The 57,671-nt window shown below is 72.1% G+C and carries 49 protein-coding genes and 1 pseudogene (1 of these 50 running past the window's edge); 31 read left to right on the top strand and 19 right to left on the bottom strand.

What is annotated here, in order from left to right; translation table 11 throughout:
- Positions 1-34: 34 nt before the first annotated feature.
- Together OG218_RS10625 and OG218_RS10620 are read right to left on the bottom strand one after the other, a co-directional pair.
- Positions 35-1,036: a TIGR03557 family F420-dependent LLM class oxidoreductase gene (locus OG218_RS10625; protein ID WP_328293189.1), complete on the bottom strand. Its 1,002-nt coding sequence runs from the start codon at positions 1,034-1,036 to the stop codon at positions 35-37.
- On the bottom strand, positions 1,033-1,587 hold the full coding sequence (locus OG218_RS10620) for a type 1 glutamine amidotransferase domain-containing protein (protein ID WP_328293188.1): 555 nt from the start codon (positions 1,585-1,587) through the stop codon (positions 1,033-1,035). Before OG218_RS10620 ends, OG218_RS10625 begins: the two co-directional genes overlap by 4 nt.
- Before the next feature lie 137 nt (positions 1,588-1,724).
- Here OG218_RS10620 and fbaA point away from each other — a divergent pair, with 137 nt between their 5' ends.
- Entirely contained in the window at positions 1,725-2,747 is a 1,023-nt protein-coding gene (gene fbaA, locus OG218_RS10615) for a class II fructose-bisphosphate aldolase (protein WP_328293187.1), read from the top strand.
- A gap of 61 nt (positions 2,748-2,808) precedes the next feature.
- Here fbaA and OG218_RS10610 read toward each other — a convergent pair whose 3' ends face one another.
- A complete protein-coding gene (locus OG218_RS10610) occupies positions 2,809-3,219 on the bottom strand; it encodes an STAS domain-containing protein (RefSeq protein ID WP_328293186.1) in 411 nt (136 codons plus the stop codon).
- Positions 3,220-3,440: 221 nt separating this feature from the next.
- Here OG218_RS10610 and OG218_RS10605 point away from each other — a divergent pair, with 221 nt between their 5' ends.
- The 9 genes and pseudogenes from OG218_RS10605 to OG218_RS26630 all read left to right on the top strand — a co-directional run bounded on the left by OG218_RS10605 (position 3,441) and on the right by OG218_RS26630 (position 14,997).
- Entirely contained in the window at positions 3,441-5,861 is a 2,421-nt protein-coding gene (locus OG218_RS10605; RefSeq protein ID WP_328293185.1) for an ATP-binding SpoIIE family protein phosphatase, read from the top strand.
- 13 nt (positions 5,862-5,874) lie between these two features.
- Positions 5,875-6,294 carry a DUF3151 domain-containing protein gene (locus OG218_RS10600; protein ID WP_328293184.1) on the top strand — a complete coding sequence of 140 codons (420 nt, stop codon included), beginning with the start codon at positions 5,875-5,877 and terminating at the stop codon, positions 6,292-6,294.
- Positions 6,291-7,331 carry an NAD(P)/FAD-dependent oxidoreductase gene (locus OG218_RS10595; protein WP_328293183.1) on the top strand — a complete coding sequence of 347 codons (1,041 nt, stop codon included), beginning with the start codon at positions 6,291-6,293 and terminating at the stop codon, positions 7,329-7,331. The genes OG218_RS10600 and OG218_RS10595 overlap by 4 nt, the downstream gene beginning before the upstream one ends.
- 131 nt (positions 7,332-7,462) lie before the next feature.
- Positions 7,463-8,752 (top strand): adenylosuccinate synthase, encoded by a 1,290-nt coding sequence (locus OG218_RS10590; protein WP_328293182.1) that lies wholly within the window; start codon positions 7,463-7,465, stop codon positions 8,750-8,752.
- On the top strand, positions 8,749-9,210 hold the full coding sequence (locus tag OG218_RS10585; RefSeq protein WP_328293181.1) for a GNAT family N-acetyltransferase: 462 nt from the start codon (positions 8,749-8,751) through the stop codon (positions 9,208-9,210). Before OG218_RS10590 ends, OG218_RS10585 begins: the two co-directional genes overlap by 4 nt.
- A 226-nt stretch (positions 9,211-9,436) precedes the next feature.
- Positions 9,437-11,062: an ABC transporter substrate-binding protein gene (locus OG218_RS10580; protein ID WP_328293180.1), complete on the top strand. Its 1,626-nt coding sequence runs from the start codon at positions 9,437-9,439 to the stop codon at positions 11,060-11,062.
- A 115-nt stretch (positions 11,063-11,177) separates the two neighbouring features.
- Positions 11,178-12,275, top strand: coding sequence for an ABC transporter permease (locus OG218_RS10575; RefSeq protein WP_328293179.1), 1,098 nt, complete (start codon positions 11,178-11,180; stop codon positions 12,273-12,275).
- 1 nt (position 12,276) lies between these two features.
- A pseudogene (locus tag OG218_RS26635) lies at positions 12,277-13,230 on the top strand (ABC transporter permease); the annotation flags it as partial.
- Between the two features lie 93 nt (positions 13,231-13,323).
- Entirely contained in the window at positions 13,324-14,997 is a 1,674-nt protein-coding gene (locus OG218_RS26630; RefSeq protein ID WP_380162364.1) for a dipeptide ABC transporter ATP-binding protein, read from the top strand.
- 43 nt (positions 14,998-15,040) lie between these two features.
- Here the strand turns inward: OG218_RS26630 and OG218_RS10565 are convergent, their stop codons facing one another.
- From OG218_RS10565 to OG218_RS10555, 3 genes are all read right to left on the bottom strand, one after another.
- Positions 15,041-15,649, bottom strand: coding sequence for a hypothetical protein (locus OG218_RS10565; RefSeq protein WP_328293177.1), 609 nt, complete (start codon positions 15,647-15,649; stop codon positions 15,041-15,043).
- Positions 15,650-15,660: 11 nt separating this feature from the next.
- The gene (locus OG218_RS10560) at positions 15,661-16,047 is read right to left on the bottom strand and encodes a hypothetical protein (RefSeq protein ID WP_328293176.1); all 387 of its coding nucleotides are present in this window, start codon (positions 16,045-16,047) and stop codon (positions 15,661-15,663) included.
- Positions 16,048-16,133: 86 nt separating this feature from the next.
- Entirely contained in the window at positions 16,134-19,253 is a 3,120-nt protein-coding gene (locus tag OG218_RS10555) for an MMPL family transporter (protein WP_328293175.1), read from the bottom strand.
- 232 nt (positions 19,254-19,485) lie between these two features.
- Between OG218_RS10555 and OG218_RS10550 the strand changes: the two genes are divergently transcribed.
- Positions 19,486-20,082: a TetR/AcrR family transcriptional regulator gene (locus OG218_RS10550; RefSeq protein ID WP_328293174.1), complete on the top strand. Its 597-nt coding sequence runs from the start codon at positions 19,486-19,488 to the stop codon at positions 20,080-20,082.
- On the top strand, positions 20,079-21,530 hold the full coding sequence (gene cls / locus OG218_RS10545; protein WP_328293173.1) for a cardiolipin synthase: 1,452 nt from the start codon (positions 20,079-20,081) through the stop codon (positions 21,528-21,530). The genes OG218_RS10550 and cls overlap by 4 nt, the downstream gene beginning before the upstream one ends.
- Positions 21,531-21,622: 92 nt before the next feature.
- Here the strand turns inward: cls and aroC are convergent, their stop codons facing one another.
- The 3 genes from aroC to OG218_RS10530 form a co-directional block, all read right to left on the bottom strand.
- Positions 21,623-22,858 (bottom strand): chorismate synthase, encoded by a 1,236-nt coding sequence (gene aroC, locus OG218_RS10540; protein WP_328293172.1) that lies wholly within the window; start codon positions 22,856-22,858, stop codon positions 21,623-21,625.
- Positions 22,859-22,943: 85 nt separating this feature from the next.
- A complete protein-coding gene (locus tag OG218_RS10535; RefSeq protein WP_328293171.1) occupies positions 22,944-23,420 on the bottom strand; it encodes an Lrp/AsnC family transcriptional regulator in 477 nt (158 codons plus the stop codon).
- A gap of 93 nt (positions 23,421-23,513) precedes the next feature.
- Positions 23,514-24,185, bottom strand: coding sequence for a GntR family transcriptional regulator (locus OG218_RS10530; RefSeq protein WP_328293170.1), 672 nt, complete (start codon positions 24,183-24,185; stop codon positions 23,514-23,516).
- Positions 24,186-24,339: 154 nt separating this feature from the next.
- Between OG218_RS10530 and OG218_RS10525 the strand changes: the two genes are divergently transcribed.
- The 7 genes from OG218_RS10525 to purU all read left to right on the top strand — a co-directional run bounded on the left by OG218_RS10525 (position 24,340) and on the right by purU (position 33,467).
- The gene (locus OG218_RS10525; RefSeq protein WP_380162366.1) at positions 24,340-25,080 is read left to right on the top strand and encodes an IclR family transcriptional regulator; all 741 of its coding nucleotides are present in this window, start codon (positions 24,340-24,342) and stop codon (positions 25,078-25,080) included.
- A 95-nt stretch (positions 25,081-25,175) separates the two neighbouring features.
- Positions 25,176-26,456 carry a sarcosine oxidase subunit beta family protein gene (locus OG218_RS10520; protein WP_328293168.1) on the top strand — a complete coding sequence of 427 codons (1,281 nt, stop codon included), beginning with the start codon at positions 25,176-25,178 and terminating at the stop codon, positions 26,454-26,456.
- An 11-nt stretch (positions 26,457-26,467) separates the two neighbouring features.
- On the top strand, positions 26,468-26,737 hold the full coding sequence (locus tag OG218_RS10515; RefSeq protein ID WP_328293167.1) for a sarcosine oxidase subunit delta: 270 nt from the start codon (positions 26,468-26,470) through the stop codon (positions 26,735-26,737).
- Between the two features lie 8 nt (positions 26,738-26,745).
- Positions 26,746-29,592 carry a glycine cleavage T C-terminal barrel domain-containing protein gene (locus OG218_RS10510; protein WP_442906486.1) on the top strand — a complete coding sequence of 949 codons (2,847 nt, stop codon included), beginning with the start codon at positions 26,746-26,748 and terminating at the stop codon, positions 29,590-29,592.
- The gene (locus OG218_RS10505; protein ID WP_328293165.1) at positions 29,582-30,169 is read left to right on the top strand and encodes a sarcosine oxidase subunit gamma; all 588 of its coding nucleotides are present in this window, start codon (positions 29,582-29,584) and stop codon (positions 30,167-30,169) included. Before OG218_RS10510 ends, OG218_RS10505 begins: the two co-directional genes overlap by 11 nt.
- Positions 30,170-30,171: 2 nt before the next feature.
- On the top strand, positions 30,172-32,628 hold the full coding sequence (locus OG218_RS10500) for a GcvT family protein (protein WP_328293164.1): 2,457 nt from the start codon (positions 30,172-30,174) through the stop codon (positions 32,626-32,628).
- Positions 32,625-33,467, top strand: coding sequence for a formyltetrahydrofolate deformylase (gene purU, locus OG218_RS10495; protein ID WP_328293163.1), 843 nt, complete (start codon positions 32,625-32,627; stop codon positions 33,465-33,467). Before OG218_RS10500 ends, purU begins: the two co-directional genes overlap by 4 nt.
- Positions 33,468-33,473: 6 nt before the next feature.
- Here purU and OG218_RS10490 read toward each other — a convergent pair whose 3' ends face one another.
- On the bottom strand, positions 33,474-33,812 hold the full coding sequence (locus OG218_RS10490; protein WP_328293162.1) for a bifunctional 3-phenylpropionate/cinnamic acid dioxygenase ferredoxin subunit: 339 nt from the start codon (positions 33,810-33,812) through the stop codon (positions 33,474-33,476).
- 81 nt (positions 33,813-33,893) lie between these two features.
- Between OG218_RS10490 and OG218_RS10485 the strand changes: the two genes are divergently transcribed.
- Genes OG218_RS10485 through OG218_RS10475 form a run of 3 tightly spaced genes read left to right on the top strand, consistent with a single transcriptional unit; the run spans position 33,894 to position 38,555 of the window.
- Positions 33,894-35,366, top strand: coding sequence for an aldehyde dehydrogenase family protein (locus OG218_RS10485; RefSeq protein ID WP_328293161.1), 1,473 nt, complete (start codon positions 33,894-33,896; stop codon positions 35,364-35,366).
- 22 nt (positions 35,367-35,388) lie between these two features.
- Complete coding sequence (locus OG218_RS10480) at positions 35,389-36,966, top strand: APC family permease (protein WP_328293160.1); 1,578 nt, start codon at positions 35,389-35,391, stop codon at positions 36,964-36,966.
- Positions 36,963-38,555, top strand: a complete 1,593-nt coding sequence (locus OG218_RS10475) for a GMC family oxidoreductase (RefSeq protein ID WP_328293159.1) — start codon at positions 36,963-36,965, stop codon at positions 38,553-38,555. Before OG218_RS10480 ends, OG218_RS10475 begins: the two co-directional genes overlap by 4 nt.
- Here the strand turns inward: OG218_RS10475 and OG218_RS10470 are convergent.
- The gene (locus OG218_RS10470; protein ID WP_328293158.1) at positions 38,539-39,042 is read right to left on the bottom strand and encodes an SRPBCC family protein; all 504 of its coding nucleotides are present in this window, start codon (positions 39,040-39,042) and stop codon (positions 38,539-38,541) included. The two genes, OG218_RS10475 and OG218_RS10470, sit on opposite strands and share 17 nt — an antisense overlap.
- Positions 39,043-39,200: 158 nt before the next feature.
- Here OG218_RS10470 and OG218_RS10465 point away from each other — a divergent pair, with 158 nt between their 5' ends.
- On the top strand, positions 39,201-40,811 hold the full coding sequence (locus OG218_RS10465) for a BCCT family transporter (RefSeq protein ID WP_328293157.1): 1,611 nt from the start codon (positions 39,201-39,203) through the stop codon (positions 40,809-40,811).
- A 33-nt stretch (positions 40,812-40,844) separates the two neighbouring features.
- Here the strand turns inward: OG218_RS10465 and OG218_RS10460 are convergent, their stop codons facing one another.
- On the bottom strand, positions 40,845-41,627 hold the full coding sequence (locus OG218_RS10460; protein ID WP_328293156.1) for an IclR family transcriptional regulator: 783 nt from the start codon (positions 41,625-41,627) through the stop codon (positions 40,845-40,847).
- A gap of 217 nt (positions 41,628-41,844) precedes the next feature.
- Here OG218_RS10460 and OG218_RS10455 point away from each other — a divergent pair, with 217 nt between their 5' ends.
- Both OG218_RS10455 and OG218_RS10450 read left to right on the top strand, forming a co-directional pair.
- Positions 41,845-43,107: an aromatic ring-hydroxylating oxygenase subunit alpha gene (locus tag OG218_RS10455; protein WP_328293155.1), complete on the top strand. Its 1,263-nt coding sequence runs from the start codon at positions 41,845-41,847 to the stop codon at positions 43,105-43,107.
- Positions 43,104-44,246, top strand: coding sequence for a hybrid-cluster NAD(P)-dependent oxidoreductase (locus tag OG218_RS10450; RefSeq protein ID WP_328293154.1), 1,143 nt, complete (start codon positions 43,104-43,106; stop codon positions 44,244-44,246). Before OG218_RS10455 ends, OG218_RS10450 begins: the two co-directional genes overlap by 4 nt.
- 2 nt (positions 44,247-44,248) lie before the next feature.
- Here the strand turns inward: OG218_RS10450 and OG218_RS10445 are convergent, their stop codons facing one another.
- Complete coding sequence (locus OG218_RS10445; RefSeq protein WP_328293153.1) at positions 44,249-45,598, bottom strand: MFS transporter; 1,350 nt, start codon at positions 45,596-45,598, stop codon at positions 44,249-44,251.
- 134 nt (positions 45,599-45,732) lie between these two features.
- Complete coding sequence (gene ku, locus OG218_RS10440; RefSeq protein WP_328293152.1) at positions 45,733-46,734, bottom strand: non-homologous end joining protein Ku; 1,002 nt, start codon at positions 46,732-46,734, stop codon at positions 45,733-45,735.
- A gap of 69 nt (positions 46,735-46,803) precedes the next feature.
- On the opposite strand from ku, the gene OG218_RS10435 reads away from it, so the two are divergent.
- Complete coding sequence (locus OG218_RS10435; RefSeq protein ID WP_328293151.1) at positions 46,804-47,676, top strand: 3-methyladenine DNA glycosylase; 873 nt, start codon at positions 46,804-46,806, stop codon at positions 47,674-47,676.
- 363 nt (positions 47,677-48,039) lie between these two features.
- Positions 48,040-49,143 carry a serine hydrolase domain-containing protein gene (locus OG218_RS10430; RefSeq protein WP_328293150.1) on the top strand — a complete coding sequence of 368 codons (1,104 nt, stop codon included), beginning with the start codon at positions 48,040-48,042 and terminating at the stop codon, positions 49,141-49,143.
- Between the two features lie 71 nt (positions 49,144-49,214).
- Here the strand turns inward: OG218_RS10430 and OG218_RS10425 are convergent, their stop codons facing one another.
- Together OG218_RS10425 and OG218_RS10420 are read right to left on the bottom strand one after the other, a co-directional pair.
- Complete coding sequence (locus OG218_RS10425) at positions 49,215-50,057, bottom strand: siderophore-interacting protein (RefSeq protein ID WP_328293149.1); 843 nt, start codon at positions 50,055-50,057, stop codon at positions 49,215-49,217.
- A gap of 15 nt (positions 50,058-50,072) precedes the next feature.
- On the bottom strand, positions 50,073-51,050 hold the full coding sequence (locus tag OG218_RS10420; protein ID WP_328293148.1) for a siderophore-interacting protein: 978 nt from the start codon (positions 51,048-51,050) through the stop codon (positions 50,073-50,075).
- A 123-nt stretch (positions 51,051-51,173) separates the two neighbouring features.
- On the opposite strand from OG218_RS10420, the gene ligD (OG218_RS10415) reads away from it, so the two are divergent.
- Both ligD (OG218_RS10415) and ligD (OG218_RS10410) read left to right on the top strand, forming a co-directional pair.
- On the top strand, positions 51,174-52,103 hold the full coding sequence (ligD, locus tag OG218_RS10415; RefSeq protein ID WP_328296230.1) for a non-homologous end-joining DNA ligase: 930 nt from the start codon (positions 51,174-51,176) through the stop codon (positions 52,101-52,103).
- Positions 52,100-53,038 carry a non-homologous end-joining DNA ligase gene (ligD, locus tag OG218_RS10410; RefSeq protein WP_328293147.1) on the top strand — a complete coding sequence of 313 codons (939 nt, stop codon included), beginning with the start codon at positions 52,100-52,102 and terminating at the stop codon, positions 53,036-53,038. The genes ligD (OG218_RS10415) and ligD (OG218_RS10410) overlap by 4 nt, the downstream gene beginning before the upstream one ends.
- Positions 53,039-53,042: 4 nt before the next feature.
- On the opposite strand, the gene OG218_RS10405 is transcribed toward ligD (OG218_RS10410), so the two are convergent.
- The gene (locus tag OG218_RS10405; RefSeq protein ID WP_328293146.1) at positions 53,043-53,729 is read right to left on the bottom strand and encodes a hypothetical protein; all 687 of its coding nucleotides are present in this window, start codon (positions 53,727-53,729) and stop codon (positions 53,043-53,045) included.
- Between the two features lie 134 nt (positions 53,730-53,863).
- Here OG218_RS10405 and OG218_RS10400 point away from each other — a divergent pair, with 134 nt between their 5' ends.
- Positions 53,864-55,468: an MDR family MFS transporter gene (locus tag OG218_RS10400; RefSeq protein WP_328293145.1), complete on the top strand. Its 1,605-nt coding sequence runs from the start codon at positions 53,864-53,866 to the stop codon at positions 55,466-55,468.
- Here the strand turns inward: OG218_RS10400 and OG218_RS10395 are convergent.
- The gene (locus OG218_RS10395; protein WP_328293144.1) at positions 55,368-56,174 is read right to left on the bottom strand and encodes a class I SAM-dependent methyltransferase; all 807 of its coding nucleotides are present in this window, start codon (positions 56,172-56,174) and stop codon (positions 55,368-55,370) included. The two genes, OG218_RS10400 and OG218_RS10395, sit on opposite strands and share 101 nt — an antisense overlap.
- An 84-nt stretch (positions 56,175-56,258) precedes the next feature.
- Between OG218_RS10395 and OG218_RS10390 the strand changes: the two genes are divergently transcribed.
- Positions 56,259-57,098, top strand: coding sequence for a GNAT family N-acetyltransferase (locus OG218_RS10390; protein ID WP_328293143.1), 840 nt, complete (start codon positions 56,259-56,261; stop codon positions 57,096-57,098).
- On the opposite strand, the gene OG218_RS10385 is transcribed toward OG218_RS10390, so the two are convergent.
- A protein-coding gene (locus tag OG218_RS10385) for an HAD family hydrolase (protein ID WP_328296229.1) crosses the window boundary here: on the bottom strand, positions 57,077-57,671 show its 3' portion. It continues 110 nt past the right edge of the window; only the last 595 of its 705 coding nucleotides appear in the window; its start codon lies off the right edge, out of view; the stop codon is at positions 57,077-57,079. The genes OG218_RS10390 and OG218_RS10385 overlap by 22 nt on opposite strands.

Below are 57,671 nucleotides of genomic sequence, written 5' to 3'. Positions count from 1 at the left end.
CGGGCGCCGGCGGGTCGGGAACGATCAGCCCGGTTCAGCTGGGGGAGGGGTCAGACCCCTGCGCCGCCTCGCGCAGGGCGGGGATGATCTCGCTCTGCGCCACCTTCAGGAACTCCGACTGGTGCTCCCCGCCGATCTGGACGAGCGAGAGGTCGGTGAAACCCGCCTCGAAGTAGGCGGACGCGGCTTCGACGATCGCGTCGACGGAGTTCCCGCAGGGGATCGTCCCGGCGACGTCCTCGGGACGCACGAACTGCGTGGCCCCCGCGAAACCGGCGGTCGTCGGCAGGTCGGCGTTCACCTTCCAGCCACCGGCGAACCAGCGGAACTGCTCGTGCGCCCGCGCGGTCGCGGCGTCCTGGTCGGCGTCCCAGCTGACCGGCATCTGCCCGATCTTGCGGCTGGGCCGCTGGCCGGGTTCGCGGGCGGCGTCCCAGGCGGCCAGGGCGGCCTCCGGTTCCACCGCGACGAGGTGGTCGGCCAACGGAGAGAACCTCGTCGCCGACTTCTCACCGCTGACCGCGACGGCGATCGGGACCCGGTGCTCGGGAACGTCCCACAGGCGGTGGGAGTCGACCCGGAAGTGGTCGCCGACGTAGGTGAGGAGTTCCCCGTCGAAGAGGTTCGAGATGATCTCGCAGGCCTCGACGAGCATGTCCTGACGTTCCTCGACCGCCGGCCAGCCCTGGCCGACGACGTGCTCGTTGAGGTTCTCCCCGGAACCCAGGCCGAGGACGAAGCGTCCTTCGGAGAGGATCTGAACCGTCGCGGCCTTCTGGGCCACGATCGCGGGGTGGTAGCGGATCGTGGGGCAGGTCACGTACGTCATGAGTTCCACCCGCGACGTCGTCGCCGCGACCGCCCCGAGCACCGACCAGGCGTAGGGCGCGTGCCCCTGCGAGGTCAGCCACGGCGAGGCGTGGTCGGAGAAGACGATCGTGTCGAAACCGGCCTCCTCGGCCGCCATCGCGTCCCGCACCAACCAGCGCGGGTCGGACTGCTCGCTCATGCAGGTGTAGCCGATGCCCGTGTTCACGCGATCGCCTCCACGAGGGCCTTGGTGAACGCCGGCAGGTCGTCGGGGTTGCGGCTGGTGATGAGCGGGCCGGGACCGGAGAGGTCCACGACGACCTCCTCGTCGACCCACTCGGCCCCGGCGTTGCGCAGGTCCGTCCGCAGCGAGGGCCACGACGTCATCCGTCGGCCCTTGAGCACGTCGGCCTCGACGAGGGTCCACGGGGCGTGGCAGATGGCGGCGATGGGGCGCGTCGACGCGGCGAACTGCCCGACGAACTTCACGGCCGACAGGCTCGTCCGCAGCGCGTCGGGGTTCGCGACCCCGCCCGGCAGGACGAGCGCGGCGTACTCGCTCGGGCTGGCGTCGTCCACGACGACGTCGACGTCGAAGGTGTCGCCCTTGTCGAGGTGGTCGAAGGCCTGCACCTGACCGGCCTTCGTCGAGATCAGCACGGGCTGCCCGCCCGCCTCCTGCACGGCCTTCCACGGTGCGGTCAGCTCGACCTGCTCGATGCCCTCGGTGGCCACGAGGAACGCGACCTTCTTGCCCTGCAAGCTGGTGTCCGTCATGGCCCCACGCTGACACCACGACGGGCGGTCGGCATCCGGGAAGGGCACCGGGAAGGGCACCGTGAAGGGCACACTGCGCTGCCTGAGGGGGGCGTGGAAGGATCGCCCTGCCAGAGTCGCCAGACGGAGGAGTCTCCATGCCCATCGCCACCCCGGACGTCTACGCCGAGATGCTCGACCGCGCGAAGGCCGGTTCCTTCGCCTACCCGGCCATCAACATCTCCTCGAGCATCACGCTGAACGCCGCCATCCGTGGTTTCGCCGAGGCCGAGAGCGACGGCATCGTCCAGGTCTCCACCGGCGGTGCGGAGTTCCTGTCGGGCACGACCGTCAAGGACATGGTCCTGGGGTCGCAGGCGCTCGCCGAGTACGCCCACCACGTGGCCAAGGGCTACGGCGTGAACATCGCCCTGCACACCGACCACTGCCCGAAGGACAAGCTGGACGGCTTCGTGCGTCCGCTGCTCGACATCTCGGCCGAGCGCGTGAAGTCGGGCCGCGACCCGCTGTTCCAGTCGCACATGTGGGACGGCTCGGCCGTGCCGCTCGACGAGAACCTCTCGATCGCGGAGGAGCTCCTGGCCCGGGCCGTCGCCGCCAAGATCATCCTCGAGGTCGAGATCGGCGTCGTGGGGGGCGAGGAGGACGGTGTCGCCCACGAGATCAACGACAAGCTCTACACGACCGTCGACGACGCGCTGGCGACCGTGAACGCGCTCGGCTCGGGGGAGAAGGGCCGCTACCTGACGGCCCTCACCTTCGGCAACGTCCACGGCGTCTACAAGCCCGGCGGGGTCAAGCTGCGCCCGGAGATCCTCAAGGAGATCCAGGAGAAGGTCGGCGCGCAGGTCGGCAAGGACAAGCCGTTCGACCTGGTCTTCCACGGCGGCTCCGGGTCCTCCGACCAGGAGATCAGCGACGCCGTCGACTACGGCGTCATCAAGATGAACGTCGACACCGACACCCAGTACGCCTTCACCCGCCCGATCGCGGACCACATGCTCCGCAACTACGACGGTGTGCTGAAGGTCGACGGCGAGGTCGGCAACAAGAAGACCTACGACCCGCGGGTCTGGGGCAAGGCCGGCGAGACGGGCATGGCCGCCCGCGTCGTCGAGGCCGCCCAGGCGCTGCGCAGCGCGGGCAAGAGCGTGAAGTGACGCGCTGAACGCGAGAAGGCCCGGTCCCCTCGCGGGGCCGGGCCTTCGTGCTGCGCGGTTCTCAGGCGGGCTGCGGCCCGTCGTCGTCCGGCGCGGTCAACCCCGGTTCCTCGTCGACGACGTCCAGGAGCTGGACGATGTTCGTCGTCTCGATGAGGAACTTCACGACCGCGGGCGGGCGGATCAGCGTCACCCGGCGCCCCTTGGACCGCGAGGCGAGGCGCGCGAGGAACGCGAGCCCCGTCGAGTCCATGAAGGTCACGTGGTGGGCGTCGACCTGCAACGGCCGGCCCGAGGTCAGCGCGTCCTCGGCCGCCTCGAGCAGGTCCGGGCCGAGTTCGGCGTCGATCTCGCCCGTGAGCACCACCCGGGTGGCCCGCGGTTCGTAGAGGACGTGCACCGAGCCGGGGTCCACCGAGCGCACCTGGGGCACCCGGGGGGCCTCGCCCGGCGGTGTCGCGTCGTTCGTCATGGGTCCTCCGTGGTCCGACCGCTGTGTGCCGTGCCCGGCTTCTACAGGCAGCGGATGTCCTTCCGCCCGGTCTCGAACCGGACGGTGGACCCGACGTCGTGCCCGCCACCCTCGACGCGCGCTCCGTTCGAGCCCCCTGCATGCTATCGACCGAGGCTCGCGCCGTTGTCGCGCACCTGTGACGACCCATCGCGTCCCAGACCACGAGGAGCTCCACCCCGATGTCCCGCAGCAGCCCGCAGGCGCTCGCGCTGCGCGAGCCGGCCGCCGTGCTGCTGCTGGTGTCCGTCCCGGCCCGTGCGAGCGGTGAGCTGCTGGCCCTCGACGCGAGCGCCCGTGCTGCCGCCGGGGTGGCCGAGGGCGGGTCCCCGCCGCGCGACCTGCGGGACTTCCTGCGCCGCGCCGGGATGGTGGACGACCCCGTCTGGGACCGCCTCGAGCGGGGTGAGGTGGTCGCGGGTGCCCGACTGCCCGGTGACCTCTGGGTCAGCGCCGGCCGGGTCCCCGACCACGACCAGCTCCTCGTCGTCGTGGTGCGCACCCACGCCGTCGAGCACGTGGGCCACGACGACACCCGCGGCGTCGTCGCCGCCGGCCCCGGGACGGCGCTGTCCGCCCTGCGCGAGGGCCACCTCGTCGTGGACTGGATCGACGGCGCCTTCACCCGCACCACCGGGGCCACCGCGCACGACGTGCTGGGCCGCTCCTGGGAGGAGCTGCTGAGCACCCGTGACGAGGCCGCGCTGGCGGAACTGACCCGCGGCGTCTCCCTGGCCCGGTCCACGACCGTCACGGTCCTGGACCACCGCGGCGACGGCACCGCCTTCCTGCACGAGGTCCGAGCCGTCCCGCTGCTGGACCGCACCGGCGCCGTCTGCCACGTCGTCTCCTGGCACTCCGACGTGACCCGTCGCACCGCCGAGGCGAGCGCCACCGACCACACCACCGATCGCACCGCCGAACGGCGGGCCGCCACCCGCCTCGAGGTCCTCGGCCGCCTCGACGCCGTCGTGCTCGACGAGGACGTGACCCACGGGATCCGCTCGGTCGTGCGGGTGCTGGGCGACCACCTCGTCTCCGCCGCGATGGTGGCGCTGCTGCGCGAGGGACCCGGGGGCGCCGCCACCGAGGTCGAAGTCGTCGCCGCCCACGGCCCGCGCCTGCACGGGCTCGTCGGCCACCGGCTGCGCCGTTCGCGCCAGGCCGGCCCGGACCCGCTGCTCGACCCCGCCGCGCCCGACACGGGGGAACCCCTGGAGATCGCGGCGCTCGACGCGCCTGCCGGGACCGCGACCGCGTGGCTCGCCGAGCTCACGGCCGGAACCCCTGCCCTGGCCCTGCCCCTGCGGGGTCGGGAGAACGTCATCGGCGTCCTCGTGGTCGTCCCGCACCCCGGGGGGACCGGGCCCGAGGACCGCACCGTGCTCGCCGGGGCAGCGCGGCGCGCGGGGTTGCTGGTGGAGAACGAACGACTGCACGCCCGCGAGCACGCCCTGGCCGAGACGCTGCAGCGCAGCATGCTGCCGGACGCGACGGGCCTCGACGGGATCGAGGGCCTCGACGTCTGGACGTTCTACGCCTCCAACGTCGAGCACGCCCAGGTCGGCGGTGACTGGTACGACGTCCTGCCGCCGGCGGTCGACGGTGGCGGCCAGCACGTCGCCGGGATCGTCGTCGGCGACGTCGTCGGCCACGACGTCGAGGCCGCAGCCGCGATGGGCCAGATCCGTTCCGTCGTCCGCTCCGCCGCCCACGAGCTCGACGACCCCGCCAGCGTCCTGATGCGTGTCGACCAGCTCACCGGCGGCATGCGCATCCCGCGGATGGCGAGCCTCGTCTACGCGACCCTGCAGCGCCTCGACGACGGCGGCTGGGAGATGGCCTGGTCCAGCGCCGGGCACCTGCCGCCGCTGCTGCGCCGCGGGAACGCCGACCCCCCGGCGGTGGAGGTCCTGAGCGAGGCGACCGGAACCCTCGTCGGGCTCGGCGAACGACCCCGGCCCACCCGCGAGCGCGCCCTCGCGCCCGGCGACGTCCTCGTCTTCTACACCGACGGCCTCATCGAGACCCGCGCCCGGCCCGTGCACGACGGGCTCGAGGTCCTCGTCGAGGTCCTCGCCGCCTCCCGGGCGCGCGACGCCGCCGGCATCGGGGAGGAGCTGCTCAGCGGACTCGGCGACACCCCCGAGGACGACACCGCCATCGTCGTCGTCCGCGTGCCGGAGGAGTCCGAGGCCGACGGCGGAGCGCTGCCCACGGCCGACACCCCACGCCGTCGCCGCTGGCAGCTGCCCGCGGAGCCGTCCTCCATCGGCAAGGCGCGGCACGCCACCCTGCGCGCCTGCGCCGTCTGGGGCCTGCGGTGCGGCCCGCAGGCCGAGATCGTCGTCTCCGAGCTCGTCGCCAACGCCGTCCTGCACGGCTGGGGGACCATCGGACTGCGCCTCTTCGACCTGCCGGGTGCCCTGCGCCTGGAGGTGGAGGACGACAGTCCCGAGGAACCCCAGGTCGTCGAGGCCCGTCCCGACGGCGGGGGTGGGCACGGCATGCGCCTCGTCGCCTCGCTGGGCCGGTGGGGGACCACCCGCACCCGGCGGGGCAAGATCGTCTGGGTCGAGATCCCGACCGCCCCGAAGAACTAGGAGAGGACCTCCCGTGACCACCGGAACCAACCTGCTCGGCGGACCCCCGCCCACCCACCTGCCCGCCGTCCCGGAGGTCGACGCGGAGCTCGCCGCCGGGACGGACCCCGACGCCGTCGCCGCGGGGCACCCCTCGGCGTCGTTGCCCTGGGCCCTGCTCGCCGAGCGCGCACTCGCGGCGGGGGAGACCATGACCGCGTACGCGTTCGCGCGCACCGGGTACCACCGCGGGCTGGACGCGTTGCGTCGTGCCGGCTGGCGCGGACACGGTCCCGTGCCGTGGGCGCACGAACCGAACCGGGGTTTCCTGCGGGCGCTCGCCGTCCTGCAGCAGGCCGCGGCCCGCATCGAGGAGACAGAGGAAGCCGTGCGCTGCACCACGTTGCTCGAGGACTGCGACCCGATCGCCGCCCGGGAGCTGATCCCCTCGTGACCACCCCCGCGACGCCCGAGCGTCCCGTCCTCGTCGTCGGGGCCGGCATCTCCGGTCTGGCCTGCGCCCGCGTGCTGGCCGACGCCGGCGTGCCCGTGCGGGTCCTGGACCGCGGGCGTCGCGTCGGGGGCCGCATGAGCGGGCGCCGGGTCGAGACGAGCGTGGGGACCCGCGTGGTCGACCTCGGTGCGGCCTACTTCACCGCCGAGGGGTCCGGGGGGTTCTCCGAGGTCGTGGCCGACTGGGAACGCCGGGAACTGGCCCGGCCCTGGACCGACACGTTCGCCAAGATCTCCGGCCGCGCCGCCGCGGGCGGCGGGCTCGCGGGGTCCTCGACCGGCCCCGTGCGCTGGGGGACCCCCGGCGGGTTGCGGAGCCTGCTCGACGACCTCGTCGCCCCGCCGGGACGGGACCCGCTCGACGTCGTGAGCGGCATCGACGTGGAGGCCGTGGACGGCACCCTCGACGGCCCGGTCGTCGACGGGCGTCCCGCCGCCGCGGTCGTGCTCGCGATGCCGGACCCGCAGGCCGCGGACCTGTTGCCGCGCATGGTCGCGACGCGTCTGGACGTGTCCGCGCGCTGGAACTGGCGTCCCTGCATCGCCGTCTACGCGGCCTGGGACCAGCGCTGGTGGCCGGACTTCCACGGAGCCTTCGTCAACGACTCCGACCTGCTCGTCTTCCTCGTCGACGACGGGTCCCGCCGGGGCGACGGGGCCCCCGTCCTCGTCGCGCACACGGCCCCGGACGTCTCCAGCGACCACCTCGACGCCCCCGCGGCCATCGTCCCCGAGGTCCTCGCCGAGCTCGGACCCTTGCTGACGTCGGCGGCGACGCCCGCGCCGACCTGGGCCCGCGCCCACCGCTGGTCCCTGGCGGAACCGTTGCGTCCGCACGCCGACGCGGCCTTCGGCTGGGACGAGGGCAGTCGGATGGGCGTCTGCAGCGACGCGTGGGGTGGACGGCCCAAGGTGCAGACGGCCTGGGAGTCGGGCACCGCGATCGGTCGCGATCTCGCGGAGCGCTTCGCCGGCTGACCGCCCGCGCGTTCACCACCCGGTAAGCTCGGCGTGGTCTGCGGCGACCGCCCCACCGCTCTCGGGTGCCGGGTGGTCCGTGGGGCCAGATGCACCCGGACAAGTCGTGTCACAGGAAGACAGGGGATCTCATGCCCGCGATCGTGCTCGTCGGCGCCCAGTGGGGGGACGAGGGCAAGGGCAAGGCCACCGACGCCCTCGGTGCACGGGTCGACTACGTCGTGAAGTTCAACGGCGGCAACAACGCCGGCCACACGGTCGTGGTCGGCGACGAGAAGTACGCCCTGCACCTGCTGCCCAGCGGGATCCTCACCCCCGGGGTCACCCCCGTCATCGGCAACGGTGTCGTCGTGGACCTCTCGGTCCTCTTCGAGGAGATCGACGCGTTGACGGCGCGCGGGGTCGACTGCTCGAAGCTCCTGCTCTCCGCCTCGGCCCACGTGATCGCGCCGTACCACCGCGTGCTCGACCAGGTGACCGAGCGGTTCCTGGGCAGCCGCAAGATCGGGACCACCGGTCGCGGGGTCGGACCGTCCTACGCGGACAAGATCAACCGCATCGGCATCCGGGTCCAGGACCTCTTCGACGAGTCGATCCTGCGGCAGAAGGTCGAGGGCGCCCTCGACCAGAAGAACCACCTGCTGCTGAAGGTCTACAACCGTCGTGCGGTGTCGGTCGACCAGACCGTGGACGAGCTGCTGTCCTACCGCGAGCGCATCGCGCCGATGGTGACCGACGTCAGCCTCGAACTCTCCCGCGCCCTCGACCGCGACGAGATCGTCCTCTTCGAGGGCGGCCAGGCCACGATGCTCGACATCGACCACGGCACCTACCCGTTCGTCACGTCCTCCAGCGCCACCGCGGCGGGCGCCTGCACCGGGGCGGGGATCCCGCCGAACCGGATCGACCGCATCGTCGCCGTCGTCAAGGCGTACACGACGCGTGTCGGCGAGGGGCCGTTCCCCACGGAACTGCTCGACGCGGACGGCGAGAAGCTGCGCCAGGACGGTGGCGAGTTCGGCACCACGACCGGTCGCCCGCGCCGCACCGGCTGGTACGACGCGGTCATCTCGCGCTACGCGGCCCGGATCAACGGGGTGACCGACTTCGTGCTGACGAAGCTCGACACCCTCACCGGCTGGGAACGCATCCCGGTCTGCGTCGCCTACGACGTCGACGGCGTCCGGCACGACGAGATCCCGATGTCGCAGACCGACTTCCACCACGCGACGCCGGTCTACGAGTTCTTCGACGGCTGGACCGAGGACATCACCGGCGCCCGCACGATGGCCGACCTGCCGAAGAACGCCCAGGCCTACGTCGAGGCCCTCGAGGAGTTCTCCGGTTCCCGGATCTCCGCCGTCGGCGTCGGTCCGGACCGCGAGCAGACCGTCGTGCGGCACGACCTGCTCGGGTCGTGAGCGACCACACGGGTCCCGTCCGGTTCGTGGTGCGGGAGGCGGCGCTCGCCGACCTCCCGCCCGCGGTCCTCTACGCCCTGCTCCGGCTGCGGGTCGAGGTGTTCGTCGTCGAGCAGCGCTGCGCCTACGCCGAACTCGACGGTCGCGACCTCGAACCCTCGTGCCTGCACGTGTGGGCGCAGGCGCCGGACGGTTCCGTGCTCGCCACGCTGCGGGTCCTGCGCGACACCGACGGACGCGGCCGGATCGGGCGCGTCGCCACGGCCGCCGGTGCCCGCGGCGCCGGGGTCGCGGGGGCGTTGATGCGCCGGGCGCTGGAACTCCTCCCCGGGGTGGACGTCGTCCTGGACGCCCAGGCCCACCTCGAGCACTGGTACGCCCGGTTCGGTTTCGCCGCCAGCGGCCCCGAGTTCGTCGAGGACGCCATCCCGCACGTCCCCATGCTGCGATCCGCCTGATCTCCGCAGCGACCGGACGCACCCCGCGACGTGGCGGGGTGCGGGCGCGGTCGGCGCGCCACGTTTCGCGCAGGTCAAGCTCGTGTTTCCATTGCGCTACGGGCTGGGCGGATTGTTTGGTGCATCGTCGGAGATGTGGTCAAATCGTCCAGCCTCGGACAGGATGCACGTGAGGACTACAACGGGGTGAGTCCAGTCCGTCTCCCACCACGAACGAAGCGGGACCATGAAACGACGTTTGTCCGCCTCCATCGCCGCACTGGGTCTGCTGGCGTTGAGCGCCTGCTCGACCTCCACGGCCCAGAACGACGACAACGCCGCCGGCGGGAGTGACGCCCTCACGGTCGGCACGACCGACAAGGTCACCAAGATCGACCCGGCCGGGTCCTACGACACGGGCTCGACGTTCGTCGAGAACCAGGTCTACCCCTACCTCGTGGAGCAGAAGCCGGGCAGCTCCGAGGTGGAACCCAGCATCGCCGAGTCCGCCGAGTTCACCGACCCCACGACCTACACCGTGAAGCTCAAGTCGGGTCTGAAGTTCGCCAACGGTCACGAACTCACCTCCTCGGACGTGAAGTTCAGCTTCGACCGCCAGAAGGCGATCGCCGACCCCAACGGACCGGCCTCCCTGCTGGGATCCCTCGACTCCGTCGCGACGCCCGACGCCAGCACCGTCGTCTTCACCCTGAACCGGGCCGACCAGACGTTCCCGCAGATCCTCGCCAGCGCCGCCGGGCCCATCGTGGACGAGCAGGTGTTCTCCCCGAACTCGCTCACCGCGGACGCCGACATCGTGGCCGCGAAGGCGTTCGCCGGCCCGTACACGATCGCGAGCTACCAGTTCAACAAGCTGGTCTCGTACAAGGCGTTCGACGGCTACCAGGGGCTGCTGGGCAAACCCGCGTCGAGCACCGTGAACATGACGTACTACACCGACGCGAACAACATGAAGCTCGACATCTCCAACGGCAAGATCGACGTGGCGTGGCGCTCGCTGTCCGCCACCGACATCGCCGACCTGGAGAAGAACGACAAGGTCAAGGTCCACAAGGGCCCCGGCGGGGAGATCCGCTACATCGTCTTCAACTTCGACACCATGCCGTTCGGGGCCAAGTCCGACAGTCCCGACCCGGCCAAGGCGCTCGCCGTCCGCCAGGCGATGGCCGACTCCGTCGACCGCGAGGCGATCGCCAACCAGGTCTACAAGGGCACCTACACCCCGCTCTACTCCTACCTCCCCGAGGGTCTCGCCGGGGCCAACGAGTCCCTCAAGAGCGCCTACGGCGACGGTTCCGGTGGGCCGGACGTCGACAAGGCCAAGCAGGTCCTCGCCGCGGCCGGGGTGACCACCCCGATCGACATCAAGCTGCAGTACAACCCCGACCACTACGGTGCGTCCTCGGGTGACGAGTACGCGCAGGTGAAGCAGCAGCTCGAGGACACCGGGCTGTTCACGGTCGACCTGCAGTCGACGGAGTGGGTCCAGTACTCCAAGGACCGTTCCTCCGACGTGTACCCGATGTACCAGCTGGGCTGGTTCCCCGACTACTCCGACGGGGACAACTACCTCACGCCGTTCTTCTACGACACCGACGAGTCGGCGAGCTTCCTCGCCAACCACTTCCGCGACCAGGCGATCAACGCCGAGATCGCGGAGCAGGTCGGGATGACCGACGCCGACCAGCGCAAGGCGCTGATCGGGAAGATCCAGGACGACGTCGCCGCGCAGCTGCCGACGCTGCCGCTGCTGCAGGGTTCGCAGGTCGCGATCTCCGGCACCGACGTCAAGGGGGTCGACGACACGCTCGACGCCTCCTTCCGGTTCCGGTTGTCGTCGCTGAGCAAGTAGGCCTCCGGCCGCACGACGAGGCGCTCGCCCGCGCGGTGGGCGCCTCGTCGTGCGTGCGGTCCCCGTCGCCCCGGCGCCACGACCCTGCAGGCGCTGCCCACCCCCGGAGCAACCCATGTCATCGACGACCGCTGTCCCCGGTACCACCGACGGCGCACCCGACCCGGTCGCGGCGCCCCGACGAGGCGGTGGTTCCGGCCTCCTGCGTTACCTGGTGGTCCGGTTCCTGCTGATCATCCCGACCGTGTGGATCCTCACCACGCTCGTGTTCTTCCTGATGCGGATCACCGGCGACCCCATCACCGCGGCCCTCGGCGGGCGGCTCACGTCGGCGCAGCTGGCCGAACGCGTCCACCAGGCCGGTTACGACCGGCCGATCCTCGTCCAGTACGTCGAGTACATGGGGAACCTGCTGCACGGTGACTTCGGGACCTCCATCTCCGACGGCCGTGCGGTCACCGACGTGCTGCTCGAGTACGGCGCCGCGACGCTCGAACTCGCGTTCTACGCCGTGATCGTCGCCGTCGTGCTGGGCATCCCGCTCGGGATGGTGGCGGCCCGGGTGCGGGACCGCTGGCCCGACGCGACCCTGCGCATCCTCGCGGTCCTGGGCTACGCGACCCCGGTGTTCTTCGCCGGTCTGCTCCTGAAACTGGTGTTCGGGTCGTTCTGGCCGGTCCTCCCGGTCGCCGGCCGGGCGAGTTCGAACGTGCAGCTCGTCATGGGCGGGGTCGTGAACCCCACCGGGATCTACACCCTGGACGCCCTGCGCATCGGTGACCTCGGCGCGCTGGGCGACGTGCTCTCGCACGCGGTCCTGCCGGCCGTCTGCCTCGGGGTCATCACCGGCAGCACGTTCCTGCGCCTGACTCGGACGAACCTCATCGGCACCCTCGACGCCCAGTACGTGGAGTCCGGGCGCTCCCGCGGGGTCAGCGAGTTCCGCCTCGTGACCCGGCACGCGCTGCGACCGGCCCTGATCCCGATCATCACCGCCATGGGCCTGCAGATCGCCATGCTCCTCGGCGGAGCCGTCCTCACCGAGACGACGTTCGAGTGGGGTGGGCTGGGGAACCAGCTCGCGCAGTACCTCACCGCCCGCGACTTCGTCGCCGTGCAGGGCATCGTCGTCCTGCTCGCCGTGATCGTCGCCGTCACGAACTTCGTGGTGGACGTCATCGCCGCCCTGATCGACCCTCGAGTGAGGTACTGACATGACGGATCCGCAGCAGGACACCGTGGCCCCCGATCCCACCTCCGACCTCCCGACGTCGGGCCGGCGGTCGTCACCGCTGTGGCGCCTGCCCGTCCTGCGGGAACTGCGGTCCTCGGTCGGGCTGCAGCGCGGCATGCTCCTCACCGGACTGGTCATCGTCGGCGTGGTCGTCCTGATCGCCGTGTTCGTCCCGCTCATCGCGCCCTACGGGTACGCGCAGTTGAGCGACGCCGACGGCGGGTTCGGCGCCCAGCAACCGCCGAGTTCGGCGCACCTCTGGGGCACGACCGTCGGCGGCTTCGACGTCTTCTCCCGCGTCCTGTGGGGTACGCGGACCGCGCTGTTCGTGATCGTGGTCGCCGTGGCGATGAGCCTCTTCGTCGGGGTGGCCCTCGGTCTGGTCTCCGGGTACCTGGGCGGCTGGTTCGACCGGGTGCTCGTCGTCGTCGCCGACGCCGTCTACGCCTTCCCGTCGCTGCTGCTGGCCATCGTCATGACCATCGTCATCTCGGGCGGTCAGTCGAAGGTCGTGGGCGGGGTCCTCGCCGCCGCCATCTCCATCACCGTGGTGTTCGTGCCGCAGTACTTCCGCGTGGTGCGTTCGGAGGCGGCCCGGATCAAGGCCGAACCGTTCGTGGAGGCCGCCCAGGTGCTGGGGGAGTCGACCCTGCGCATCATCGTGCGCCACGTGTTCCGCAACGCCACCCGCAACATCCCGCTCATCTCCACCCTCAACGCCTCCGAGGCGATCCTGACGCTCGCGGCCCTGGGCTTCCTGGGTTTCGGCATCGAGCCGACCTCGGCGTCGGAGTGGGGTTTCGACCTGAACAAGGCCGTCTCCGACGTGACGAGCGGCATCTGGTGGACGGCGCTGTTCCCGGGTCTCGCGATCGTGCTGACGGTGCTCGGCATCACCCTCGTCGGTGAGTCCATGAACGACCTGTCCGACCCCCGGCTCCGCCGCCGCAAGCGTGCGCTGAAGGCGGCGTTCGCCGCCGGGCACGTCCCCGCGCGCGCCGCCGTCCCCACCCGTTCCGAGGGCGCGATCCTCGACATCTCCCACCTCGACGTCACCTTCGCGACGGACTCCGGTGACGTCCCCGCGGTCCGCGACCTGTCGCTGCGGGTCGTGGCGGGCGAGGTCCTGGCGATCGTCGGTGAGTCCGGTTCCGGGAAGAGCGTGACCGCCCGCAGCATCCTCGGGTTGCTGCCCGAGACCGCGACCCGTTCGGGGGCGGTGGTCCTCGCCGGGACCGACGTCCTCACCGCGTCGTCGGCGCGGCTGCGGGCGATGCGCGGTGCCGACGTGTCGATGGTCTTCCAGGAGCCGTCGACGGCGCTGAACCCCGTCTACACCGTGGGCTTCCAGATCGTGGAGGGGTTGCGGGCGCACAACCCACGGACCCCCCGCAAGGAGTTGAAGGCGCGGGCCGTCGCGGCGATGGAGCAGGTGGGCATCCCCGACGCGGCCTCGCGCTACGACTACTACCCGCACCAGTTCTCCGGCGGGCAGAAGCAGCGCATCGTCATCGCGATGGCCCTGGCCCTGGGCGCGGAACTCATCGTCGCGGACGAACCCACGACGGCCCTCGACGTGACCGTGCAGGCCGAGATCCTCGACCTGCTGCGGGACCTGCGGGACCGGACGGGTACGGCGATCGTCCTCATCACGCACAACATGGGCGTCGTCGCCGACCTGGCCGACCGGGTCGCCGTGATGTACCGCGGGGAGGTCGTCGAGGTCGCCGACGTGGCGACCCTGTTCGCCGCGCCGCAGGCCGACTACACGCGGCGTCTGCTCGCCGCGGTACCGCGGCTCTCGGTCACGGAGGTCGACGGGATCTCGACCGGGGCCTCCTCCGGGGAACCGCTGCGCGAGGTGTCCGTCGCTGACCCGGTCGTCGTGTCCCGGGGGCTGCAGGTCGTGTTCCCCGGGGGGATCGGCAAGCCGGACTTCCACGCTGTGCGCGGGGTCGACTTCTCGATCGCGCGGGGTGAGGTCCTGGGTCTGGTCGGGGAGTCCGGTTCGGGGAAGACGACGATCGGGCGGACCCTCGCCGGTCTGACCCCGGCCGCCGGTGGGTCGCTCACCGTCTTCGGTCACGAGATGGTCGGGTTCAAGGAGCGCGCGTTCCGGCCGCTGCGCAAGCAGATCGGGTTCGTGTTCCAGGACCCCGCCGCGTCGTTCAACCCGCGGCTGACGATCGGGGAGTGCGTCGCGGAACCCCTGGTGGTGCACCGGCCCGAGGTCGGCGCGACCGCACGGGCCGCGCGCGTCCGCGAGCTGCTCGAGGCCGTCGAGCTGCCCACGTCGTACGCGGACCGCTACCCGCACGAGTTGTCGGGCGGTCAGCGCCAGCGGTGCTCGCTGGCCCGGGGGATCGCCCTCGACCCCGAGCTTCTCATCGCCGACGAACCCACCTCGGCGCTCGACGTCTCGGTGCAGGCCACCGTGCTGGAGCTGTTCACGCAGTTGCAGCAGCGGTTCGGTTTCGCGGCCCTGTTCATCTCCCACGACCTCGCCGTGGTGGACATGCTCGCCGACCGGATCGGGGTGCTGTTCCACGGCCGCCTCGTCGAGCACGGCACCAGCGAACAGGTGCTGCGCGACCCGCGCCACGACTACACGAAGCGCCTGATCGCCTCGTTGCCGGTGCCCGACCCCGCCGAGCAGGCCGGTCGCCGCGAGCTCGCCCGGACCCTGCGCCAGCAGGCCTGACCCCCACCCCCGACCCGTGATCTCGTGGGGATTCCCAGCGGGATCACGCGTCGGAGGGGTGGCGGCGGGCGGCGACGAGGCGGGTGACGACGAGCAGGCAGGCCGCGGCGACGCCCGCGACGATCGCCGCGGTCAGCGCGATCACGCCGGAGACCGTGGCGACGGTCAGGATCGCGGCCGCGGCCGTGTACATCGGAGCGGCCCTGAACCACCACACGCCGGCGGGTTCCGGGTCGGGCTGCCGGTCGCGGGCCAGGGCTCCGAAGACGATCGTGAAGGCGAAGAGGACCCACAGCATGCTGGTGTCCGGGTCCTGGCGGAGAGCTAGGACGGCCGAGACGACGGCCACCCCCAGGGCCAGGAGCGTCCAGTAGGCCAGCTCGATCCGGTCGGGGATGCTGCCGGCGTTGCGTAGCGGGACGTGCCACCAGGCGCGTCGCCGGAGCAGTGCGCCGAGCGCGTCGGGTCCGATGAAGCTGAACGGGGCGACGAAGCCGACGGCCGAGGACCCCCTGCCCACTCCGAGCGCGAGGCCGAGGAGGGCCACCCAGCCGAGGAGCTGCACGCCGAGGCCGCTCGCGTAGAGCCGCCGCGCCGGGCCTCGGCGCCGCAAGGGGTGCGTCGGGAGCGTGTCGATGAGTTCCTGGGACATCGTCGTCGTCCTCACAGTCCACGGTTCCTGAGGGTCTTGTGCAGGGCCTGCCGGGAGACGCCGATGAGTTCGGCGAGTTCCACCAGGCTGTGGTCCTCGACCAGGTCGGCGAGGAGCGAGGCGCGCGCACCGGCCACGTGCGAGCGCAGCGCCGACGCGGCGGCGTCGACCTCGGCCAGCACCAGTGCGGCCCCCAGCGGGCCCCCGCACTCGCCGAGCCAGTCGCGGTCGGCGGGCTCTCCCCACAGCTGGGCGAGGAGGCCGCGTCCGAGGTCGTCCACCACGTCGCGCACGACGGCCGGGGTCGTGTGGGTGGCGAGGCGGGCCGAGACGGCGCCCAGGGAGAAGTCGCCGGCGCGGTGCGGCAGGGCCTCGCGCCACTCCTCGGTGTCCGTCACCCAGACCATGAAACCCAGGGTTGACGACTGTGTCAACCCTGGGTTTCACCCTGCTGTCCGTGATCTTGCCGGGAATCCCCGCAAGATCACGAGTCGGAGGGGGTGGCTCCTTCGCCGAGCTCGACCTCGACGTCGCGGTGGGTGCCCTCGTCGACCTCGACGGTGGTCGCGACGGGGGCGTAGCCCGCCGCGGTCAGCGTGTAGTGGCCGGCGGAGAGGTCGTCGAAGTGGAACGACCCCTCGGGGTCGGTGGTGGCGCGCTCGACGACGGAGCCGCCACCGTCCACCAGCGTCACGGCGGCCTCGGGCACCCCGCGTCCGTCGCTGGCGGCGGACACCTGGCCGATCAAGCGGCCACCGTGGCTGAGGCGCACGTCCTCCTCGAGCTCCTGGCCGGGCCCGAGGTCGATCGTGCGGGCCACCGGACGGAACGACTCGCTCAGCACGCTCAGGACGAACGTGCCGGCGACCAGGTCGCTCAACCGGTAGCGACCCGTCTCGTCGGTGCGGGTGGAGGCCACCACCCGGCCCTGGACGTCGAGCAGGGTGAGGACGCCGTCGCACACCGGGTCCCTCCCGTCGGCCCCCGTCACGAGGCCGTGCACGGCGGCGTTGCCGACGAGCCGGACGTCGTGGCGCACCGTGCGGTCGGAGACCGGGACGAGGTGGGCGGCGGGCTTCGCGTCCGCCGCGGCGACGATGAGGACGAACGTGCCGCCCGCCTCCAGCGGCAGCTCGTAGAACCCGACCTCGTCGGACGTGCTCCGCACGACCTGCTGTCCCGCGGGGTCGGTGACGGTGAGCACGGCGCCGGCCAGCGGGTTCCCCGCCGACCCGGTGACCAGCCCGACGATCCCGAGCGGGAGGTCCTGCAGGATCCGCGCGACCCGCTGCTCGGCCGGCATCCCGTGCGGGGTCCTCGCGAGTTCCGGGTCGACCGGGCGGCGACGTTCCTCGCGCTGGCTGGGGACCGGAACCGCCTGCGCGGGAGCCGGTCCGCTCGAGGCGGCGGCCTCGGTGCTGAGGAGGGCCTCGAGGCTGCGACCCTCGGCGTCCACGTTCGGGACGAGCTTCTGCATCCACCGCGGCATCCACCAGGCGGCGTTGCCGAGCAGGGTCAGCGCCGCGGGCATGATGACCATGCGGACGACGAGTGCGTCGGCGAGGACGCCCACGGTGAGGGCCATGCCGATCGACCCGATGATCTGGTCGCCGCTGGTGGCGAACCCGACGAAGACGCCGGACATGATGAACGCGGCCGCGACGACGACGGGCGCCGACCGGCGGAACCCGGCGAGGACGGCGTCCTTGGGCCTGCGGCCGTGGGCGTGCTGCTCGTGGATCGCCGAGACCATGAACATCTGGTAGTCCATCGCGAGCCCGAACAGGATCCCGACGACCAGCACCGGCATGAAGCTCAGCAGCGGTGCCGGCTGGGCGACCTGGAAGACGTCGGAGAGCCAGCCCCACTGGTAGATCGCGACGACGGCCCCCAGCGAGGCACCGAGCGAGAGCAGGAACCCGACGGTGGCCAGCAGCGGGACCGCCAGCGAGCGGAACAGCATGATCAGCAGGAGGAGCGCCAGGACCACGATCAGCGCGATGTACTTCGGCAGCGCGTCGTTGAGCGAGTCGGTGACGTCGATGTCCAGCGCGGTCTGACCGGTGACGAGGACCTCGGCCCCGGTGGTGCCGCCGGTGGCGGAACGGATGCTGCGGACCAGGTCGCTGGTGCGGGTGTCCGTCGGCCCGCTGCCCGGCACGACGGTGATGAGCTGCGCGGTGCCGTCGGCGGAGGGGATGCCCGGCACGACGGCCGCGACGTCGGCGAGGCCCTTGACCTCGTTCGTGACCTCGGTGGCCGCGCCGGCGACGGCGGTCGCGTCCGTGCCGTTGACCAGGACGAGGAGGCTGGACTGCGAGCCCGGCCCGAAGCCCTGGACGAGCAGGTCGTAGGCCTGGCGGGAGGAGCTCGCCGGGTCGTCGTTCTCGGCCGAGGGCAGCGCCGTCCGCATCGAGGCGACGGGGATGGCGATGGCGCCGACGAGCACGACGGCCACGAGCAGCGAGACGACGGGGTGGTTGGTGACGCCGCGGGCCCAGCGGCCCAGCAGCCCCGGACCGGCCAGGTCGGCCTCGGCGTGGTCGTCGCTCTCCGCGGCGGCCCGCAGACCGGCCGGGTCGCGGTGGCGTTCCTTCTTGGGCAGCACCTTCAGGCCGAGGACCTTGAGGAACGCCGGGACGGCGGTCAGGGCCACGATGACGGCGATGAAGACCGTGGCCGCGGCGGCCAGACCCATCTGGGTGAGGAACGGGATGTCGACGACCGCGAGACCGGCCAGGGCGATGATGACCGTGGTCCCGGCGAACACGACGGCCGTCCCGGCCGTCCCGGTGGCCTTGGCGATCGCGCGGTCGAGGGTCTCGCCGCGGCGCAGCTCGGTGCGGGTCCGGGCGAAGACGAACAGCGCGTAGTCGATGCCGACCGCGAGCCCGAGCATGCCGGCCAGGGCCGGGGTGGTGGCCGAGAGCGAGACGACGTTGCCCAGCGCCGTGATGCCGAGGATGCCGGCGCCGACCCCGAGGCCCGCCGTGAGGAGGTTCGCCCCCGCGGCGGCCAGGGCGCCGTAGGTGAGGATGAGGACGAGGAACGCGACGGCGACGCCGATGGCCTCGCTCGCGTGCCCGGCCTCGCTCGTCACGACCTGCGACGTCATCTCGACGCGGACGTCGCCGGCGTCGTGGTCCGTCGCCGCGACGAGCGCGTCGGCCTGCTCCTTGGTGATGTCCCCGACGACCCCGTCGAAGGTCACCGTGGAGGACGCGATCGTCCGGTCGGCGGAGAGCATCGGGGTCTCGGCCGCGAGCGGGTCGCTCACCGAGACGACCCCGTCGAGACCCCGCAGCTGCGCCAGCAGGTCCTCGACGGAGGCCGCGTCGGCACCGGTGAGGGTCTGCCCCGCGGGGGCCTGGAAGACGACCGTCGCGGTGGCGTTGTTGGCGCCGGAGGAGAACTTCTGCCCGATGAGGTCCAGACCCTCGCTGGCCTGCGTCCCCGGGATCGAGAAGCTGGTGTCGGTCGCGGCGGTCTTGTCGACGCCGTAGGCGAGGCCGGCGAGGACGGCCAGCAGGACGGCCCAGACGGCGAGCACCTGCCAGTGGCGGCGGGCGCTGAAGCGGCCCAGTCGGTACAGCAGGGTTGCCATCGGGGGAAGGCTCCTTCGTGAGGGACGACACGAGGTCCGTCGGCGCCGGTGGCGACGTAGCTCTACTGCGTGGAGATGCTCGACGGTACCCCGGCCGCGCGAGGCGGGCCAAGGGACGTCACCTAGTCGATCGGCTAGTTGTCGACGGGTGGATCATCCGTCGAAAGTCGTAGCCGCAGGTACAGTGACGTCCGGACGGCACCGGACGTCCACGGTGACGGGCGGGAGATCGATGACGGCGACGGTCGGCGACGGACGTCCGCCGGGGCCCGGTCGGACCCGCCTGCACGAGGCGGCGCTGCGGTTGTTCGCGGAGCACGGCATCAGCGGCACGTCGTTGCAGATGATCGCCGACGAGATGGGCGTCACCAAGGCCGCGGTGTACCACCACTACAAGACCAAGGACGAACTCGTCGTCGGGGTGGTCGCGCCCTTCCTCGACCGCGTGCTCGAGATCGTCGAGGCGGCCCGGGCCCGGCGGGGTCGTCGGGCGCAGGTCGAGACCGCCCTCACGGGTCTCGTGGACCTCATCGTCGAGGTCCGCCGGATCTACGTCGTCGCGGCGGTCGACCCGGTGTTCGCGCACCTGCAGGAGCACCACCCGCGCATGCGCGAGATCGGTGAGGAACTGCGCGAACTGCTCGCCGGCCCGGACGCCGACGACGAGCGGCGGGTGGCGACGGTGTTCTTCCTGACCGGGATGGTCGGCCCGCTGGGCGACGAGACGTGCCGGGACATCCCGGACGACGCCCTGCGCGGGATGCTGATGGACATCGGTCGACGCTTCCTGCTGCCGCGCAGGGCCTCCCGGGTGGTGAGGTGCCGGTGAGCCTGATCGCGATCCTCAGCGAGGCCCTCGTGGTCCTCGATTACGTGGTGAAGGTGGTGGCGGTCGGAACCGTTCCCGAGAACCGAAAACCCGGTTCCTCCTCGGCCTGGCTGCTGCTCATCCTCTTCCTGCCGATCGTCGGACTGCCGCTGTTCCTGCTGCTGGGCAGCCCCTACGTCACGGGCCGCCGGCACCGGCTGCAGCAGCAGGTGAACCAGGTCATCGCCGAACGCGTCGAGAACCTCCCCTCGCTGCCGCCGGGTCTGGTGGCCGACGCGCACCTCGCCTCGCTGCTCGGGCTGAACCGCCGGCTCACCTCGCTGCCCTGCGTCTCCGGCGACCACCGGCGGCTGCTGCCGGACGGGGAGTTCGTCGGTGCGCTCGCGGCGGCCGTCGCGACCGCCGAGCGCAGCGTGCACGTCGAGTTCTACATCGCGGCCCTCGACGCCACGACGGAACCCTTCTTCGACGCCCTGCGCGACGCCGTCGCGCGCGGGGTGACGGTGCGTTTCCTCTACGACCACCTCGGGTCGCGCAAGTACCCCGGTCACACCCGCATGAACGAGCGGCTCACCGCCGACGGGGTCGAGTGGCACCGCATGATGCCGATCGACCCGTTGCGCGGCCGGTGGCGTCGCCCGGACCTGCGCAACCACCGCAAGCTCGTCGTGGTCGACGGCCGGACGGGTTTCGTCGGTTCCCAGAACCTCATCGACCCGGGCTACCTCGTCCGCAAGAACGTCCGCGCCGGGCGACGCTGGGTCGACCTGAACGTGGAACTCACGGGGTTCGTCGTCCAGTCGCTGGAGTCGGTGTTCGCGACGGACTGGCTCGCCGAGACGGGGGAGACGCTGGTGCAGGCGGACGCCGTGGGGCCGGAACCGTCCGGCGGCTCCACGGGTGCCTTCCAGGTCGTCCCCTCGGGTCCGGGGTTCCCGACGGAACCGAACCTGCGGATGTTCTCCGCGCTGATCCACGCCGCGACCCGTTCGGTCTCCGTCGTCAGCCCCTACTTCATCCCCGATGACGGTCTGGAGCAGGCCATCACGACCGCGGCCTACCGGGGCGTCGACGTCGAGCTCTTCGTGTCCGAGAAGGCGGACCAGTTCATGGTCCACCACGCGCAGCGGTCGTACTACACGACCCTGCTCGACGCCGGGGTCCGGATCCACATGCTGCCGTTCCCCGCCGTCCTGCACAGCAAGGTGCTGGTCGTGGACGGCGAACGGGCCGTCATCGGGTCCAGCAACATGGACATGCGCTCGTTCAGCCTCGACTACGAGGTGTCGCTGCTCGGCCTGGAACCCGCGTTCGTCGGGGAACTCACCGCGAAGGTCTCGGAGTACCGCGAACGGTCCCGGGAACTCACGCCGGCGGAGTGGTCGCAGCGACCCCTCCGCCAGCGCTACCTCGACAACGTCATGCGCCTCACCGCCGCGTTGCAGTGAGAGCCCGGCCCGCCCGTCCCCGGCCACTCCTGGGAAGGTTTCCACCCTTCACGACGTGAGGTGGGGTGGAAACCTTCCCAGGAGTCGGTCGATCAGGCGCCGGCGACGTGGATCTTCAGGCCGTCGAGGTAGGACGCGACGTTCGCGCGCACCTGCTCGACGTTGTCGCCGCCGAACTTCTCCAGCACCGCGTCGGCGAGCACGAGCGCCACCATGGCCTCGGCGACGACACCCGCCGCGGGGACCGCGCAGACGTCGGAACGCTGCGCGATCGCCTGCGCCGCACCGCCGGAGGAGGTGTCGACGGTGTCCAGGGCGCGCGGGACGGTCGAGATGGGTTTCATCGCGGCGCGGACCCGGAGGACCTCGCCGTTGGTCATCCCGCCCTCGATGCCGCCGGCCCGGTCGGTGCGGCGGCGGACGGTCATGCCCTCTGCGCCGTCCCCGCCGTCGGTGCGCTCGATCTCGTCGTGCGCCGCGGAACCGCGGCGGCGGGCGGTCTCGAAACCGTCGCCGACCTCGACGCCCTTGATGGCCTGGATGCCCATGAGCACCGCGGCGAGACGCGCGTCGAGCTTGCGGTCCCAGTGCACGTAGGACCCGAGGCCCGGCGGTAGGTCGTGCACCACGACCTCGACGACCCCGCCGAGGGTGTCGCCCTCGGTGTGGGCCAGGTCGATCTCGGCAACCATCGCCGCGCTGGTCGCGGGGTCCACGCAGCGGACCGGGTCCGCGTCGATGACGTCCCGCTGCCCGCGGGCGGGGACGACGCCGGCCGGGGCGGCCACGGTGCCCAGCGACACCACGTGCGAGACGACCTCGGCCCCGACGGTCTGGGCCAGGAAGGCGCGGGCGACCTCGCCGAGCGCGACGCGGGTCGCGGTCTCGCGGGCCGAGGCGCGTTCCAGCACCGGCCGGGCGTCGTCGAAGCCGTACTTCTGCATGCCGGTGAGGTCGGCGTGACCCGGGCGCGGCCGGGTCAGGGGGGCGGAACGGCCCCGGGCCGGCAGCCGGCCCGGCTCGTCGTAGCGGCGGCCCTCGGCGTCGACCGGGTCCGCGGCCATGACCTCCGACCAGCGCGGCCACTCGGTGTTGCCGATGCGCAGCGCGATCGGACCGCCCTGGGTGACCCCGTGGCGGATGCCGCCGATGACCTCGAGCTCGTCCTGCTCGAAGCCCATCCGGGCACCGCGGCCGTGGCCGAGGCGGCGACGGGCGAGCGCCGTGCGGATCTGGGCGCTGTCGACCTCCACCCCCGCGGGGAGGCCTTCGAGGATCCCCGCGAGCGCGGGTCCGTGGGATTCACCTGAGGTCAGCCAGCGCAGCACGCGCCTGATTCTGCCGCACCGGGGGGCCCCGACCTCGCCGCGAGGGGGGTCGGGGGGCCCGGGAACGGCCGGGTGGCGCCGCCGATCAGTCGGCGAGATCGCTCAGCAGCGGGTCGATCCGGTAGGGCACGAGTTCGCGCATGGCCAGGGAGGTCCGGGTCCGGACGACCCCGGGGATGGACAGCAGCCCCTGTCCCACCCGGTAGAGGTCGTCGGCGTCGCGGGCCACGACCCGGCACATGAGGTCACCGTCACCGGTGATGCCGTGCACCTCGAGGACCTCGGGGGTGTCCTTGAGCCGGCGCAGGGTGTCGTCCTGCTGCCCCTGGTGGATCTCGATCATGACGAACGCGGAGACCGAGAACCCCAGCGCGGCGGGGGCGAGCCGCCGGGAGAAGCGGTGCAGGACACCGTCGGCCTCGAGGCGTTCGAGGTGCGCCTGGACCGTGCCCCGGGCCAGACCCAGCTGGCGCGAGAGGCCCAGCACGGTCGCGCGGGGATCCTCGTCCAGGGCGAGGAGGATCCGGGCATCGATGGTGTCGAGACGGCGCACGGGTGACATCTTGGCGCATGGGAGGCCGTGCTCGACGAGCAATGTGCCCACTCGATCGTGTCTCCGGTGCGTTTTGTGGTCGGAGCGGGTGGTGCGCGGCGTTCAGAGGACGCCGCGCACGGTCTCCTCGAAGCCCGTGACGTGCTCGTGGGCCAGTCGCGCCGCCTCGTCGGCGTCGCCCGCGACGATCGCCTCCAGCAGGGCCACGTGCTCACCGACGTGTCCGGCGAAGGTCGGGAGCCGGTCCAGGACGAGGCACCAGATCCGCGTCGCGAGGTTGTCGTGGCGGACGAGGACGTCCGCGAGGTAGGCGTTCCCGCAGTGCCGGTAGATGCTGCGGTGGACCTCGACGTCGTGACGCATGAGCTCGCGCTGGGTCAGCGTCCCGCCGTCGACCTCGGCGTGCAGGCCGGCGACGGTGCGGGCGAGTTCGCGCAGCTCCGAGCGCGCGGCCGCACCCGCCCGCCGGGCCGCACCGGCGGCGGCCAGGGGTTCCAGGGCGCGGCGGATCTCGGAGATCTGGCCCAGGTCCGTCATGTCCACGGTGGTCGCGAACGTGCCCCGGCGGGGGTAGGCGACGACGAGGCGGTCGGCCTCGAGGCGTTTGAACGCCTCGCGCACCGGTGTCCGTCCGACGCCGAACTCCTTGGCGAGGGCGTCGTCGTGGAGTGGCTCACCGGGTCTGATGTCGAGGACGAGCAGACGGTCGCGCAACCGCTCGTAGGCCTGGTCGGCCAGCGACGGGGCCGGCTCCAGCGAGGTCTCCGCACTCACGGCAGCATCCTAGGCGGCTGCCCGTGGACTGGTACGTCAGTCCGCCGGCAGCGCGGTCCGCTCGGGCGGTGGCCCGGCGACCCGTTTGAGACCATGTCGGCGTGAGGACCACGTGAAGGACATCTCCGGTGGCGACGCACCGCGCACCTCGCCGGTGCAGTCCGTCGACCGGGCCGTCACGATCCTCGAGGTCCTCGCCGAGCTCGGGGAGTCCGGGGTCACCGAGATCTCCCAGCGCCTCGACGTCCACAAGTCGACGGCGTTCCGGCTGGTGACCGCGCTGGAGGGCCGCGGGCTGGTCGAGCAGGTCGGGGACCGCGGCAAGTACCGGCTCGGGATGGCCGTCGTCCGCCTCGCCGGTGCCGTCGCCGACCAGCTGGACGTCACGCGCCGGGCCCGTCCGGCGTGTGAGGAACTGGCCGCCGCCACCGGGGAGACCGTGAACGTCGCCGTCGCCGACGGGGACGCGGCGATCAACGTCGACCAGGTCCGGGGCGCGTCCTCCGTGGTGACCCACAACTGGGTGGGGGAACGCACGCCGTTGCACGCGACGTCGAGCGGGAAGGTCCTGATGGCGTTCTGCCCGCCGGTCCGCTCGGCCGGTCTGTCCGGCCGGTTGCGCCGCTTCACCGACGCCACCCTCGTCCGTCGCCGTGACCTCGAGGAGGTCCTCGACAAGATCGCCGTCGACGGGTACGCGACGACGCTGGAGGAGCTCGAGGTCGGGCTCCACGCCGTGGCCGCGCCGGTGCACGGCCCCGACGGGACGGTCGTCGCGGCCATCAGCGTCTCCGGTCCGGCCTACCGCCTCACCACGGAACGGCTGCTCGAGGTCGTCCCCGCCGTCGTGGAGGCGGCCGCCAGGGCGTCGCACGCCCTCGGTGGGCGTCCGTGAGGGCTGCACTCGTCCCTTGACGTCGCTCACGGCTCACCCCTAGGCTCGTCGACGACTGATATACCAGTCGTCGAGACCCCGACGGAGACGAGCCGATGACCACAGTGGACGCCTTCTCGCGCGACCCGGGTGACGCCGTTCCCCACCCCCCGCGCACCCCGGGGGCGGACCTGCCGGAGCACCCGGACTTCCTGTGGCGCAACCCCGAGCCGAAGACGTCCTACGACGTGGTGATCGTCGGCGGTGGTGGGCACGGGCTGGCGACGGCGCACTACCTGGCCAAGAACCACGGGATCACCAACGTCGCGGTGCTCGAGAAGGGCTGGCTGGCGGGCGGGAACATGGCCCGCAACACCACGCTGATCCGCTCGAACTACCTGTGGGACGAGTCGGCGGGGATCTACGAGCACTCGCTCAAGCTGTGGGAGGGCCTCGAGGAGGACCTCGGCTACCCCATCCTCTTCAGCCAGCGCGGGGTGCTGAACCTGGCACACACGCTGCAGGACGTGCGGGACTCGGTGCGCCGGGTCGAGGCGAACAAGCTCCAGGGCGTGGACGCGGAGTGGCTGGACGCGGACGAGGTCCGCAAGGTCTGCCCGATCGTGAACACCTCCCAGGACATCCGCTACCCGGTGCTCGGGGCGACCTACCAGCCGCGGGCGGGGATCGCGAAGCACGACTACGTGGCGTGGGGTCTGGCGCGACGGGCGGACGAGGCCGGGATCGACATCATCCAGAACTGCGAGGTGACGGGTTTCCGCACCGACGGCGACCGGGTCACGGGCGTGCGCACCACGCGCGGCGACATCGCGTGCGGCAAGGTCGCGCTGACGGCGGCGGGGAACACGTCGGTGCTGACGGACCTGCTGGGTTTCCGGGTGCCGATCCAGTCGCACCCGTTGCAGGCGCTGGTGTCGGAACTGCTGGAGCCGGTGCACCCGACGATCGTCATGTCCAACGCCGTGCACGTGTACGTCTCCCAGGCCCACAAGGGCGAACTGGTGATGGGAGCCGGGGTGGACTCCTACAACGGCTACGGGCAGCGGGGCGCGTTCCACATCATCGAGCGCCAGATGGCGGCGGCCGTGGAGTTGTTCCCGGTCTTCGCCCGCGCCCACCTGCTGCGGACGTGGGGCGGGATCGTGGACGTGACCCCCGACGCGTCGCCCATCGTGGGCAAGACCCCGTTCGAGAACGTCTACCTGAACTGCGGCTGGGGGACGGGTGGTTTCAAGGCGACGCCGGGGGTGGGTTCGGTGTTCGCGCACACGGTCGCGCACGACGAGCCGCACCCGTTGAACGCGGCGTTCTCGCTGGACCGCTTCGTGTCCGGTCGCCTGGTCGACGAGCACGGCGCTGCCGCCGTGGCGCACTGAGGGAGGTCGTCGTGCAACTCATCGAGTGCCCGTGGTGCGGGCCGCGCGAAGAGGTGGAGTTCCACTACGGGGGCCAGGCGCACGTCGCCTACCCCGAGGTCCCCGCCGAGACGAGCGACGAGGCGTGGGCGGAGTACCTGTTCTTCCGCGACAACACGAAGGGGTCGTTCGCGGAACGGTGGTCGCACAGCGCGGGGTGCCGGCGCTGGTTCAACGCCGTCCGGGACACCACCACCTACCAGTTCACGACGGTCTACCGCGTCGGGGAGAGGGCCTCGTGAACACCACCATCACCCAACCGTTCCGCATCCCGACCGGGGGCCGCGTCGACCGTGACCGGACGCTCGAGTTCACCTTCGCCGGCCAGACCCTGACGGGGCACCCCGGCGACACCCTGGCCTCGGCGCTGCTCGCGCACGGCATCCACCAGACCGGCACGAGCATCCGCCTCGGCCGCCCCCGGGGGATCGGCGCGGCCTGGGCCGAGGACCCGGGCAGCCTCGTCCAGGTCGAGGAACCCTTCCCCGAGCCGATGCTGCTGGCCAGCACCCTGGAACTCTTCGACGGGCTGGTGGCCCGGGGCATCCCCGGCCAGGGCAAGCTCGCCGAGGTCCCCGACTCCGCCCACTACGACCGTTCGCACCTGCACGTCGACGTCCTCGTCGTCGGGGCGGGGCCGGCCGGTCTCGTCGCCGCCCTGACCGCGGCCCGCACCGGCGCCCGCGTCGCGATCGTCGACGAGCAGTCCGAGGCGGGTGGCGCGTTGCTCGGCGGTACCGACGTCCTCGACGGTGCCCCGGCGGCGGAGTGGGTCGCGGCGGTCGTCGCCGAACTCGCGGGGTTCGCCGACGTCACCCACCTGCAGCGGACGACGGCGTTCGGCGTCTACGACGACGGTTTCGTCCTCGCCGTCGAGCGCCGCACCGACCACCTCGGCGCGTCCGCCCCCCGGAACCTGTCGCGGCAACGGGTCTGGCGCATCCGGGCCGAACACGTCGTCGTCGCCACCGGCGCGCACGAACGCCCCGTCGTGTTCGCCGACAACGACCGACCGGGCACGATGCTCGCCGGGTCCGCCCGGACCTACCTGCACCGCTACGGCGTCCTCGCCGGGAGCCGGGGCGTCGTGTTCACCACCAACGACAGCGCCTACGCCGCCGCGTTCGACCTCGCCGCCGCCGGGGTTCCCGCGACCGTCGTCGACGTGCGGGCGACGGTGTCCGAGCACCTGCTCCGCACCGCCGCGGCGCTCGGGGTCGAGGTCCTCCCGGACTCCGTCGTGCACGGGACCACCGGGGTGCAGCGCGTCACCGGGGCGTCGGTCTCGGGTGCGGCGGGCGAGCGGGAACTCGCCTGCGACCTGCTGCTGGTCAGCGGCGGCTGGAACCCCGCGGTCCACCTCTTCAGCCAGGCCCGCGGCCGGTTGCACTTCGACCCCGTGCTGGGGGCGTTCCTGCCCGCCGACGAGGTCCGCGGCATGACCGTCGCCGGGGCCGCGAACGGCACCCTCGACCTCGCCGGAACCCTGGCCCGGGGTCGGGACGCCGCGGTGACCGTGCTGACGAACCTCGGTCTCGACCTGGCGTCCCCGCCGGCGTTGCCCGAGGTCGCCCCCGAACCCCTCCCGGCCGACCCGGCGCTGCTCTGGCGGGTCGAGGGTCCGCCCGAGCGGCAGTTCGTCGACGTGCAGCGCGACGCCACCGTCGCCGACGTCCACCGGGCCGTCGGCGCCGGGATGCGCTCGCCCGAGCACGTGAAGCGCTACACCACGATCGGTACCGCGCACGACCAGGGAAAGACCTCGGGAATCCTCACCTCCGGCATCCTCTCGGAACTACTGGGAGCCGGTCCGGACGCCGTCGGCACCACGACGTTCCGCCCGCCCTACACGCCGGTCGGCTTCGCGACCCTGGCCGGACGGGAACGCGGCCGGTTGTTCGACCCCGAACGCACCGGCGCCGTCCACGCGTGGCACGTCGCCGCCGGTGCGGTGTTCGAGGACGTCGGGCAGTGGAAGCGACCGCGCTACTACCCCCGCCCGGGGGAGGACGTGGAGACGGCCGTCCTGCGCGAGTGCGCCGCCGTCCGGACCTCGGTGGGCATCCTCGACGGTTCCACGCTCGGCAAGATCGACGTCTCGGGTGCCGACGCGGGCGAGTTCCTGGACCTGCTCTACACCAACCTCATGAGCTCGCTGAAGGTCGGCCGCGCCCGCTACGGCGTCATGTGCGGCCCCGACGGCATGGTCCTCGACGACGGCACCGTCCTGCGGCTGGCCGACGACCGCTTCCTCGTCTACACGACCACGGGCGGGGCCGCGAAGGTCCTGGACTGGATGGAGGAGTGGCTGCAGACCGAGTGGCCGCACCTGCGGGTGCACCTCACCTCAGTGACGGAACAGTTCTCGACCTTCCCCGTCGTCGGACCGCGCTCGCGCGACGTGATCGCCGCCGTGTTCGGGATCGACGCCTCCGCCGAGGCCTTCGGGTTCATGACCTGGATCGACGTCGAGTTCGAGGGTGTCCCGGTCCGGCTCTCGCGCATCAGCTTCTCGGGGGAACTGGCCTGGGAGGTCAACGTCGCGGGCTGGTACGCGGCCCCGGTCTGGGAACGTCTCGTCGCGGCCGGCCGGGAGTTCGGCATCACCCCCTACGGCACCGAGACGATGCACGTCCTGCGGGCCGAGAAGGGGTACCCCATCATCGGTCAGGACACCGACGGCACGGTGACCCCGCACGACCTCGGCCTCGGGTGGGCCGTGTCGAAGAAGAAGGTCGATTTCCTCGGCAAGCGGTCCTTCAGCCGGGCGGAGAACCTGGACCCGCTGCGCAAGCAGCTGGTGGGTCTGCTGCCCGAGGACGCCGAGACGGTGCTGCCGGAGGGTTCCCAGATCGTCGAGCTCGTCCCCGGTGGTGTGCTCGGGGAACTGCCCGCACCGCCGGTCCCGATGCTCGGGCACGTGACGTCCAGCTACCGCAGCGCGTTCCTCGGCCGGCCGTTCGCGCTGGCCCTGGTCAAGGGCGGGCACGCGCGGACCGGTGAACGCCTCAGCGTCCCGGTGAACGGTTCGCTGGTGACCGTCGAAGTCACCTCCGCCGTCCTCGTCGACCCCGAAGGAGCCCGTCGTGACGGTTGAGACCCTCCCGCGCAGCCACGCCCTGTCCGCCCGCGCCGACCTGACGGAACGCACCGGCGGTCTCGTCACCGTCGAGGAGTTCCAGACGGGGGTGTCGCTGCGGGTCCCGCCGGGGCCCGGGGCCGCTGTCGTCGCCGGGATCCTCGGCGCGGACCTCCCGGTGAAGAACAACACCTGGACGTGCACCGAGAGGGGACGCGCCGTGTGGCTCGGCCCCGACGAGTGGCTGGTCACGGAACCCGCGGTGTCCGCCCGCGGCGGCCTCGACCTGGAGACGACCCTGCGCACCGCGGTGACCCCGTTCGGGGGGACGGCCGTCGACGTCTCCGCCCAGCGGGTCGGTCTGCGGCTCGCCGGTCCGCACGCCCGGGCGGTGCTGGCCAAGGGCTGCTCGATCGACGTCCACCCCCGCAGCTTCGCCCCGAACGCCTGCGCCCAGACGACGCTGGGTCAGGCCGGCGTGGTCCTGCTCTCGCTGGGCAGCACCGGCGACGCGTTCACCCTCCTCGTCCGGTCGTCGTTCGCGGGGTACCTCGCCGACTGGCTGGTCGACGCCACCCTCGAGTTCAGGAGCTGACCGTGACCGATCCCCGAGTGGTGATCATCGGCGCCGGCATCGTCGGCGCCAACCTCGCCGACGAACTCGCCCTGCGCGGCTGGACCGACGTCACGGTCCTCGACCAGGGACCGCTCCCGCTGACCGGGGGTTCCACCTCGCACGCGCCGGGCCTGGTGTTCCAGGCGAACGCCTCGCGCACCATGACCGAACTCGCCCGCTACACCCGGGACAAGTTCTCCGGCCTCGACGTCGACGGCGCCTGGTGCTTCAACCCCGTCGGCGGTCTCGAGGTCGCCACGACGCCGGAACGCCTCGCCGAGATCGAGCGCCGGCTCGGGTGGTTGCAGGGCAGCGGCGTGGGGGCGGAGGTCCTCTCTCCCGCCGAGTGCGTCGCGAAGCACCCGCTGCTCGACCGCGAACAGGTCCTCGGCGGGTTGTACGTGCCGACCGACGGTCTGGCCAAGGCTCCGCGGGCGGTGACGGCGCTGATCCGGCGGGCGTCGGCGGCCGGCGTGGAGTTCCGCGGAGGAGTGCGCGTCCTCGGCGTCGAGCAGTCCGGTGGCCGGGTCACCGGCGTCACCACCACCGACGGCCTGGTCCCCGCCGACGTCGTCGTGTCCGCCGCCGGGTTCTGGGGACCGGCGATCGGCGCGATGGTCGGGATGCGCGTCCCGCTGCTGCCGCTGGCCCACCAGTACGCCAGGACCGGTCAGGTCGAGGAACTCGTCGGGCGCAACTCCGAGCTGCAGGAGGCCGGGTTGCCCATCCTGCGCCACCAGGACAGGGACCTCTACTACCGCGAGCACGGCGACCGCGTCGGCATCGGCTCCTACGCGCACCGGCCGATGCCCGTCTCGCTCACCGACCTCGACGAGGACGGCGAGGTCACCGCCACGTCCATGCCGTCGATGCAGCCGTTCACCGAGGAGGACTTCGCGCCCTCCTGGGAGGACACCCTGACGCTGCTCCCCGCGCTGGCCCGGACCAAGGTCGAGGAGGGGTTCAACGGGATCTTCTCCTTCACCCCCGACGGCGGCTCGCTGGTCGGGGAGTCCCGCGAGGTCGCGGGGTTCTTCGTCGCCGAGGCCGTCTGGGTCACGCACTCCGCCGGGGTCGCGCGGGCCGTGGCCGAACTCCTCGTCGACGGCCGGAGTTCGGTCGACCTGCACGCCCTCGACGTCCACCGGTTCGAGGACGTCCAGCTCGACCCCGGCTACGTCAGCGAGACCGCGCAGCAGAACTTCGTCGAGGTCTACGACATCCTGCACCCGTTGCAGCCCCGGCAGTCCCCGCGCGACCTGCGGGTCTCGCCCTTCCACGCGCGCGAGCAGGCTCTGGGCGCGTTCTTCCTCGAGGCGGGCGGGTGGGAACGCCCGCACTGGTACGAGGCGAACGCTTCGCTGCTGGAGCAATTGCCGGCGGAGTGGGTCCCGCCGGTCCGGGAACCCTGGGCCGCGCAGTTCCACTCACCCATCGCGGCCGTGGAGGCGTGGAAGACCCGCACCGCCGTCGCGATGTACGACATGACCCCGCTCAAGCGGGTCGTCGTGTCCGGCCCCGGCGCGGTGGAGTTCCTCGAACGGCTGACGACGTCGAAGATGGACAAGTCGATCGGGTCCGTCACCTACACGTTGTTCCTCGACCCCGCCGGCGGCGTGCGCAGCGACGTGACGGTCGCCCGGCTCGGTGCGGAGGAGTTCCAGATCGGCATCAACTCCGGGGCCGACGTCGCCCACCTCGAACGGGAGGCCCCTGCGGGCGTCTCGGTGCGGGACACCACCGGGGGCACCTGCTGCATCGGGTTGTGGGGCCCGCTGGCCCGCGACGTCATCGAGCGGGTCTCCGCCGACGACTTCTCCAACGACGCGCTGAAGTACTTCCGGGCAAAGGCGGCGACCGTCGGCGGGGTTCCGGTCACCGCGATGCGGCTGTCCTACGTCGGCGAGCTGGGCTGGGAGATCTACACCAGCGCCGAGCACGGCGCCCGGTTGTGGGACGCGCTGTGGAGCGCCGGTCAGGACTCCGGGATCGTCGCCGCCGGGCGGGCCGCCTTCAACAGCCTCCGGCTCGAGAAGGGCTACCGGTCGTGGGGGACCGACATGACCACTGAGCACAACCCCTACGAGGCCGGGGTGGGTTTCGCCGTCCGGTCCCCGCTGGACAGCTTCACCGGGGGCCCCGCGCTCGCCGGGGTGTCCGCGGACACGGTGCAGCGCAGGCTGACCTGCCTCACCGTCGACGACGGTTCATCCGTCGTGCTGGGGGGTGAGCCCGTGTCGGTGGGTGGCGCCGTCGCCGGCTACGTCACCAGCGCCGCGTTCGGCCACACCGTCGGGCGGCCGATCGCCTACGCCTGGTTGCCCGCGTCCCTGCAGGTCGGTGACGGCGTCGAGATCTCGTACTTCGGACGGCCGGTCGCGGCGAGCGTCGCGGCCGAACCCCTCGTCGACCCCGGGATGGAGAAGATCCGCGGATGAACGTCCCCCGCACCCTGACGTTGAGTTGTCCCCAGCGTCCGGGCATCGTGCACGCCGTCAGCTCGTTCCTGTTCTCGCACGGCTGCGACATCGTCGAGCACCAGCAGTTCGACGACCGGACCAGCGGGAAGCTCTACTCGCGGACGGCGTTCTCGGGGGAGACGTGCATCAGCGACCTGGAGGCCGAGTTCGCGCCGGTGGCGGCGGAGTACGGGATGGAGTTCTCCCTCGCCGGGGAACGTCCCACCCGCATCCTGGTGATGGTCTCCAAGATGGGGCACTGCCTCAACGACCTCGTCTTCCGCTGGCGTTCGGGCAGCCTCGGCGGCGAGATCGTCGCCGTCGTGTCCAACCACGAGGACCTGCGGCCGATGGCCGAGGCCGCGGGTCTGCCCTTCCACCACGTCCCGGTCACCGCGGCGACGAAACCCCGGGCCGAGGCGCGGCTGCTGGAACTCGTCGAGGAGCACGAGGCCGACCTCGTCGTCCTGGCCCGCTACATGCAGGTCCTCTCCGACGACGCGTGCCGGTCCCTGCACGGGCGGGCCATCAACATCCACCACTCGTTCCTGCCGGGTTTCAAGGGCGCCAAGCCCTACCACCAGGCCTTCGACCGCGGGGTGAAGCTCGTCGGGGCCACGGCCCACTACGTGACCCCCGACCTCGACGAGGGTCCGATCATCGAGCAGGAGGTCATCCGCATCGACCACACCCACGACCCGGTCGCCCTGGCCACGGTGGGCCGGGACGCCGAGGCGCTGGCGCTGTCCCGCGCGGTGAAGTGGCACTGCCAGCAGCGCGTCCTGCTCAACGGCCACTCCACCGTCGTCTTCCGCTAGACCCCGTCAGTTCGGACGCGGCGTCCCGACCTCGACGACGACCTCCCCGTCGACGACCTCGACGAGGTGCGTCCGCACCGGGGTGAGGGCGGGTGGGCTCCACGGCACCCCGGTGCGCAGGTCGAAGGCCGAGGCGTGCCGGGGGCACTCCACCGCGCAGTCCTCGACCCAGCCCTCGGCCAGGGATTCGTCGGCGTGGGTGCAGGTGTCGTCGATGGCGAAGAGTTCGCCGTCGACGTTGAAGACCGAGACGGGCGCGGTGAGTTCGGGGCGGTCGAGCCGCACCACCTCACCGGGGGGCAGGGCGGCCAACGGGCAGGCCACCACCCGGGTTCCAGCAGACATCTGGTGTTCCTCCTTGCACGCGATCACTTCCAGCTGGGATGGTCCCACCCGGACGACCACCCCACACCTGAGGAGGACCCAGTGCCTGAACTCTTCGTCGCCGGTGAGTGGCGCTCGGCCCTGGCCGGGGAGACGCGCGAGGTCGTCAACCCCTACGACGGCCGGACCTTCACCGTGGTGGACGAAGCCGGCGCTGCCGACGCGGAGGCCGCCGTCCTCGCCGCCCGGGCCGCCTTCGACGAGGGCACCTGGCCCTCGACGCCCGTCGCCGAGCGCGCGGCCCTGCTGGAGCGCACCGCGGACCTGCTGCAGCGCGACCGCGAGGAGATCGCCCACACCGAGACCCTGGACACCGGCAAGACGCTGGCCGAGGCCCGCATCGACGTCGACGACGTCACGGCGGTGTTCCGGTACTACGCCCGGGAAGCCCTCGTCGAGGTCGACCGCACGGTCGACACGGGCCGCGACGACGTCCTCAGCCGGGTCGTGCACCACCCCGTCGGCGTCTGCAGCCTCATCGCGCCCTGGAACTACCCGCTGCTGCAGATGTCGTGGAAGGTCGCCCCGGCGCTCGTGGCGGGCAACACGGTGGTCCTCAAACCCAGCGAGGTCACCCCGCTGAGCACGGTCCACCTGGTGAAGCTGCTCGCCGAGGCGGGGGTTCCCGACGGGGTCGTGAACCTGGTCCTGGGCGGCGGCGCGGCCGTGGGGCCCACGCTGACCAGCCACCCCGCCGTCGACCTCGTCTCCTTCACCGGTGGGCTCGCGACCGGTCGCGGGATCCTCAAGGCCGCCGCCGACACCGTGAAGCGGGTGACCGTCGAACTCGGCGGCAAGAACCCGAACATCGTCTTCGCCGACGTCGACCTCGAGGTCGCCGTCGACACCGTCCTGACGGGGGTGTTCCTGCACTCCGGGCAGGTCTGCTCCTCGGGGACCAGGCTGATCGTCGAGGAGTCGATCGCCGACGACCTCGTCGCGGGGGTGGTCGAACGGGCCCGGCGCATCCGCTTCGGCAGCGGCCTGGTCGACGGGGTCGAGAGCGGACCGCTGGTCTCGGCCCAGCACCGCGAGAAGGTGGAGGCCTACGTCGCGCTGGGCCTGGAGGAGGGCGCGGCGCTCCTGACCGGTGGCCGGCGCCCCGACGACCCGGACCTGCAGCGGGGGTTCTTCTACGAACCGACCGTGTTCGACGGGTGCGACCGCTCGATGCGGATCGTGCAGGAGGAGACGTTCGGTCCGATCCTCACCGTCGAGAGGTTCCGCACCGAGGCCGAGGCGGTCGCGCTGGGCAACGACACCACCTACGGTCTCGCCGGCGCGGTGCAGACCCTCGACGCCGACCGCGGTGACCGGGTGGCGGCCGCCCTCAAGCACGGCACCGTCTGGATCAACGACTTCGGTCCCTACGTCCCGCAGGCCGAGTGGGGCGGCCAGCGCATGTCCGGCAACGGCCGGGAGCTCGGGCCGTCCGGCCTGGCGGAGTACCGCGAGAGCAAGCACGTGTGGCGCAACACGCGACCCGCAGCCCCGGGTTGGTTCACGGCTTCCTGACCTTCGAGCACACGGAGACACGATGACGACGAGTGGGGCAACCAGCAGCACGACGGATTCGCACGGTCTCGACGAGTACGGGTACAAACCCGGGCTCGAACGCAGCATCGGTTCCTTCGCCAGCTTCGCCGCGGGCGTCAGCTACATCTCGATCCTCACGGGCACGTTCCAGCTCTTCTACTTCGGGTTCGGCACCGCCGGGCCGAGGTACCTGTGGTCCTGGCCCATCGTCTTCGTCGGTCAGCTCATGGTGGCGCTGTGCTTCGCCGAGCTCTCCAGCCGCTACAGCGTCGCGGGTTCGCTGTACAACTGGACGAAGCGCCTCGCGTCGCCGACCGTCGCCTGGGCCGCGGGCTGGACGATGCTCGTCGCCTCGATCGTGACCCTCGCCGCCGTCGTCCTCGCGGTGCAGCTGACGCTGCCGCAGCTGTGGTCGGGCTTCCAGTTCTTCGGTGACGGTTCGGACCCGACGGACTACGCGCTGAACGCCGTCGTCCTCGGGGGGATCGTCGTCGTGTTCACGACGATGGTCAACGCCTTCGGCGTCAAGCTGATGTCGCGCATCAACTCGACCGGGGTGTTCCTCGAACTCATCGCGGCCGTCGTCATCATCGTCCTGCTGGCCGTCCACGTGACCCGCGGTCCCGGCGTCGTGCTGGAGACCCGCGGCGTCGGGGTCGACCACAGCGGCGGCTACTTCGGCGCGTTCCTGGTGGCGGCGCTGGCGTCGGGGTACGTCATGTACGGGTTCGACACCGCCAGTTCGCTGGGCGAGGAGACCAAGGACCCGCGGCGCACCGCTCCCAAGGCCGTGCTGCGCGCGGTGGTCGCCTCGTTCGTGCTCGGCGGGCTGATCCTGCTGCTGGGGCTCATGGCCGTCCCCGACGTCGACGACCCGGAACTCGCGTCCGCGACGGGCGGGTTGCAGCACCTGGTGCTGGCGACCGTGGGGTCCGGTTTCGGCAAGCCGTTCCTGGTCTGCGTCGTCATCGCCGTCCTGGTCTGCTCCCTCGCCGTGCACACCGCCACCATCCGGATGATGTTCGCGATGGCCCGCGACAACAACCTGCCGGCGGGGGAGAAGCTCGCCCGGATCAGCCCGCGGTACAAGACCCCCGTCGTGCCGGCCGTCGTCGTCGGTGTCATCGCCATCGTGATCCTCGTCGTGAACGTCGGCCAGCCGCAGATCTTCCTGGTCCTCACCAGCCTCGCGGTCGGCATGATCTACCTGGCCTACCTGCTGGTGACGATCCCGTTGCTGGTCGCGCGGTTGCAGGGCCGCTGGCCCGTGCCCATGCCGGACGGGTCGAGGGCCCCGTTCTCGCTGGGGAGGTGGGGCCTGCCGGTCAACATCGTCGCCGTCCTCTGGGGCCTGGGCATGATGGTCAACCTGCTCTGGCCGCGCGGGGAGGTCTACAACCCCGCGGCACCGTTCCACTGGTACCTCAAGTGGGGCGCGCTGCTGTTCATCGCCGTCGTCCTGGGCGGCGGTGTCCTCTACTACCGGTTGCGGCTGCGCCACCACTCCGGGGTCCTCCCCAGCCACGCGAGCGAGGTCGCCCTCCCGGGGGAGCCCGCGACGAAGGAAGGGATGCAGTGAGCGAGTTCAGCGACCTGGGCGAGTTCGACTACGTCGTCGCCGGTGGGGGGACGGCCGGGTGCGTCGTCGCGGCCCGGCTCTCCGAGGACCCCGACGTCACCGTCTGCGTCCTCGAGGCCGGACCGAGCGACGTGGACGACCCCAACATCCTCGTGCTGGCGGACTGGATGCACCTGCTGGACTCCGGCTACGACTGGGACTACCCCGTCGAACCGCAGGAGAACGGCAACAGCTTCCTGCGCCACGCCCGGGCGAAGGTCCTCGGGGGATGCTCCTCGCACAACTCCTGCATCGCCTTCCACCCCCCGGCGGAGGGTCTGGACGCCTGGGCGGCCCTGGGCTGCACCGGGTGGGGGGCCGCCGACGTCCTGCCGCTGGTCCGCCGGCTGGAGAACAACGCCGCCGCCGCGCCGCACCACGGCACCGACGGTCCCGTCCGGCTCCGCGACGTCCCACCGCTCGACCCGTGCGGCGTCGCCCTGCTCGAGGCCGCCGCCGCGGCGGGGTTGCCGACGGTGCGGTTCAACCGGGGCGAGACCGTGCGCCAGGGGGCGGGCTGGTTCCAGATCAACTCCGGGGAGGACGGCTCGCGCATGTCCTCCTCGCACGCCTACCTGCACCCGGTCATGGCGTCGCGGCCCAACCTCACCGTGAAGACCGGGTACTGGGTCGAGAAGGTCGTCGTCGAGCCCGGCGAGGACGGGGCCCTGCGGGCGAGCGGGGTGCAGTTCCTCGCCCCCGACCTCGTCCACCACGGCACGGTCACGGCGCGGCGCGAGGTCGTGCTCTCGGCGGGGTCGATCGACACCCCGAAACTGCTCATGCTCTCCGGCGTCGGGCCCGCGGCCCAGTTGAAGGAGTTCGGTCTCGACGTCCTCGTCGACTCCCCGGGGGTGGGGGAGAACCTCGACGACCACGTCGAGGGTCTGGTCTTCTGGGACGCGCTGCAGCCCATGGTGACGAGTTCGTCGCAGTGGTGGGAGATCGGGCTCTTCGCGACGACCGGGCTCGCCGACCCGGCGGCCGGGGTCCCGGACCTGATGATGCACTACGGCTCGGTGCCCTTCGACATGAACACCGTGCGGTGGGGCTACCCCACGACGGACAACGGGTTCTGCCTCACCCCGAACGTCACCCAGGGCCGGTCCCGGGGGACGGTGCGGTTGCGTTCGCGCGACTTCCGGGACCGGGCCAGGGTCGACCCCCGGTACTTCACCGATCCCGAGGGGCACGACCTCGCCGTCATGACCGCCGGGATCCGGCTGGCCCGGAAGATCGTCGAGCAGGCCGAGATGGCCGGGTGGGCCGGAGCGGAACTCGCCCCGGGCCGGGACGTGGTGACCGACGACGAGATCGCCGACTACGTGAAGAAGACCCACAACACCGTCTACCACCCCAGCGCGAGCGCGAAGATGGGTCCGGACTCCGACCCGATGGCGGTCTGCGACCCGCAACTGCGGGTGCGCGGGGTGCGGGGCCTGCGGATCGCCGACGGGTCGATCATGCCGTTCCTGCCGGCCGTCAACCCGAACATCACGACGATGGCCATCGGCGAGAAGTGCGCCGACCTGCTCAGGGCCGCCCGCTGACCTCCTGCGTCTCCACCGCGGCGGCGAGACGCTCGAGGGTGCGGCGCAGCGCGTCCTCGGGGATCCGCGGGAAGGTGATCCGGGCCAGCAGGGCCGGATCGGTGACCCGCGACCAGTCGTAGGTGTGCGTCACCCGGACCCGGCCGGGGCCGAGGGGTTCCAGGGCCCAGCTCCACCACAACCCGGTCGGGTGCTTCCCGGGGCGGGCGGTCTCCCAGGTCAGCAACGCGTCCGGGACGAACTCGACGACGAGGTTCTCGGTCTCGTAGTCCGACACCTCGGGGTGCCCGAGGGCGGTCTGGTCCATGGACATCACGAACACCTGACCGGTACCGGTGAGCACGGAGGTGCCCGCCGCCGCCCGCACGGTGTCCGAGCCGTCGATCTCGGGGTGGCGGCGCGGGTCGGCGAGCAGGGCGAACACCGTCCGCGCGTCCGCGGCGACCTCACGGGTGACGACCGTCTGCTGCGCTGCGTTCTCCGTCATGCCGTGACGGTAGTGGACGTGCGTCCCGTGTTTCGGGGGTGTTGGATCGATGTTCCGTTCTCGTGAACCTGTTGCTCATCGCGCAACAGCGGTCCTAGGCTGCGAAGGCTCCACTCCCACCCACGGGTGCCCGCACCCCCCTCCGGAGAGGACCCGGCATGGCGATCGACCCAGGGGTCAGCGAGAAGCACTCCAAGCTCCCCCTCGACAAGCCCGTCCTGCTCGTCTCACTGGCCGTGCTGGCGATCCTGCTGGTGATCGGCGTCGTCGTCCCCGACCAGCTCGCGTCCGGCAGTGGCGCGGTCCTGAGCTGGATCACCACCAACCTCGGCTGGGCCTTCGTGATCGGCGCCACCGGCTTCGTGGTCTTCGCCCTGGTCCTGGCCTTCAGCAAGGTCGGCAGGATCCGCCTCGGCCGCGACGACGAGCGTCCCGAGCACTCGCGCGCCTCGTGGATCGCGATGATGTTCTCCGCCGGGATGGGCATCGGCCTCATGTTCTACGGGGTCACCGAACCGGTGACCCACCTCATGACCCCGCCCGAGGCCGGCGTCGCGGCCGGTACGAACGCGGCCGCCGACACGGCGATGAGCTACACGCTCTTCCACTGGGGTCTGCACCCGTGGGCCATCTACGCCGTCGTGGGCCTGGCCCTGGCGTACTCCAGCTACCGCAAGGGCCGGACCGGTGGCTTCTCGGCCGTGTTCGCGCCCCTGCTGCGCGGTCCGCGGGCCAAGGGCGCGGCCCGGGCCATCGACGTCCTGGCGATCTTCGCGACGATCTTCGGGTCCGCGGTCAGCCTCGGCCTGGGGGCGGCCCAGATCAACGGCGGCCTCTCCGAGGTCTTCGGTGCCGGCAGCGGGACGAGCTGGCAGGTCGGCATCATCGTCGTCCTGACCGTCTGCTTCGTCATCAGCGCCATCAGCGGCATCGAGAAGGGCGTCAAGATCCTCTCGAACACCAACATGGTGCTCGCCGGGCTGCTCCTGCTGTTCCTGTTCGTCGTCGGACCGACGGTGTTCATCCTCAACCTCATGCCCAACGCGGCCGGCGACTACCTCGCCGCACTGCCGGCGATGTCGGTGCGCACCGGCGCCTACGGCGGCGGCGACTGGCTGTCCGGCTGGACGATCTTCTACTGGGCCTGGTGGATCTCGTGGACGCCCTTCGTCGGGGCGTTCCTGGCCAAGATCTCCCGCGGCCGCACGATCCGTGAGTTCGTCGTCGGCGTCATGCTCATCCCGACCCTGGTCAGCCTGATCTGGTTCTCGGTGTTCGGCGGCACGGCCATCCACGAGCAGCTGACCGGGGCGCTCGACGTCCTCGCCGGCGACTCGCAGGAGACCCAGATGTTCGCGCTGCTCCAGCAGTTCCCGCTGGCCACGGCGACCTCGATCCTGGTCGTGGTGCTGGTGGCGATCTTCTTCGTCTCCGGGGCCGACGCGGCGAGCATCGTGATGGCCTCGCTCTGCAGCTTCGGCGACGACGAACCCCGTCGGTGGCTCACCGCGATGTGGGGCGCGCTGACCGGTGTGGTGGCGATCGTCCTGCTCTACGCGGGCGGGCTGCAGGCGCTGCAGAACGTCACGATCATCGCGGCGACACCGTTCCTCGTCGTCATGGTCTTCATGTGCGTGGCGATCGTGAAGGACATCCGCAGCGACGGGATGATGCGCCCGGTCTCCGGCCCGACGCTGCGGGTCCCGGACACCGCGGTGCACCTCAACGGTGTCGACCGGCAGGTGGTCGAGGTCCCCGCCGGGGAGTGAGCGGAGCGACCCCCGTCCCCGTCGGGACGGGGGTCAGCCCGGTTTCAGGTGGCCGAGGCGCCAGGAGATCCGGGCGGCGGCGTCGAGCAGCGGCTCGCAGAACCCCGGCAGCGTGTCGGGGTTCACGCGGTAGCTGGGACCGCCGACGGTGAGGGCGCCCACGACGGCGTCGTCGGCGTTGCGCAGGGGAGCGGCGATCACCACGAGCCCGAGTTCGTGCTCCTCGACCACGCTGGCCCACCCGCGGGTGCGGACCTCGTCCAGTTGCGCGCGCAGGGCGGAGGGGGCGGTGACGGTGGCCTCGGTGAACCGGGGGAGCCCGCGGCGCAGGACGACCTTCAGCTCCTCCGGGGTCATGGCGGCGAGGAACACCTTGCCGGCGGCGGTGGCGTGCAGGGGGCCCCGTCGGCCCACCCAGTCCGAACTGCTCACGATGGACCCACCCGCGGCCTGGTCCACGGTGGTGACCTCCAGACCGTCGCTCACGACGACGTTCACGGTCTCGCCCACCGTCGCCGCCAGTTCCTGGGCGAGGGGACGGGCCGAGGCCGCGACGTCGATCCCGCCGACGGCGCCGGCGGCGAGCCAGCGGACGGTCTGGCCCAGGCGGTACCGGCCGCGGTCGCCGTCCTGCTCGACCAGGCCGCGGGCCTCCAGCGTGGACAGCAACCGGAAGACCGTCGACTTGTGCACGCCGACGTCGCTCGAGAGTTCCGTCACCCCGGCGGCGCCCCGCCGGGCGAGGGCCTGGAGCAGGGAGACGGCCCGGTCGACGGACTGCACGGTGGAGTCACGGGGGCCGTTGCGGGGAGACACCCGCAGACCCTACCCACCCGCCGTGCGGGTTACGGCCGTGTTTCGTCCAAACCCGTTGCCGCCGCTGGCTTCGGGGCCTGCGGCGCGGCGCGCCGGGAGTGCTTGACACGCGGTTCGCGCCATCCCAGACTTGTTCCGCGATGGGGCACTGTTCCGCAGGGCGGAACACAGTTCACGACAGGCACGAGGCGCACCGAACCCCGAGAGGGAGAGCCGCATGACCGCTCAGACCGTCGTCGCCGCGCCCGCGGAGGCGATCGACGACCTCGTCACCCGCCGCGTGCCGGGTCAGAGCCTGGAGGCCCCGTTCTACACCTCCGACGAGGTGTACCGGCGGGACCTGGATGTGATCTTCGCGAGGAACTGGATCTTCGTGGCGGCCGCGGCCGAGCTCCCCGAACCGGGCGACTACGTCACGGTCGAGGTCGGCGCGTACTCGGTCATCGTCGTGCGCGACGACGACGAGCAGGTCCGGGCGTTCCACAACGTCTGCCGGCACCGCGGTTCACGGCTGCTCGAGGAACGACAGGGCGCGGTCGGCAACATCGTCTGCCCGTACCACCGCTGGACGTACGGGGTCGACGGGAAGCTCCTGTTCGCCGAGTCCCAGCCGGCGACGTTCGACAAGAGCTGCTTCTCGCTGCGCCCGGTCCACGTCCGGAACCTGTCCGGGCTCGTGTTCGTCTGCCTCGCCGACGAGGCTCCGGAGGACTTCGACGCCGTCGCCGAGATCCTCGAACCCCACCTCGCGCCCTACGCGCTGGACACGGCGAAGGTCGTCGTCACCTACGACCTGGCCGAGGCCGGCAACTGGAAGCTGGTGATGGAGAACAACCGCGAGTGCTACCACTGCGACGGGCACCCGGAACTCATCACCGCCTACTTCCCGCTGTTCGCCTACGACCCTGAGGACATCACCCCGCGGCTGAAGCCGATCTTCGACCGTTACACCGCGGCGGCCGAGGCGCTGGAGAAGGTCCGGGCGGCGCACGGTCTGCCGCTGACGGACCACCGCGAGCTCGACACCCGCGTCGTCGGGTTCCAGCTCTCGCACCTGCCGCTCGACGGCGAGGGGAAGTCGTTCGCACCGAACGGGGCCGCGGTCTGCCGGAAGCTGATGGGCTCGGTCCAGGACGCGGCCTTCGGCGACCTGTCGCTGCACATGCAGCCGAACTCGTGGTTCCACCTGCTCTCCGACCACGCCGTCGTGTTCTCGGTGCTGCCGACCTCGACGGGGACCAGCGTCCTGCGCACGACGTGGCTGGTGCACCCGGACGCCGTCGAAGGGGTCGACTACGACCTCGACGCGCTGACGTCGGTGTGGCGGGCGACGAACGACCAGGACCGCGCGCTCGTCGCGAACACCCAGCGCGGCTGCGCGAACCCAGGGTACGTCCCGGGGCCGTACTCGATGGTCGAGGACGACGTCGAGGCGTTCGTGAACTGGTACGTCACGCGGCTGCGCGAGCAGATCGCATGACCGTCACCGACCCCCTCGGGGTCGTCGCCCACCCCGGGCAGGTCGGGGTGTGGGGTGACGAGGAGGACCTCGGCGAACTCGTCTGCCTCGGGGTCCGCGACATCACCCACGACGTCAAGACGTTCTGGTTCGAGTCGGCCGGAGGGCACGTCTTCCACTTCGACCCGGGGCAGTTCGTCACCCTGCACCTCGACGTCGACGGCCGGCGGGTCGAGCGGTCGTACACGATCTCCTCGCCCCCCACCCGTCCGCACCGCCTCGCCATCACGGTCAAGCGGAAGCCGGGCGGTCTGGTGTCGAACTTCCTGCACGACACGATGGTCCCGGGCACCCGTGTCATGGCGGCGCCGCCGCTGGGGGTGTTCAGCGTCGTCCGGCACCCGCGGACGAAGTACCTCTTCCTGTCGGCGGGGTCCGGCATCACCCCCGTGATGTCCATGGTCCGCACGCTCGTCGACCTGGGCTCCGACGTCGACGTGCTCTTCGTGCACTCGGCGCGAACCCCCGCCGACATCGTCTTCCGCTCCGAGCAGTGGGGGATGCCCACCCAGTTCCCCGCCGTCAACGTCGTCCAGGTCTGCAGCGAGGACTCCCCGGGCCAGGACTGGCACGGGCACCGCGGCCACCTCGACGCGGCCCTGCTCGAGGAGATCGCCCCCGACCTGGCCGAGCGCGAGGTCTTCGTGTGCGGCCCGGAGGGCTACATGGCCACCGTGCGCGAGGCCCTGCGCGAGCGCGGTTTCGACATGGCCCACCACCACGAGGAGACCTTCGTCTTCGAGTCCCTCGCGCCGTCGTCGTTCGTGGAGTCCGTCGCCGAGGGCGTCGGTGACATCGGCGACTTCCAGCCCACCCCGGACGACGAGCCGGCGGCCACCGCGTTCACGGTCCGGATGGCGAAGTCCGGACGGAGCTTCCCCTGCGGCCCCGACGAGTTCATCCTCGACGCCGCGTTCCGGGCCGGGATGTCGCCGCCGAGTTCCTGCAGCCAGGGGATGTGCGGGACGTGCAAGACGGTCCTGCTCTCCGGCGACGTCGACATGCAGCACAACGGCGGCATCCGGCCCCGGGAGATCGCGGCCGGGAAGGTGCTCATCTGCTGCAGCAGACCGCTCGGGGACGTCTCGATCGACTCCTGAGCTCAGACGCCCCGCAGTCGCACCGCCGCCAGCACGGCCCCGACGGCGGTGACGACCGCACCCACGGTGAGCACGAGGGAGACGGCGTGGGTGTGGGCGGCGGCCGACCCGGTCGCGACCCCGGCGATCACGAACAGGACGCCGACCGCGCCCGAACCCGTCGACTGCGACACCGTGCGGTTCAGGTTCAGCACCCCCGCGGCCGAGCCGGCGAGGCGCAACGGGGCGGCGGCCATCATGTCCCGGTTGTTCGGCGACTGGAACACCGCGAACCCCAGACCGCACACCCCGGTGCGGACCAGGATGTCCACCGTCGAGGCACCGTCGGGCAGCAGGGCGAGGGAGAGCAACCCGCCGGCGAGGACGACGAGGCCGATCAGGGCCAGCAGGCGCGGCGAGACCCGGTCCGCCGCCCGTCCGGACAACGGGGCCACCACCACGATGACCAGGGGCCAGGGCGTGAACAGCAGGGCCGAGCGCAACGCGCTGTCCCCGAAGGACTCCTGGAACAGGAACGGCAACGCCACGAAGGCGGTGCCCTGCCCGAAGAACGAGCACGCGGCCGTCAGCACCGCGAGCGAGAACGGCCGGGTGAACAACCCCAGCGGGATGACCGGGTTCGCGCTCCGCGCCTCGTGCCGGACGAAGAACCCGATCAGCACGACGGTGAGCACGAGCAGCGCCACGGACAGCGGCAACGTCGAGGTCGCTCCCACCCCCCGGATGCCGAGCAGGAAGCAGGAGATCGCCGCGGCGATCAGCACGGACCCGGAGGCGTCGAAGCGGCCGGGCCGGGCCGGGACGCGGGGCAGGTGGCGCAGGCCCAGCACGAACGACACGGCGGCGATCGGGACGTTCACGAGGAACAGCCACGGCCAGGGCGCGACGCTCAGGAGCAGACCCCCCAGCGTCGGGCCGGCGGAGGTCCCCAGGGCCACGGTCATGGCGTTGAGGCCGAGCGCGCTGCCGAGCCGTTCCGGCGGGAACACGTGGCGGTAGGTCGGGATCGGCACCGCGAGGATGAGCGAGGACCCGATGCCCTGCACGACGCGGGCGGCGACGAGCAGGCCGAGGGTCGGCGCGGCTGCGCAGGCGATGGAGGCCACGGCGAAGACGGGCAGCCCGACGAGGAAGAGCCGCCGTCGCCCGACCCGGTCACCGAGGGCCGCGGTGGCCGGGATGCAGCAGGCCGCCGCGAGCAGGAACGCGGTCGTGACCCAGACGGTGTCGGACGCCGAGGCGTCGAGATCACGGGCCAGGGTCGGCAGTGCGACGTTGACGATGGAGGCGTCGATCGTGGCCATGAGGGTCGCCGAGAGCATGGCGGCCACGACCAGGTTGCGCCGGACCACGGGAGGTGGGGTCGTCGAAGGAGTCATGCGGGGCGCGCGGCCGGTCCTTCCGTCGGTCGGCTCCGCCGGGATCCGGCGAAGTCGAGAGCCTCAGGCAAGTATCCGACCGCGCGGCCCGGGACCTCCTGGTGGGGTCAGGCCGACTTCCTCGCCGTGGTGGTCTTCTTGGCGGGTCCGCTCGCCTTCTTCGTCGCGCTCTTCCCGGCGGCGGTCCTCTTCGCCGCCGTCTTCTTCGCCGGCGCGGCCTTCTTCGTCGCCGTCTTGCGCGCCGTCGTCTTCCTCGCGGCCGGCGCTTCGTCCTCGACCTCGGCGGGCTTCTCCGCCGACGAGCCGCCGCGGGCACGTTCGACGCTGCGCTGCAGGGCGGTCAGCAGGTCGACGACCTCGCCACCACGCGGACCGTCCGTCCCGGACGCGGCGGAGCCCTCCTCGGCCGCCGCGGACGGTGCGGCGTCGGCGTCCTCGAGGCGGGTGTCGATGAGCGTCTTCACGGCCGCCGCGTACTCGTCCTCGAACTCCTCGGGGTGGAAGTCGCCCGCGAGCGACTCGACCAGGGAGGCGGCCATCCGCAGTTCCTGCGGACGGAGCTCGACGTCCGTCTCGAGCACCTCGAAGTCGGCGGCGCGGACCTCGTCGGGCCAGAGCAGGGTCTGCAGCACGATGGCCTTGTCGCGCACGCGCAGGACGGCGACGGACTCGCGCTGGCGCAGCGAGACCTTCACGACGGCCATCCGGTCGGTCTCGGCGAGCGCCTCGCGCAGCAGCGCGTACGGCTTCGCCGCCCGCGACTCGGGTTCGAGGTAGTACGGCTTCGACAGCAGGATCGGGTCGACCTGGTCGGCCGGGACGAACCGGAGGACGTCGATCTCGTGCCCGCTGGCCACCGGGAGGTCGCTGAAGTCCTCGTCGCTGAGCACGACGAGCTTGCCGTCGGGGCTCTCGTAGCCCTTCGCGACCTCGTCGTAGGCGACCTCCTCACCACAGACCGAGCACGTCCGCTTCATCCGGATGCGGCCACCATCGCTACGGTGGACCTGGTGGAAGTGGATGTCGTGTTCGCCGGTGGCGGCGTAGAGGCGCACGGGTACGTTGACCAGACCGAAGGACACGGCGCCCTTCCAGATGGCGCGGGCCATGGCGTACTCCCTCAGACGACCGGAATCCCACCGTACGGGGATGACCACGACACCGCACAGGATTCATCGGTGACCACTCTGTCGTCACCGCAGTGGCGTTCCCGCGAGGCCGCCCACGCGCAGCGCGCGCACCGGTTGACCGCTGCCGCGGTGGAGCGTCGCGGCCGGGGGGAGAAGCACCCGGTCGAGGACTTCCTCTTCACCTACTACAACTGGGCGCCCGGCAAGCTGGCCCGCTGGCACCCCGGGGTGGGGGTCGTCCTCGAGGACGCCGGGGAGCGCGCGGACTGGGCCAACTACGTCCGCTCCGGTACCGGGGTGGCCGTCGACGGGCCCGGACTGGCCTCGGCCCGCTCCGCGACGATCCGGCTGGCCCGCGACGTCCTGGCCGCGACCCGGGGCCGGGCGCCGATGCTCGCCTGCTTCGGGCTCCACGAGTGGGCCATGGTCCACCGGACCCGCCCCGAGCAGGTCCGGCACGCCGGCCTGCCGCTGCGCCTCGGGCACGACGGGACGGACGACGTCGTCGAGTCGCACAAGATCCGCTGCAGCCACCACGACGCCTTCCGGTTCTTCACCCCGAGCGCCGTCCCGCTCAACGAACTGCAGCCGACGCGGGTCGACCAGGCCGCGCAGGAACAGCCGGGCTGCCTGCACGCCACGATGGACTGCTACCGCTGGGCCATGAAGCTCTCGCCCGCGGTCCCGGGGGAGTTGCTGCTCGACTGCTTCGAACTCGCCCGTGACGTCCGGATCCTCGACATGCGGGCCTCGCCCTACGACGTCACCTCGATGGGTCACGAACCCGTGGCGATCGAGACCCCCGAGGGCAAGGCCGCCTACGTCCGCGCCCAGCGGGAGTTCGCCGAGCGGGCCGACCCGCTGCGGGTCCGGTTGATCGCCGTCTGCGACGCCCTGCTGGCTCGGGCGGGGTCGGCGTAGGGCGACCGCCCGCACCAGCACTGCACCGGAGGCGCCGTTGACCCTGACGGGTGAACGTCGACGGTCCCCGGAGAAACCTCCGGACGCACCGACTCCCGGGGGAGGAGCGGCGCTCCGGGGTGCGATCCGCCGTCACCGGAGCCGTTTCCCGGATGAGGACGGACACGGGGCAGCACCGGCCGGACGGGGACGACGGACGGCGGGTACCCCGTCTCCGTTCCCGGCTCGCGACCGCTGTCGCGCAGCTGAGCTAGGCTTTCGGGACCACCGGCCAGATCGTTGCACCCACAGCCCGATGAGGCGCCGCGAACCGGGAACACCACACCTGGGGCACCACATCCCGAGCACCCGAAGGACCTCTGAGTGCCAGAACCCACGACCGACCGCTCGACTCCCCCGGCTGGGACCGGTGTTCCTGCGAACCGGTCGTCGAACCCCTCGGCGAGACGTCTGGACGAGGTCTCCCGGACCCTGGACGCGCTGGTCCACGACCGCGGGTTCCCCGGTGCTCTCGCGAGCATCCGCGATGCCGACGGCTCGGTCCGCAACGTCGCCGCCGGGGACGGGGTCCCCCTCGACGGTCAGGTGCGCATCGGCAGCAACACCAAGTCGTTCACCGCGGTGGCCCTGCTCCAGCTGGTGGGGGAGGGAACCCTCGACCTCGATGTCCCGGTCGGGAAGTACCTCCCGAACTTGTTGTGCGGCAAGGGGATCGACGGTACGCGGATCCTGGTGCGCCACGTCCTCCAGCAGACCAGCGGCCTGCCGGACTACATGGCCGCGTGGGCCGGGGATCCTGCCTCGTTCCGCTACCGCTACGCCGACCCGCGGGACCTGCTGGACGTCGCCCTCACGATGCCGGCCCTGTTCGAGCCCGGTGACCGGTGGTCCTACTCGAACACGAACTACGTCGTCGCCGGTCTCCTGCTGCAGACGATCACCGGGCGTCCCTGGTCGGAACAGGTGCACCGACGCGTCATCGCGCCGCTCGGTCTGCAACGCACGTACGTGCCGGCTGCCGGGGAACTCGGTCTGCGCGGTGCCCATCCCCAGGGTTTCCTGCGCGACGGCGCCGGGAACCTGCAGGACCACACCGAGTTCGACCCGTCGATCGCCTGGGCGGCCGGTGCGGTCATCGCCTCCCTCAGTGACCTCAACCGGTTCGCGACGGGGCTGCTGCGCGGGGAACTGCTGTCCCCCGCCCTGCTGGCCGAGATGCAGAACACCGTTCCCTCCGACGGTTTCCCGGGTACCGGTTACGGGTTGGGGCTCGCGAGGTTCCCGCAGGCGGACGGGAGCGTCGCCTGGGGCCACGGCGGAGACATCTTCGGGGCTGAGACGCGAGGTTGGGCCACCGCGGACGGGAGGGCTGCCACCGTCGCGGTGACCGCCCTGCCGTCGGACGCGGCCGGTCTGGAGGCCGTCATGGCCGCCGCGACGACGAGCTTCGAGGCTGCCCGGTCCTGACGGCCCTCGACCGCCGGAGCCCGATCACCGCGAGGGACGCCTGCGGTGCCCGAGCAGCCCGGCAGCGGGCGTCAGACCCCGGCGGTCGCGTCGTCGGAGTCGGCCGCGGCGGCCCAGTCGCGCTTCTCGGAGCGCCAGCCCTCCTCGGTGCGCCCGCGTCGCCAGTAGCCGGACGCCGACAGCAGTTCCCGGGTGACCCCGAGGTCGGCGCGGGCCCAACGGCGGACGGCGCGCACGCTGTCGGCCTCCCCGTGCAGGAACGCCTGCGGCACACCGGTCGGCAGGTCGAGGGAACCCAGGAACGCGACGAGGGCCTCCGGGTCGGGTTCCTCCCGGTGCACCCAGTGCAGCCGCAGGTCCCCCGGCGAGGTCAGCTCCAGCTCCTCCGCGGGGCCGGGCACCTCGACGACGGCCACCGCGGTGGCGCCGGCGGGAACCCGTTCCAGCGCGGCGGAGATGGCAGGCAGCGCGCTCGCGTCGCCGATCAGCAGGTGCCACGCCGAACCCTCCGACGGGGTGTACGCCCCGCCCGGACCCGTGATCCACAACTCGTCGCCCGGCCGCGCCCGCGCCGCCCACGGCCCGGCGAACCCCTCGTCCCCGTGCACGACGAAGTCGATGGTCACCTCGCCGTCCACGACGGAGCGGACCGAGTACGTCCGCTGCACGGGCCACTCGGTCCGGGGTCGCTCCTCGCGGATCCTCGCGACGTCGAACGGTTCGTCGTAGCCGACGCCCTCGACCGGGAAGAGCAGCTTCACGTAGGAATCGGCGTGCTCGACGGTGAAGTCGGAGAGGTCCTCGCCACCGAAGACGACCCGCACCATGTGCGGGGCCAGCTGCTCGGTGCGCTGGACCACGGCCAGCCGCTGCCCGCGGCCACCGGTCTTCTCGCGCCTGAAGGGGTTGCGCACGTCGTCTCCCACCGGTCAGTCCGACTCGGCGCGACCCTCGCGCCAGTAGCCCATGAAGGCCACGGAGGTCCGCGGCACCCCCACGTCGCGGACGAGGTGACGTCGCAACGTCCGGACCACGCCCGCCTCTCCAGCCAACCACGCGTAGAGGCACTCCGGGCCCACGGCCTCGGCGTTCTCGGGCACGTCCCAGAGGATGTCGTCCCCCTCGAGCCCGACCTCGGTGAAGTCCTCCGCGCTCGCCCGCGACGCCTCGTCGACCAACGCCGACGCGAGCGCCTCGACCCGGGCCTGCAGCAGTTCGCCCACGGCGTGGGAACCGTTGCGCGGCAGCCACTCGACGGTGAGGTCGGCGGGGGAGCGCAGGTCCAGCAGGTCGCCCCCGCGCGGCACCTCGAGCACCACCGTCGCCTTCACGCCCACGGGCAGTCGTTCCAGGATCGCCGAGACCGCGGGAACAGCCGTCTCGTCCCCGGCCAGCAGCAGCGTGCGGGCCTCGGCGGGCGGGGCCCACTCCACTCCCCACATGCGCCCGGTCCCGGGACTGCTCGGCCCGACGAGGACGACCTCGCTGCCGACCGTGGCGGCCGCGGCCCACGCCGACGCCGGCCCGGCGTGCCCGTCCCGCGCGCCGTGCAGCACGAAGTCGACGTCGATCTCGGCCTGCGCGTCGGCGCTCGCGGGGCGGTACGCGCGCACGGTGTAGGTCCGCATCACCGGGCGCACGTCGTCGTCGAGCCCGCGCCACCACGTGTACCAGTCCTCGGCCGGGAGGTCGTAGGCCTCGAACGGCTGCTTCAGCAGCAGCACCTTGAAGCGCTGGTCGTACCCGCCGGCGCCGAAGTCCCCGAGGTCGGGCGAGGTCATGGTGAGGCGCACGAAGCTCTCCCCGAGGCGCTCGACGCGCGAGACCCGGACGCGGAACAGCGCGTACGACGCCCGCCTCAGCTGGGTCTGCGTCGTCCGTTCGGCCGTGTCGGTCACCGTGCTCATCCCTCGAACTCCCCACGTCGTGTGAGGACAGGCTAACCAACAATCGGGGCGCCCCGCTACGAGCGGTCGCCGGGTCCGGTGGCCCCGGTCGCCGGTCGGCGACAGAGTGTGACCGTGTTGCCCATGCTCGCGACCGCGGCCGCGGCCTCGCGCGTGCCCACCGACGCCGACCGCTGGGCCTACGAGGTGAAGTGGGACGGCATGCGGATCCTCGCCGACGTCCACGAGGGGAGCGTCCTGCTGCGCTCGCGCACCGGCCGCGACGTCTCGGCCACCTTCCCCGAACTCACCGCGCTCGCCGAGGCGCACGCCGACGTCCACCTCGACGGTGAGGTCGTCGCCCTCGAGGACGGTCTGCCCTCGTTCTCGGCGCTCGCCGACCGGATGCACGTCCGCGACGCGCGGTCGGCGACGATCGCCGCCCGGCGCACCCCGGTGACGCTCATGGCCTTCGACGTCCTGCGGCTGTACGGCGTCGAACTCCTCGACCGCCCGTGGCAGGAACGGCGCGAGTCCCTCGACCGGCTGCAACCCTCCGGCAGCGCGTGGCAGGTGTCGCCCGTCTACCCCGACGCGGCCTCGCTGCTGACCGCGACCCGGGAACAGGGACTGGAGGGGATCGTCGCGAAGCGCCGGACCTCCCCCTACCAGCCGGGGCGACGCAGTCCCGACTGGGTGAAGCACGCCCACCGCCGGCACCAGGCCTGCCTCGTCGTCGGGTGGCGACCCGTCGAGGGGGCGGGTTCCCGGATGGGCGGTCTGCTCCTCGCCGTCCCCGGGGCCGACGGGGCGCTCCGCTACGTCGGGCGGGCCGGCAGCGGACTCGGGGCGGGGATGGAGGAGGAGCTGCGGGAGGCACTCGCCGGGCACGAGCTCCCGCGACCCGTCGTCGACGTCCCGCGTCCCGATTCCGCGGGCGCACACTTCACCGCGCCCGTCGTCGTCGTCGAGGTGCGCCACCTCGGGGCGACCACCGGCGGGAGGCTGCGCCAGCCCACCCTGCGCGGGGTGCGCAGCGACCTCGAACCCTCCGACGTCCGGGAGGAACGGTGACGGGCACCTCCGGGGGGCACGACGAGACCGTCGTCGACGTCGAGGGACGCCACCTCCGGCTGCGGAGGTTGGAGAAGGTCCTCTACCCCTCCACGGGGACGACCAAGGCCGAGCTCCTCACCTACGTGAGTTCCGTGGCCCCGGCCCTGCTGGCGCAGCTCGCCGACCGGCCGCTGACCCGGAAGCGCTGGCCGGACGGGGTCGGGAAGAACTCGTTCTTCGAGAAGAACGTCCCGCGCGGTCTGCCGGACTGGGTGCGAACGGTGGAACTCGACGCCCCCGGCAGCACCAAGGACCGCGAACGCGTCCGCTACCCGTTGATCGACGACCTCGCCGGGCTGGTGTGGCTGGTGAACCTCGCCGCCCTCGAACTGCACGTCCCGCAGTGGCGCGTCGGGCCGCGCGGCGGGGTGCACCACCCCGACCGCCTCGTCATCGACCTCGACCCGGGGGAGGGGACGGGGCTGGCGGAGTGCGCCGAGGTGGCGCTCGCCGTCCGCGAACGCCTCGACGCCGACGGGCTGGAGTGCCACCCCGTGACCTCCGGGTCGAAGGGGATGCAGCTGTACGCGAAGGTCTCGGGGACCCAGGACGCCGACGTCCTGCGCTCCTACGCCCACCGGCTGGCCCGGGAGATGGAACGGGACCGGCCGGAACTCGTCGTCTCGCGCATGACCAAGGTGCTGCGCGGCGGCAGGGTCCTGCTGGACTGGAGCCAGAACAACTCCGCCAAGACCACGATCGCCCCGTACTCCCCGCGGGGGCGCGAACGACCCTGCGCGGCCGCACCCCGCACGTGGGCGGAACTCGCCGACCCGGGGTCGTTGCGGCAGGTGAGCCTGGACGAGGTCGCGGCGCGCTACCTCGGCGACGGTGACCTGCTCGCCCACCTCGGTCCGGACGCCGAGCCCGGACCGCGCGTCCCGACCTCGTGAACCCTCAGACCTGCACGCGCGCGATCCGGATCGCGCCCGGGTGCAGGCTGATCCGCGGGGAGTAGCTGAAGACGGCCCGGGCCTGCAGGAACTCCTCCGGACCGAAGTCGATCGAGGTCAGGGTGACCTCGAGGTAGCCGCGCAGGGCGGCGAGGTGCTCCTCCGCGACCACGGCGTGCAACGGCGTCTCGCGGCGGCTCATGAGCAGCACGTCCGCCTCGCACCACTCGGCGTCGACGAAGCGGCGCCGGGCCAGACCACCACCGCTGGCGCCGAGGCGGGCGTGGCGCCGCAGCAGCGTGTCGAGGTAGGCGTTGGGGGTGCAGGTCGGGGCGACCGCCTCGGTCACGGACGCCGTCGCCGCGACCAGCCACCCGGCCAGCGCGTCCGCGCTGACGTCCTCGACGGCCACCAGGGAGAGCAGGTGGGTGAGGCACGCCTGGTCCACCGCGCCGCCCAGGGAGACGAGGGCCTCGGTCTCGGCGCGGGCGACGTCGTCGAGGTCGCTGCGGCGCACCGGGACGGGCTCGCTGCCCGCGTGCAGCTGGGTGCCGGGGTCGACGCCCGCGGGAACCCCGTCGACGTCGTCCCAGACGCTGAAGGCGCTGTGCCGGTGGACGTCACCCGCGGTGTCGGGGTCCAGGGTGATCGTCTCGCCGCGGCGGGACAGCACGGGGGGTTCGGTGTCCATCACCTCCGATGGTAGTGACGGGGTCGCCGCCGCGGCGACCGACTTCCGGGCGTCACCCGGACGGAGGTCTCAAGCGGTTGCCGGGACGAACCGAAACAAGGTGTGTGCAGCAACCATCCGCTCCTCCGGCGCCCATGACGCACCGCCAGATCATGGAGGCCCTCTCCGGCCTCCTGCTCGGCATGTTCGTCGCGATCCTCTCCTCCACGGTCGTCTCCAACGCCCTGCCCACCATCGTGGCCGACCTCCACGGCAGCGAGTCCGGGTACACCTGGGTCGTGGTCGCCTCGCTGCTCGCGACGACGATCTCCACCCCCGTGTGGGGGAAGCTCTCCGACCTCTTCGACAAGAAGGTCCTGGTGCAGTCCGCGCTGGTCCTCTTCGTGGTGGCCTCGGCGGTCGCGGGGTTGTCGCAGAGCATGGGGATGCTCATCGCCATGCGGGTCGTCCAGGGGCTGGGCGCCGGCGGTCTCACCGCGCTGGCGCAGGTGATCATGGCCTCGATGATCGCGCCGCGCGAACGCGGTCGTTACTCCGGCTACCTCGGGGCGACGTTCGCGCTGGGCACCGTGGGAGGCCCGCTCGTCGGGGGCGCCCTCACCGAGCACCTGTCCTGGCACTGGTGCTTCTTCGTCGGGGTCCCGTTCGCCGTGCTCGCGTTCTTCGTCCTCGGTCGCACCCTCGACCTGCCCACCGTGAAGCGCGAGGTCCACATCGACTACGCCGGGGCGCTGCTGCTGGCCGGTGGGGTGTCGGCCCTGCTCGTCTGGGTCTCGCTGGCCGGTCAGCAGTTCGACTGGGCCTCCTGGCAGACCGCCGCCCTCGTCGGCGGTGGGATCGTCCTGCTCGGCCTGACCGTCCTCGTGGAGTCCCGCGCGGTCGAGCCGATCATCCCGCTGCGGTTCTTCCGCGACCCCACCGTCGTGCTCTCCGCCGTGGCGAGCTTGTTCGTCGGCATCGCGATGTTCGGCGGCACGGTGTTCCTGTCGCAGTACTTCCAGTCCGCCCGGCTGCAGTCGCCGACGACGGCCGGCCTCTCCACCCTGCCGATGATCCTCGGTCTCACCCTGGCCTCGACGGTCGCCGGCCGGTCCATCACCCGCACCGGACGCTGGAAGGGCTGGATCGTCGCCGGTGGGGTCCTGCTCAGCGCCGGTCTCGCGCTGATGACGACCATCGCGGCGGACACCGCCTACGTCCTCGTCGCGGTCCCGATGTTCCTCCTCGGCGCCGGCGTCGGGATGATGATGCAGAACCTCGTCCTGGCCGTGCAGAACGTCGTGGCCCGGGAGGACCTCGGGGCGGCGAGTTCGTTCATCGCCTTCACCCGCACCCTGGGTGGCGCGATCGGCGTCTCCGCGCTCGGAGCCGTTCTCGCGCACCGGGTCGGAACCCATCTGATGACCGGCCTGCGCTCCGCGGGGATCGAGGCCTCCGCCCTCGGCGGGGGTGGCGTCCCGAACGTCCACACCCTGCCCGAACCCGTCCGCGGGATCGTCGCGGCGGCCTACGGCGCCGGCGTGGCGGACGTGTTCCTCGCCGCGACCCCGTTCGCCGTGCTGGCCCTGGTCATCGCGTTCTTCTTCCGCGAGACGAGTCTGCGCTCCGCGACGGGGACGCCCGCCGGGACCCCCGAGGTCACGGCCGGGATCCCCGCGCCAGCAGGTGCCCCGCGACCCCGAGCAGCGCGGGTTCGCGTTCGGTCGCGCGGACGAGGCCGAGCAGGCGTTCGCGGCTGACCGGGTCGTCGAGGAGTTCCCCGAGGTGGGCGTCGGCCAGACCGGCCAACCCCTCGACCGCGACGGGACCGTCGACCGTGAAACCCGCGGTCGACAGTTCCGCCGCGAGTTCCTCGGGACGGTGGAAGTAGGCGGTCGTGAACCACCGTTCGCGGCGGGAGTCGTTGCGGTGCCGACCGGTCCGCAGGTCCTCCTCGACCACCGCCGCGAACTGCTCGTCCGCGATCCAGCCGCGGAGCACGCCGTCCAGCGCGGAACCCCAGCGGCTGATGGCCGCCGCGACCACGACCCCGCCGGGGCGCAGCACCCGGAACGCCTCCCGCAGGGCGAGCGCGCGATCCGCGGCCTCGACCAGGTGGTACAGCGGCCCGAGCAGCAGAACGGCGTCGGCGCTGCCGTCGGGGAAGGGCAGGGCGCGCGCATCCCCACGCAGCACGGAGGCCAGCGGCGCGGGGGTCTCCACCGCCCGGGCCTGTGCCACGTGTAGTTCGACCGGGTCGAGCAGGTGCACCGCGTAGCCCCGCTCCGCGAGGGGGAAGGCGTGGACGCCCGCGGCCCCGCCCACGTCCAGGACCGTCGCCGGCGCCGCGGGCAGCCAGCGGCCCAGCAGTTCCGTGGTGCGCCAGAACTCCAGGCGTCCCGCGCCCGACGTCAGCCGGCCCCGTTCCCGTCCGCGGTCGTAGTACGCGGTGATCTCGTCGTCCACGCGACCACCCTGGCCCGGACCGGGGGGCGGTGACCAGCGGATTCCCGGTTGACCGCCGTGCGGCGGAACCGGTCGGATGGGGGTGTGCTGCAACCCCGGACCCGCCTCTCCGACGACGACCTGCGCGCCGTCGCCGACCTCGAACGCCGTGTCGTCGCCCACGACGGCGGACGCCTGAAGATCGAGTGGGAGGACCTGCGCCACCGTTCGGAGGAGCGCACCAACGACCTGCTGTGGTTCGAGGGGGACCGCGTCGTGGGGTTCGCGGCCTTCGACTCCCACGGCGGCCCGGCGGTCGAGATCGCCGGGATGGTGGACCCCGGCGCCCGGGGACGCGGGATCGGGACGGCGATGCTGGCCGCGGCGATCGACGTGTGCCGGGAACGCGGTTCCGAGCAGGCGCTGCTCATCGTGCCGCGCGCCTCCGAGGCGGGCCGCCACCTCGCCGAGAGCGTGGGAGCGGCCCTGGAGCACTCCGAGCACGCCCTGCGCCTCGACCGCGTCCCGGCGGAAGGTGTCGAGGACCCCGCGACGACGCTGCGGGCCGCCACCGTCGACGACGTCCCCGTCCTCACGCAGGTGCTGGCCGCCGCCTTCGGGCACGAACCCGGGCACCTGCTGCAGAGCCTCCGGACCACCCGGACGCTGGTCATCGAGCACGACGGGGAACCCGTCGGGACCGTCCGCCTCACCCGGGACGGCGCGGTCGGCGGCGTGTACGGGTTCGCGATCGACCCCCGGTCCCAGGGCCGCGGCATCGGCCGCGACGTGCTGCGCCGCAGTTGTCGGGAGTTCTTCGCCGACGGGGCGACGTCGGTGCGCCTCGAGGTCGCCGTCGACAACCCGCGCGCCCTCGGTCTCTACACCTCGATCGGGTTCGAGCCGGTGACGACGGAGGACTACTACGACCTGCCGCTCACCTGAGCCCCGAGGAACCGGGGCAGTTCGGCGAGGGACCGCATCCGGTGCGGTTCGTCGAACGGACCCGCGTCGTGGCGGTCCAGGTGCACCGCGGGCATCCCCGCCGCACGCGCGCCCACGACGTCGACGGGGTGGTCGTCGCCGACGTGCAGGGTCGCGGCGGGGTCGACGCCCAGACGGTCGCAGATCGCGCGGAACGCCTCGGGCCGGGGCTTGGCCAGGCCGAGCTCCCCGGCGGTGACGACCGGCCCGACCCGTCCGGCGAGGCCCAGGACCTCGAGCTTCGCGTTCTGCTGCTCGGGCATCCCGTTGGTCAGCAACCCCACGCGGAGGCCCGCCGCGCCGATCGCGGCCAGGGCCGCCTCGACGTCGTCGAACGCCCGCCAGTGGCGGCGGTAGCGGGTGAGGTAGTCGCGCTGGAACTGCTCGTCCAGGACGGCGTCGTCGCCGACCGGGGAGTCCACCAGCGGGAGGAAGTCGCGGAGGCGGCGACGGCGGTGCTCGTCGTGCGAGACCAGACCGGCCCGCCAGTCGGCGTGGTGGCGTTCCTCGATCTGCGACCAGGCCGACTGCGTC

Source organism: Kineococcus sp. NBC_00420 (assembly GCF_036021035.1).
Lineage (GTDB): Bacteria > Actinomycetota > Actinomycetes > Actinomycetales > Kineococcaceae > Kineococcus.
Note: the sequence above shows the minus strand (reverse complement) of the source record. Positions and strands in the feature narration are given on the sequence as shown.

Bases quoted from the DNA above. Each gene is read 5' to 3' on its own strand.
- OG218_RS10620 (WP_328293188.1), bottom strand. From the start codon at position 1,587: ATGACGGACACCAGCTTGCAGGGCAAGAAGGTCGCGTTCCTCGTGGCC.
- fbaA (WP_328293187.1), top strand. From the start codon at position 1,725: ATGCCCATCGCCACCCCGGACGTCTACGCCGAGATGCTCGACCGCGCG.
- OG218_RS10610 (WP_328293186.1), bottom strand. From the start codon at position 3,219: ATGACGAACGACGCGACACCGCCGGGCGAGGCCCCCCGGGTGCCCCAG.
- OG218_RS10605 (WP_328293185.1), top strand. From the start codon at position 3,441: ATGTCCCGCAGCAGCCCGCAGGCGCTCGCGCTGCGCGAGCCGGCCGCC.
- OG218_RS10590 (WP_328293182.1), top strand. From the start codon at position 7,463: ATGCCCGCGATCGTGCTCGTCGGCGCCCAGTGGGGGGACGAGGGCAAG.
- OG218_RS10580 (WP_328293180.1), top strand. From the start codon at position 9,437: ATGAAACGACGTTTGTCCGCCTCCATCGCCGCACTGGGTCTGCTGGCG.
- OG218_RS10575 (WP_328293179.1), top strand. From the start codon at position 11,178: ATGTCATCGACGACCGCTGTCCCCGGTACCACCGACGGCGCACCCGAC.
- OG218_RS10565 (WP_328293177.1), bottom strand. From the start codon at position 15,649: ATGTCCCAGGAACTCATCGACACGCTCCCGACGCACCCCTTGCGGCGC.
- OG218_RS10555 (WP_328293175.1), bottom strand. From the start codon at position 19,253: ATGGCAACCCTGCTGTACCGACTGGGCCGCTTCAGCGCCCGCCGCCAC.
- OG218_RS10550 (WP_328293174.1), top strand. From the start codon at position 19,486: ATGACGGCGACGGTCGGCGACGGACGTCCGCCGGGGCCCGGTCGGACC.
- OG218_RS10535 (WP_328293171.1), bottom strand. From the start codon at position 23,420: ATGTCACCCGTGCGCCGTCTCGACACCATCGATGCCCGGATCCTCCTC.
- OG218_RS10520 (WP_328293168.1), top strand. From the start codon at position 25,176: ATGACCACAGTGGACGCCTTCTCGCGCGACCCGGGTGACGCCGTTCCC.
- purU (WP_328293163.1), top strand. From the start codon at position 32,625: ATGAACGTCCCCCGCACCCTGACGTTGAGTTGTCCCCAGCGTCCGGGC.
- OG218_RS10490 (WP_328293162.1), bottom strand. From the start codon at position 33,812: ATGTCTGCTGGAACCCGGGTGGTGGCCTGCCCGTTGGCCGCCCTGCCC.
- OG218_RS10480 (WP_328293160.1), top strand. From the start codon at position 35,389: ATGACGACGAGTGGGGCAACCAGCAGCACGACGGATTCGCACGGTCTC.
- OG218_RS10470 (WP_328293158.1), bottom strand. From the start codon at position 39,042: ATGACGGAGAACGCAGCGCAGCAGACGGTCGTCACCCGTGAGGTCGCC.
- OG218_RS10465 (WP_328293157.1), top strand. From the start codon at position 39,201: ATGGCGATCGACCCAGGGGTCAGCGAGAAGCACTCCAAGCTCCCCCTC.
- OG218_RS10455 (WP_328293155.1), top strand. From the start codon at position 41,845: ATGACCGCTCAGACCGTCGTCGCCGCGCCCGCGGAGGCGATCGACGAC.
- OG218_RS10450 (WP_328293154.1), top strand. From the start codon at position 43,104: ATGACCGTCACCGACCCCCTCGGGGTCGTCGCCCACCCCGGGCAGGTC.
- ku (WP_328293152.1), bottom strand. From the start codon at position 46,734: ATGGCCCGCGCCATCTGGAAGGGCGCCGTGTCCTTCGGTCTGGTCAAC.
- OG218_RS10420 (WP_328293148.1), bottom strand. From the start codon at position 51,050: ATGAGCACGGTGACCGACACGGCCGAACGGACGACGCAGACCCAGCTG.
- ligD (WP_328296230.1), top strand. From the start codon at position 51,174: ATGCTCGCGACCGCGGCCGCGGCCTCGCGCGTGCCCACCGACGCCGAC.
- OG218_RS10405 (WP_328293146.1), bottom strand. From the start codon at position 53,729: ATGGACACCGAACCCCCCGTGCTGTCCCGCCGCGGCGAGACGATCACC.
- OG218_RS10400 (WP_328293145.1), top strand. From the start codon at position 53,864: ATGACGCACCGCCAGATCATGGAGGCCCTCTCCGGCCTCCTGCTCGGC.